Raw genomic sequence first — 57,671 nt, 5'->3', positions numbered from 1 at the left:
CCGCCGCCCAGCGCTACCAGCGTGGTATCACGCCCGTGGGGCTTTTGCAGCAGCGCGGTAAAGACCTGATCCATTACCGCCAGGGTTTTGTACTGTTCGCCATCGGGAAGAATAACCTGATCCACCTTAACGCCCGCCTCTTCCAGCCGCTGTCGCAGCGGCGTCAGATAAAGCGGAGCCAGCGTCTCGTTGGTTACCAACATAGCCTGGTCGCCTGCTTTCAGCGGCCAAAAGGCGGCCGCATCGTTAAACAGACCGGCGGCGATGGTGATCGGGTAGCTACGCTCCCCAAGGGTAACGGTGATCTTCTCCATGACGCTGTATAACCTTTTCGCTATGCCCTCAGGCGATGGATTAATTCTTTTCCAGTAAATTAATGATTTGATTAGCGACGACTTTCGCGCTTTGATCGTCAGTGCGGATAGTCACATCAGCGATCTCTTCATACAGGGGATTGCGTTCATCCGCCAGCGCTTCCAGCACTTCGCGTGGCGGTGCATCGACCTGTAATAAAGGACGCTTTTTATCGCGCTGCGTACGCGCCAGTTGCTTCTCAATAGTGGTTTCAAGATAGACCACAACGCCACGGGCGGAGAGACGATTACGGGTTTCGCGGGATTTTACAGAACCGCCGCCGGTAGCCAGCACGATGCCCTGTTTTTCTGTGAGTTCATTAATGATTTTCTCTTCACGTTCGCGAAAGCCTGCTTCGCCTTCAACGTCAAAAACCCAGCCCACATCCGCTCCGGTACGTCGCTCAATTTCCTGATCGGAATCGTAAAATTCCATATTGAGTTGCTGAGCTAACTGACGACCAATAGTGCTTTTGCCGGCACCCATAGGCCCAACCAGAAAGATATTGCGTTTCTCTGCCATTTTTTCGGTATTACTAAGACAATGCGTTGATGATACCCCGTCTGCAACGGCCGAGCCGCTGGCGGGACATGAACTGAAACCTCATGAGCGATAGTGCAAGAGTCAGATGAAAAATTATCTCAACACTCAAGGTCGTTTGGCAACCGAATAAATTGCCCGGCTCAGAACGCGCAGCCTGCGCGTCACACAGTTCGCTAAGAGTCAAAACCGCTGCCATTCAGGCAACGTCCTGTCACGGTATCGTGGCGACAAACCATAAGTCTGTGCTGCCATAAGTCAAAATCGCTAAACCTTGTAAGCTAATTCCGCTCCTGCGTCAAACGCATATGATACCCGGTCGGGAAAAAAAACGCTGCTGGTTACTCTTCATGCACCAGGCGCGGCGTAATAAAAATCACCAGCTCCCGGCGCTTGTCATTCTGAACATCATGGCGAAAAAGCGCACCCAGCAACGGTATATCGCCCAGGAGAGGGACTTTATCACGATTACGCGCCGATTCCTGTTGAAATATGCCGCCCAGCGTTAACGTCTGACCATCTTTCAGCGTAACCTGCGTAGTAATTTCCTGCTTATTAATAGTAAGAATTTCTCTGTCGCCGTTGTTAATGTTGCGTCCGGGCACGTTTTGACTGATATGCAACGCCAGACGAATACGCCCGTTGGGCTGCACCGTCGGCGTGACGTCCATCCCCAAAACGGCCTCTTTAAATTCGATGCTGGTTGCGCCGTCGCTGCCGCTGGAGACTTCATAAGGAATTTCAGCGCCCTGCTTGATGCTGGCCGGCTGCTGATGCGAAGCGATGAGATGCGGGCTGGCAATAATATCGATGTGGTTTTCCTGCTCCAGCGCGCTAAGTTCCAAATCAAGTAGACGACCATCTATGCGCGCCAACGTTAAGCCAGCCGCCAGCGACGGCGATCCAACGCCAGGACCAATATTTAACGTAGGATTACGCAGCGCCTGCGCAATAATTTCCTCTCCCGACAGCTGCCAGCTAACGCCCAGCTCATGCAGATGCTCTGCGCTAATGCTGACGATATGGGCCGTCAGTTCTACCTGCTCCAGCGCCACATCCAGCGCCTTCACCCAGGCCGCCACGTTGTTTAACGCCGCTGGCGTATCACGCAGCAGCAGCGTATTCGCACGCGTATCCAGGGTGATGCTGCCGCGCGGCGTCATTAATTTGGCGCGCTCGGCCTGCAGGCTGGCGCTGACGGCCGCCACATCCGCATGCAGCAGCACCAACGCTAAATCCTGCAAAGGCTGCTGCTGCACGTTTTCCTGTGCTTCTTTTTGCTCCCAGCCCTGCGGAAAAACCAGCAGCACGGAACCTTCCTGGGTAATTTTTAGCCTGGCCATCCGCGCCACCAGCGATAAGGCCTGGCGCCAGGGGACATCCTGCAGGCGCAGCGTAATGTCTCCTGCCACGCCCGGCGCAACCAACAGATTAACCTGCTGATAATCTGCCAGCGCCTGTAACACCTGTTCAACCGGCGCATTCTGAAACGCCAGAGAAAGCGGCTCGTCATTGGCCTGTACCGCGGCGCTCAGCAGCAGCAGCGCGACTGCGATCCTTGTCATGATATTTTCCTTTAATTTGCAGCGTGACACGCTGCGGCACGCAGCTTTGCGGCGCGCTGAGCGTTAAATGAAATGGCGCAAACGCATCAATCTGCCAGTCTTCGAACGGTAAAGGCCGGTCGCTGGCGATCGCTACCCGCTCGCCCTGCGTTGAGCGCAGCCATCCCAGATAACGGTTCCCTTTGCCCACCATTCCCTGCAGCTGCCACTGCTCTAATGAAGCCACCGACGAGAGGCAGGAAGCCCGCAGTTGAGCAAAGGGATCGCGTGCGATAGCAGGCGGCAGGCAGCCGAAAAGCAGCCAGCTAATCAAGAGGTATTTCATCATCAAACGCCAGGTGAAAGGTGGCATGCAGGCGCTCCGCCTTACGCTGCACAACAAAAGAGGTCAGAGCGGGCGCGGGTTCGCAGATAACCAGATAAGCAAACAGCTGCTTCAACTGCGACCAGTCCAGCCATAGTTTAAGCTGGCTATCGCGCCGGTCAGGATGCCATTGCTCCAGTTCGCCGCCGCTGCGCTGTAGCAGGGTATACAGAGAAAACGGCTGCCCTTCGCGAACCATATCATCCAGCATCTGCTGGTTGCGCAGCTGTAACTTCTGCAGCGCAGGCTGCCGCAACAGCGGCGCCAGCAGCCGTTGATAGCGCAGCAGCTGCTGCTGCGTGTTGTCCCGCAACCGCTGCCGCTCACCGTGGGCCGGCGCTATCCAACCATAGCTGGCTAACAGTACCACGCCGGCCAGCAGGCCAGTCAGGCTCAGCCAGCGCCATTTCGCCGGCATCAGCAGCCAGCGCAGCAGGATTTCATTTTTCATCGCCGACGCCCTCCGCTTTTCCGGTTGCCAATGTAAAGCGATACGGACCGTCGGCGCTCTTATGTAATGCGCCCGGCAGCCAGGGCTGAAAAACGTCGGATGCCCTGAGCCGATGATGCAACAGCCGGGTGGCTTCCGGCCGCAGGCTTAGCCCATCCAGCCGTAAGGTTCCCTGCTGGTGCGTTAATGTAGAAAGCCATGCGTCATCCGGTACATTGCTCTCCAGCTGCAGAATAAACGCCTGCCACTGCCGCAGCCGCTGATGCTTTTGCTGACGCAGCGCCGCCTGCTTACGCAACGTCTGCTGCTGCTTTTGCGCCTCGGCATAGCGCTGATTAAGCTGCTGCGCCCGCTGTGTCGCCTGTTGCCACAGCGTTAGCTGGCTTTGCCACCGCTGCGTAGTTTCCGCCAGCCCGCGCCACCAGAGCAGCAGCGCAATATGAACCAGCACCAGCAGCGTTCCGCTTAACCATAGCCATCGTCTTAGTCGCCGCTTGCGGGCATCCTGACGCCAGTCCAGCAGATTAACCGCAATCATCAGCTATCCTCCGGACGCAGCGCTAAACCCAGCGCAAGCGTAAACATACCGCCATGAGCGGGCAGCGGCGGCTGCATAGACTGCAGCAGGCTTAGCGGCTGAAGCGGCCGCATCCCCAACAGCAGCTCGGCGGAAACGTTGGCGCTAAACCAGAAATCACGCGCGTCGGGCAGCTGCAGCCTGAGCTGTTCGCTATCGGTTGCCAACACGCCGGGCACCCAGCCGGATGCGCTTTCTGGCTCACCGGGCAGATACCATAACCAGTGATCGCTGAGCTGATGAATCAGCGCCGCCTTATCAGAGAGCCGCATGGTTTCACCGACCAGCGCCAGCGCCCCGCAGGTTGGCTCGATAACGTCAGGAATGAGCCCGGCCTGGGCCAGGATTGCCAGCCATTGCTGTAGTACGCTCTGGCGCGCGGCGGTCAGATAAAGCCGCGGCTGCGGCTGGACAACGGCGTGATAATCCAGCGCCAGTTCGCTGGCGGTAAGCGGGAACAGCCGCTCGGCAGCGGCCGTTGCATAGCGCCCCAGTTCGGTTTCGCGCAGCTGCAGGGAAGGGGTTGGCAGAGAGCGCTGCATTACCGCCTGAGGCGGAAAACCGACGCGCAGAGAGATAGTGCGGGGAAGCTGTTTACGCCAGCGTTGCAAAATGGCGAGCAGCGCCGGGGAGCATTGCAGCGCGCCATGAGATAACGTATCGTGCGGCAGCGCATGTTGCCACCAGTGACGCAGCTGCCAACCGTTACGGCGACGCTGGATACCTAAAGCACAGAGCTGACCATTCTGAATATCCAGCCCTACTTGCCATTTCTGAAAAGCCATGTTCGCGCGATCTCCATATCGACGTAAAAATAAAAGGACGTATCAAAGCGTCTGGCTTGCATTTATACTACCGCGCGATTGTTTATAAACTGCCCAAACGACATTAAATGGGAAATCTCAGGTGAAGTTCGTAAAGTATTTATTAATTCTTGCAGTGTGTTGCATTTTGCTGGGCGTCGGCTCGGTTTACGGGTTGTACAAATACATTGAGCCGCAGCTACCGGATGTGAACACGCTGAAGGACGTTCGTCTGCAGACGCCAATGCAGGTCTACAGCGCCGATGGTGAACTGATCGCGCAGTATGGCGAAAAGCGCCGCATACCTCTGACGCTGTCGCAGATGCCGCCTGAGCTGATTAAAGCCTTTATCGCCACCGAAGATAGTCGCTTCTATGAGCATCACGGCATCGATCCTATCGGTATCTTCCGTGCGGCCAGCGTGGCGCTGATTTCAGGCCACGCTTCCCAGGGGGCGAGTACCATTACGCAGCAGCTGGCGCGTAACTTTTTCCTCAGCCCTGAGCGCACGCTGATGCGTAAAATCAAGGAAGCCTTCCTCGCTATTCGCATCGAGCAGCTGCTCAGCAAAGATGAAATTCTCGAGCTTTATCTGAATAAAATTTATCTTGGCTATCGCTCATATGGCGTCGGCGCCGCCGCTCAGGTCTATTTCGGCAAAAATATCGATCGGCTAACGCTGAGTGAAATGGCGATGATTGCCGGGCTGCCTAAAGCGCCCTCCACGTTTAATCCGCTTTATTCCCATGCGCGTGCCCTGGCGCGCCGTAACGTTGTGCTGTCCCGCATGTTGGCTCAGAACTACATTACGCAGCGGCAGTATATCGAGGCGCGCAGTGAACCGCTGGAGGCCAGCTATCACGGCCCGGAAATCGCTTTTTCCGCCCCCTATCTGACGGAAATGGTGCGTCAGGAGATGCTGAAGCGCTACGGCGATAACGCCTACAACGATGGCTTTAAGGTTTATACCACCGTTACCCACAAGCTTCAGTTGGCGGCGCAGGAAGCGGTGCGTAATAACGTGCTGGATTATGATATGCGTCACGGCTATCGCGGCCCGGCCAATATTTTGTGGCGAGTGGGTGAGTCTGCCTGGGATCGCACGCGTATTCTGAAAAACTTAAAGACGCTGCCGGTTTATGGCCCGCTGTGGCCCGCCGTGGTGACTACCGCTAACGGTAATGAAGCAACGGCGCTGATGCGTGACGGCAGCAGCGTCTCGCTGACGATGGAAGGCGTACGCTGGGCGCGTCCGTATAAGTCCGATACGCAGCAGGGCGCAACGCCGCGCAGCGTGACGCAGGTGCTACAGCCGGGTCAGCAGATTTGGGTACGCAAAGTAGAAAATAGCTGGTGGCTGGCACAGGTGCCGAACGTTAACTCTTCCCTGATTTCTCTCGATCCGCACGATGGCGCAGTACGCGCGCTGGTTGGCGGTTTTGATTTTAATCAGAGTAAATTTAACCGCGTTACCCAGGCGCTGCGTCAGGTCGGCTCGAATATTAAGCCTTTCCTCTACACCGCAGCGATGGACCGTGGCCTGACGCTGGCCTCGATCCTTAACGATGTCCCGATCTCGCGCTGGGACGCGGGAGCGGGCTCTGACTGGCGGCCGAAAAACTCACCGGCGACGTATGATGGCCCGATCCGTCTGCGTCAGGGGCTGGGGCAATCGAAAAACGTGGTAATGGTTCGCGCGATGCGCGCGATGGGCGTCGATTATGCCGCAGAGTATCTGCAACGCTTCGGCTTCCCGGCACAGAATATCGTGCACACCGAATCGCTGGCGCTGGGCGCGGCCTCCTTTACGCCGCTGCAAATGGCGCGCGGCTATGCGGTTATGGCGAACGGCGGTTTCCTTGTCGATCCTTATTTCATCAAGAAGATTGAAAGTGAAAACGGCGAAACGCTGTTTGAAAATCATCCGCGTATCGCCTGCCCGGAATGCAATCTGCCGGTGATTTACGGTGAGACTAAAAAATCGGTGGCGCTGGGCGAAGAGAGCGTAGAAAACGTGGCGGTCTCGCAGGAAAATAGCCATCCCGCCGTACCGCAGCCGGTGCTGCAGCAGGTAGGTGCCGATCGGCCTGACGCCACTCAGCAGTACGCGCCGCACGTTATCAATACGCCGCTCTCCTTTTTGATTAAAAGCGCGCTGAACTCAAATATCTTTGGTGAACCGGGCTGGATGGGCACCGGCTGGCGTGCCGGCCGCGATCTGAAGCGGAAAGATATTGGCGGTAAAACCGGTACAACCAACAGTTCGAAAGATGCCTGGTTCTCCGGTTACGGCCCTGGCGTCGTGACGACTGTCTGGATTGGCTTTGACGATCATCGGCGCGATTTGGGCCGCTCAACGGCTTCCGGCGCGATTGACGATCAGATTTCTGGCTATGAAGGCGGAGCCAAGAGCGCTCAGCCAGCGTGGGATAGCTTTATGAAGGCGGCGCTGGATGGCGTGCCGGAGCAGCCGCTAACGCCTCCGCCAGGCGTGGTGACCGTAACTATCGATCGCAGTACCGGCAAGCTGGCTAACGGCGGCGGCAATACCCGTCAGGAGTACTTTATTGACGGGACGCAGCCTACAGAGTATTCGGTGCATGACGTGGGAACCACGCTGATGGATAACGGCGAAACACACGAACTGTTCTGATAAAAACAAAGGGGCGATTTTCGCCCCTTTTTACTTTTCAGGTTCGGTTACGTCTTGTCAGTAGTGAATACGCTGCTGTTTTACCAGCCATTCGCGCACCAGGAACAGCGCGCTGACATTGCGTGCCTCGTTAAAATCGGGCCTCTGCAGCAGCGACATCAGGTTATCCAGCGGCCAACGGATCACCGGCAGCGGTTCCGGCTCATCGCCTTCCAGCTTTTCGGGATACAGCCCTTCCGCGACCACAATATTCATTTTGCTGGAAAAGTAGGAAGGCGCCATGGTGAGTTTGCTGAGCGCTTCCATCTGCTGCGCGCCAAAGCCGGCCTCTTCTTTTAGCTCGCGATTAGCCGCCTCGAATACCGTTTCGCCAGGATCGATCAATCCTTTTGGAAAGCCCAGATCATAAGTTTCCAGACCGACGCCATATTCCTGAATCAACAACAGATGATTATCGATAATCGGCACAATCATCACCGCTTCGCGCTCTGAAGGACGCATACGTTCATAAACGCGCCGCGCACCGTTACTGAACGCCAGATCTACCGACTCAATGGTAAACAGGCGGGAGCGGGCCACAGGCTCAACGTGTAAAATTTTAGGTTTCTCTAATTTTCTTGGCATAGGGGCCCCAGATAAAGCGCAGTTAATCATTGCCAGACAGTCATTGTTCTGGGCAGAAAGCGGCAAAAAGATATTGTGCGACAGGCCTCACGGGAATCCAATCAGCATATGATTTAATTTACTTTTTTATAACAATTATTTGTAACGATTGGGAAATTTTTTATGGCAAAGTCAATAAGCGACAAAGAAATAGGATAATGCCGATATTCACCTCGACACGCGCCAGCTAATATTCCGGCAAGGATTTCTGTATAGTAGTTCTAATTTTATGATTTTGTGCGCTATTTTAGTAAACAGGTTGGTTGCCACCACTGCCCAATCCCGCCAAAATTAGTGAACTCCCTATAACTTAGCCCGGAGCGAGCAATCACAGTGACGGCAGCAGTTTGGCTGGAATGAACATAGCATGAGCACAATTATCATTATTCTGGGTGTAATGCTTACCTGCTCCATTATTGCAGGTATCTGTTTTTGGTACGCTATGCGGCATCGCCCGCCGTTGGCGAAACCGCTGCCGTTTATTAATCCGCCCCATCGTCTGCTGACGAGTGAGGAACGCGAAGCCGTTGAGCGCTATCTCGATACGCTGGCCAGCAAGCAGCGCACCATCCAGCCAGGCGGCGCCAGCGCCGCGCCGGAAATGCTGACGCTGAGCTCGCAGAGCAATAAAGTTTATCCCGTTACCCGCGCCATTACCCGTTACGGGCTTTCCACCGACGATCCGCAGAAATGGCGTTACTATCTCGACGCGCTTGAGGTGCACCTTCCTCCGCTGTGGGAACAGTATATCGCCGAAGAAAACTTCGTTGAGCTAATCAAAACCCACTCTATTCCGCTGGCGATCTCCCTTAACGGTCATTCGCTGGTGAACTATGCCGGAGAGCAAAGCATGCTGCCGACGGTGGTGCGTCCCAGCGCCACCAACGCCTCGATACGCCAGGAGCAGAGCGAAAACGTCGAGCTGCTTCAGGTACGTAAAGAGACGCCGGAAGAGCATTGTCTGTCACGCAGCGACGGCACCCGTGAGGCCACGGCGATCTGCTGCGGCCTACTGCTGTTTTTTATTAGCCTGTTAGCCCCGTTACTTTTTATGCCGTGGCTGGCCAGCGCCGGCGTGGTGATCATTTTGATCAGCCTGTGGTTTATGTATCGTCGTCCCGGCGAAAAAGATTTACGTGAAATTCACTGTCTGCGCGGCGCGCCGAAACGCTGGGGGTTGTTTAGCGAATCGAATCAGGGACAGGTCAACAATATTTCGCTGGGGATTATTGATCTGGTTTATCCGCCGCACTGGCAGCCTTATGTTACTCACGATCTTGGCCAGACGACCGAGGTGGATATTTATCTGAACCGTCAGGTAGTGCGCCAGGGACGTTTCCTGTCGCTACAGGATGAAGTGCGCAACTTCCCTGTCCAGCGCTGGAAAAAGAATATGGTGCTGGCCTGCGGCTCTCTGCTGGTGCTGGCGCTATTGATTAGCTGGGTGCCCTTAGCGATGCCGCTAAAGCTCAGCATGGCGTGGCTGACCGGTTCTGAGCGGATTGAGGTTAATTCGGTAGCCGCGCTGGATCAGGCGACGCTGCACGTGGGCGATAACCTGAAAGTCAGCGGCACCGGAATGTGTTCCGTACCTGCCAGCTATCAGAGCAACCGCAGTTATGCTTTTATGCCGTTCGATTGCTCGGCCATTTACTGGAATATGGCCACTCCCCTGCCGCTGCCGCAGTCGGAAATCATTGATAAAGCGTCAGCGCTGCTGAATCTGACCAACCAGCAGCTGCACCCGCAAAACAATATCGACAGCAAGCTTAACCCGCAGCTCGCCACGGCGATTCAAAAATCAGGCATGATCCTGCTGGATGATTTTTCCGACCTGGTGCTGAAAACCCAGGAGTTATGTAGCCAGCAGCAGGATTGCGTACGGCTGAAAAATGCGCTGGTTAACCTGGGCAATGCAAAAGACTGGGAAACGCTGGTGAGCCGCGCAACCTCAGGAGCGTTAAACGGCATGAACGTGCTGCTGCGTCCGGTCAGCGCCGAGGCGCTGGAAAATCTGGTGAACACCGCCACTTCGACCTTTTTCTATCGTGAAACGCATCGCGCCGCCGAAGCGCTGAATAGCCCGCCGCCTGGCGGATTCCTGCTTGTCAGCGATGAAGGGCGCCAGCTGGTTAACCATCCTCAACCGACCGTTTCGCTGTTTGATTTCAACGCGCCGGATCAGTGGGATGAACTCCAGCGCCTGGCGGGTATGCTGCTGCATACTTCCTTCAGCGCGGCCGGAATTATCACCAGTATCCATACGGATGCCAACGGCACGCAGCATATCGCCCTGCACAGCGAGCCGGATATGCTGACGCTGTGGCGCTACCTTTGCACTTCGCTGCTGCTGGTTATCCTGAGCCTGAGCGTGGTGATTAACGGCCTGCTGGCGCTGAAGCGCATCCACCGCAACCGCAAACGCATTGTGGAAATTCAGCACTATTACGATAAGTGTTTCAACCATACGCTATCGCCGATGCCGGATATGCGCCCGCTGTTCTGAGCCACTTTCAACTGTGCTACCCTGTCGCCTTTCTTTTTTGAAGGCGGCATGGAAATCAACGTTAACTGGCGCGATATAGATACCGTGCTGCTGGATATGGACGGCACGCTGCTCGATCTGGCATTTGACAGCTATTTCTGGCTGACGCTGGTGCCGGAGAGCATCAGTCAACGGCGCGGCATCTCGCTGGAGGAAGCCAGCCAGTTAATCATGGCGAAGTATCAGGCGGTTCAGCATACGCTAAACTGGTATTGTCTGGATTACTGGAGCCGTGAGCTGGAGCTGGATATTCGTGCCATGACCTGGGAAATGCGCAGCCGGGCGCGTTTACGAGATGACACCCTTCCCTTGCTGCAGGCGCTACGCGCCAGCGGCAAGCGCACCATTCTGCTTACCAATGCGCACCCCTGGAATCTGGAAGTTAAGCTAAAGCAAACCGGTCTTGGGCAGCATCTTGATTTATTACTTTCAACCCATACATTTGGCTTTCCGAAAGAAGATCGGCGCCTGTGGCAGGCCGTGCAGCAGCATACCGGTTTCGAAAACCTGCGAACGCTGTTTATTGATGACAGCGAGCCGGTGCTGGATGCGGCAAAGCGCTGGGGTATTGCCTGGTGCCTTGGCGTCAGCAATCCCGATTCCGGGTTGCCAACCAAAACCTTCGCCCGCCATCAGAGCGTGAGCGATTACCGAACGCTTCTCGGCGCGCTGACGCTGTAAGCGCGGTAAACCGACGGGAGCAGTGATGAAAGAGAAAATCGCAGAAGGCGTCCGACTCGACAAATGGCTGTGGGCCGCGCGTTTTTATAAAACCCGCGCGCTGGCGCGTGAAATGATCGAAGGCGGAAAAGTTCACTACAACGGCCAGCGCAGCAAACCCAGCAAGCTGGTAGAGCTGAACGCTGAAGTGAAATTACGTCAGGGCAATGATGAGCGCACGGTGATTGTCTGCGCCGTGACCGAGCAGCGGCGTCCCGCTACTGAAGCACAGCTGCTGTACAGCGAAACGGCGGAAAGCGTTGAAAAACGTGAGAAAGTGGCGCAGGCGCGCAAGCTGAACGCGCTAACCATGCCGCATCCGGATCGTCGGCCTGATAAAAAAGAGCGCCGCGATCTGATGAAATTCAAATTTTCTGGCGACGAATAACGCGCCGCCAACACGAGAGAAAAACTATGGCTCATCAAGACCAAATGCATCGTTACCTGTTCGAAAACCACGCGGTTCGTGGCGAACTGGTCAATTTGTCCGGGACGTGGCGCGAGATCGTCTCCGGGCACGATTACCCGCAGCCGGTTCAACAGCTGCTGGGCGAACTGCTGGTGGCAACCAGCCTGCTTACCGCCACGCTGAAGTTTGAAGGCGACATTACCGTGCAGCTGCAGGGCGATGGGGCGTTAACGCTGGCGGTAATTAACGGCAACAACCGCCAGGAAATGCGCGGCGTCGCACGCGTTCAGGGCGAAATCGCCCCCGGCAGCACGCTGAAAGAGATGGTTGGCAACGGCTATCTGGTTATTACCATTTCGCCGGAAAAAGGCGAACGCTATCAGGGCGTGGTGAGTCTGGAAGGCGATACGCTGGCGGCCTGCCTGGAAGATTACTTTATGCGCTCTGAGCAGCTGCCGACGCGTCTGTTTATCCGTACTGGCGAACATGAAGGCCAGCCGGGTGCGGCGGGTATTCTGCTGCAGGTGCTGCCGGCGCAGGATACGGATAAAGAAGATTTTAACCATCTGGCCACGCTGACGGAAACCATCAAAACCGAAGAGCTGATTAGCCTGCCGGCAAACGAGGTGCTGTGGCGTCTCTATAACCAGGAAGAGGTGACAATCTATGAACCGCAGAACGTCAGCTTTAAATGTACCTGTTCGCGCGAGCGCTGCGGCGAAGTGCTGAAAACGCTGCCACAGGAAGAGGTCGATCAAATCCTGCAGGAAGATGGACAAATCGATATGCACTGTGACTATTGCGGCAGCCACTATATTTACGATGCGGTAGATATTGCGGCGATTCGTAATGATTCCGGCAGCGGTAGCGCCCAGATTCATTAATACCCGCCGGAAAATTAATAAAGGCGACGCAGGTCGCCTTTATGATTAGCGGCAGATGTTAATCCTTTCGCTATAAATAAATGCGTAACTACCCTCTGTAAAAATGTTATTCCCATAAGATAGAAAAACGCAATCACTAAAAAAATCCCAGCCAAATAATTATCCTTCCTGTCATCCAATAAACTCTCTCCTTTAGCTTAAATAAGCGCATTGCAATTTTATCCGTTTCAGTTTAATAAGTAAGGCTGGATAAAATAATTATAAAATCGCGAAGTATTAATACGGCAGCTATTAATAAAATGCACGGCCAGCTTATTTAAAGGAACTATTAACGCCCAATATTTTCACCCCCGATATTTTGCTAATAGCTCAAGGACCGGAGAAATTAACAGATGTCTGAATATACCCTGCAGGAGTGCATGCTTACGCTGCCCGACCTGTTACATGACCGTACCATGAACCTGTTTACCCTCGGCGGCGCGAATGAGTTTACCTTTGTCATCTCACGCGCCCCTGCCCAGGCCGGGGATACGCTGCAATCGGTTTCCACCCGGCTCGCCGAAGAACTACAGACGAACCTGCCGGAGCTGGGCCTTATTCATGTGGAACTGACCGAGCTGGATGGCATCCCGGCGCTGGAGCTGTTCTACAGCTTTAAGTCAGGCCAGCGCACGCTGCTGCAAAAGCAACGGGTAGTGCTGCTTGATGAAGCGTTTCAGGGTAAAAAGCTGCTTTGCTTTATTGGCACCTGCCCCGATGCGTTCGATGCCTCCCACGCGCGGGTTTACGATCTTATCACCGCCACCGTTCGCTTCCATCACCCCTCTCCGCCTGCTCAGCCCATCAGTAATGAAATTCCCGCAGACAGCCCGTCTGTCTACTTTAGCTTCGACCGCGAGAGCCGTGAACTGCTGGTTTTTCAGGGCATGGCGTCGCTTTATGCCTCGGTCGATCTTAACCGGGCAAAGCAGGGTGACTATCTGTTTTTCGACAGCGGCGGGCATCGCTTAAGCATTGGCCCCGTCGCCAGAGAAGATAACGTTACCCGCTATGCGCTATGGAAAACCGCCGAAGGCCAGAAACAGACGATGATTCACACTCTGTTATTAGCTAAAAGCGTTCGGGGCATTCCTGGGCTGGAAACCGCCGACGCGATTGAAGTCTGGCTTTGTCAGCAGATCAATCAGCAATGAGCGGCGATAACGCTTTTGCCGCAGCGCGCGAGGGAGACAATATCGCGCATGTTGCCGCCAAAGGCTGGCTGGTATTGGGCCTGATCGGCGGCGCGATTGTCGGCGCAGCCTGTACGCTGGTAACCGGCGGCGTGGGCACGGCGGTGCTTGCCGCTACTGTTGCGGGCGCAGCCAGCGGCGGCGGGCTGGGCGAACTACTGGGCGGCATGTCATGGGCGCCCAGGCATGTTACCGGGCAGTTGACCATGGGTTCAGCCAACGTTTTTATTAATGGCAGGCCCGCCATTATCGCCCCCCTTTCCGCAGGCAAATGCGCTGAGCATGGCCCTGGCGCGCAGCCCGTTGCGGAAGGCTCCAGCCGTGTTTATATCAACGGCTATCCTGCCGCCCGCATTGGCGATCGCCTGGCCTGCGGCGGCATGATTAGCCAGGGCTCGTCTAATGTGTACATTGGCGGCGCAGCAATACAGGTCGCCCCGATCAATCCCGATATTCCCGCGTGGGTAAACGCTACGCTGTTTGGCGTCGGCCTGGCGGCAACGGCGGTAATAGCCGGGCCGATGGCGGCGTTGATGGCAACGGCTGGCGCAATGGCAGGCGGCTACGCCGGTGATTTTATCGGCGGTGAAATCTATGGCCAGGGCAGCGATGGGCAAAAGTGGTTGTCGCTTGGCGGCGCATTTGCAGGCGGCGTGACGGGGATAAAAGGTGGTATAAAAACAGGGGATAATCACCCCGTAAGAACCCAGGCCCATACGGAAAGACGCGCCAGGCTGAATGAAAAGTTCGGGCGCACCGGCGATATTAATCGAGATATTAATATTCGAGGGAACAGGGAATTGGTTCGGAATTTTATGCAAAAAAGTGGAATGAAAAATGAACGTATCATTAATGACTATATGAAAGGTATCAACATGGTTGATAAAGTTTCTGTAGAAGCTATTAACAGAGGGAAACTAGCTTATCAAAACCAGGCTCCCGGAAACTGGCAGGGAAACTGGTACTCAATGAACGAGACTACGCCGCCAACAAAGCTCGGTATCAACCCGTCAGGTAACTTACATGACACTGAAATAAAAGTTCCTAAGGTAATTACTACTTATAAGGCGCAGCGCCCGCTTGAAATGTTGCGTAGTAAAGCATCCCCAGTATTGGATACCTGGTCGGTACCCCAAGAACCTTTCCAGACTGAAGGTGGTGGCATACAGTGGTTTAGCACTAACAAAGGTGCATGGGAGAAAATTAAATGAATAATAATAGTGCTATAGATTACATCAACCGGGCGCTACGCCTGGCGCAAAAACGTCACGCTCACATACTTCAGGTTCAAGGCGGTGAAACGCTTGAGCCAATGTATAATTCCATCGTTCAACAGCTTATCTATCTGCGTAAGATCATTACCGGAGAAGAAAAAGACAAGAGCAGAATCCATAAAATGACCATGGGCATATATGCCGCGAAAGAATTTGAGGAAACGGATAAAATTTTTTCCGATAGAATACATAGTGCCAGTTTTATAGCCGATCAAATTGGTGGCGGCCTGAAAGTCAAATTACCGCATGAAATTGAGTCTGATTATTTTATAGAGCAACAAAAACTTAAAGACGCTTACCCCGACGATTTTGAAGATTAAGACTTATGTCGCAGAACAGAAACAGCATCAACAGTGCATTAGCTTACATTGATCGGGCGCTACGTCTGGCGCAAAAACGTCACGCTCACATACTTCAGGTTCAAGGCGGCAAAACACTTGAACCGATGTATAACTCTATCGTTCAACAGCTTATTTATCTGCGTAAGATCATTACCTGTGAGGAAAAGGATAAAAGCAGAATCCATAAAATGACTATGGGTGTGTATGCCGCTAAAGAATTTGATGGAAGCGATCCCGTTTTTCAGGACAGAATTTTTAGTGCCAGCTATATCACCGATCAGATTGGTAGAGGCTTAAAAGTTAAACTTCCGCATGAAGACAACCCTACAAGTTACCAGCAAAGGCAGCAGAAATTACGCAACGCTTACTCCGACGATTTTGAAGTTTAAAGCTTATGGCGGAGAACAGAAACAGCATCAACAGTCTCTGCCAAATGCATCACCAATCGCCGGGGCTTTCATCATAGATTTTAAGCACAGCAAATTTAAAGATGTGGTAACCCACAACAAGCCCCAACAGGGAAAAGGCAGAAAGGAAATATCGGTAATCGCTGTATGAGAAAAACAGAAACCAGCCCGCACAAAGCAAGGTCAGGCCACATATACCTATACCTACGCCTTGCACTAAGCGAGATAAAATAACGAGCAATAATTTTTTCATATTTTAAATTTCTCAAAAAATAGTTGATATAAGTGCATCCCTTACCTTGGTTAAAGGTACTTAAGCTCATTAGTAAAACAGGTAGACTGGTTCGCATTTTTTATTAACAAACGTCAACAGAGCGACCAGGAGAGGCTTAGCCAGGCGGATCGACCAGAGACTGAACTTAACACAGCGGAAAAACGCCATGTTTCGTTGTAAAAATAAAATCTTGTTTCATATTCATCGTATAGCAATCATAACTTTTTATCGGATTTTGACGATTTTCTATAAAAAAACGTTTCGTCTCTCATTTTTATCACTCTCTCCTTCCGCTGTTTATTGACAGGAGTAGACTGCCGCAATTGTAAAGCAGCGTGAATCGCTTTACGGCAAGTGGCAGCAAGTCACCCCAACATTTGTTGCAGTACAAACCGATAAAGGAACAGTAATATGCGCCCTAATGGCCTGACGCCACAGGACCTCGTCGCTTATGGCATCACTGATACGGTTGAAGTCATCCATAATCCCGATTATGAAACTTTATTTAAGGAAGAAACTCTGCCCAGCCTGTCCGGCTATGAGCGCGGTACGCTAACGCAGTCCGGAGCCATCGCTGTGGATACCGGCATTTTTACCGGGCGCTCACCGAAAGATAAATATATTGTGCGTGACGATACGACGCGCGATACCCTGTGGTGGAACGACCAGGGCAAAGGCAAAAATGATAATCAACCTTTGTCACAGGAAACCTGGCAAGCCCTGAAGGGCTGTGTAACACAGCAGCTTTCCGGCAAGCGATTGTTTGTAGTCGATGCCTGGTGCGGTGCCAATCCCGATACCCGCCTGAGCGTGCGCTTTATTACCGAAGTCGCCTGGCAGGCGCACTTTGTCAAAAACATGTTTATTCGCCCTGATGAGGCAAGCCTTACCAGCTTTACGCCTGACTTTGTGGTAATGAACGGCGCAAAATGCACCAATCCCCACTGGCAGCAGCAGGGCCTGCATTCGGAAAACTTCGTCGCTTTTAATCTCAGCGAAAAGATGCAGCTGATCGGCGGCACCTGGTACGGCGGCGAAATGAAGAAGGGCCTGTTTGCGGTAATGAATTATCTGTTGCCGCTGAAAGGTATCGCCTCTATGCACTGCTCGGCTAACGTTGGCGAGCAAGGCGACGTGGCGGTGTTCTTTGGCCTCTCCGGCACCGGGAAAACCACGCTTTCTACCGATCCGAAACGTCAGCTGATTGGCGATGATGAGCATGGCTGGGACGATGACGGCGTGTTTAACTTCGAAGGCGGCTGCTACGCGAAAACCATTAAGCTATCAGAGCAGGCGGAGCCGGAGATTTATCATGCCATCTGCCGCGATGCGCTGCTGGAAAACGTCGTGGTACGCAGCGATGGCTCTGTCGATTTTGATGATGCCAGCAAAACGGAGAATACGCGCGTCTCCTATCCTATCTACCATATCGAAAATATTGTTAAGCCGGTGTCGAAAGCGGGCCATGCGCAAAAGGTTATTTTCCTTACCGCCGATGCGTTTGGCGTGCTGCCGCCGGTTTCACGTCTCTCTTCCGATCAAACCCAGTACCATTTCCTGTCAGGCTTTACCGCCAAGCTGGCCGGTACTGAGCGCGGCGTTACTGAGCCAACCCCGACCTTTTCCGCCTGTTTTGGCGCAGCATTTTTGACGCTGCATCCAACAAAATATGCCGAAGTGCTGGTGAAGCGTATGCAGGATGCGGGCGCGGAAGCCTGGCTGGTAAATACCGGCTGGAACGGCACCGGTAAGCGTATTTCACTGCAGGATACACGCGCCATTATCAACGCGATTCTTAGCGGTGAACTGGCACAGGCGGAAACCCAAACGCTGCCCATTTTCAATCTGGAGATGCCGGTAGCGGTGTCGGGGATCGATCCGCATATTCTCGATCCGCGCAATACCTGGCAAGATCCGGCACAGTGGGAAAGCCGGGCGCTGGATCTGGCGCAGCGCTTTATCAATAACTTTGAAAAATATACCGATACGCCGGCGGGCGCCGCGCTGGTTTCAGCCGGGCCACATATTTAACCCTGGCGCAGTAAACAAAACCCCCGCCGTTTGGCGGGGGTTTTTATTTTCTGGCGCTGCGCTTTCAGGCTACTCGCCCTTAGGCAACTGCAGCTGGCCGACCGGGCCGCCAGCCGCAGCCACCGTCGCGGATAACGGCAGCCAGGCGCGAATTCGCAGGCCGCCGCGGGCGCTGACGCCAATATCCAGCGAACCCTGATGTGCATCGATAATACGCTGCACAATCGCCAATCCCAGCCCGGTGCCGCTGGTGCTGCGGGCGCTGTCGCCGCGTACAAACGGCTGTAGCAGATGCTTTAACTGTTCCGGCTTAATGCCCGGTCCGTCATCTTCCACCTGGAACCAGGCACGCTGTAGCTCATGGCCGCTGCTAACCTTAATCCAGCCGTTGCCGTAACGCGCCGCGTTCACCACCATATTCGCCGCCGCACGCTTAATCGAAAGCGGATTAATATCCAGCATCAGGACTTCCGGCATAACGGCATCTTCGATTTCACGCTCGTAGCCGCTTTCTGCCGCGACAACTTCATTCAGCACGGCGTTCAAATCGGCGCGTTCGGTCTGCATCTCCTGCCCGGTGCGCAGATAATCGATAAACTGTTCGATAATCGCGTTGCACTCTTCAATATCCTTATTAATCGATTCCGCCAGATAGCCGTCTTCCGCGCTCATCATCTCCGTCGCCAGACGAATGCGGGTCAGCGGCGTACGCAGATCGTGGCTAACGCCCGCCATCAGCAGCGTACGATCGTCCGCCAGCTGTTTAACGCCGGATGCCATCTGGTTAAAGGCGCGCGTTACCGAGCGCACCTCCGATGCGCCATATTCACGCAGCGGCGGCGGAATAATGCCTTTCCCCACCTGTAACGCCGCATGTTCCAGATCCACCAGCGGACGGTTCTGAATGCGGATAAACAGCCAGGCGCCGCCAATCGCCAGCAGCATAATCGCCAGCGTATAGCGGAACAGCGGTGAAAAATCGCCCTGATGAATTTCGGTCAGCGGCACGCGCACCCAGATGTCCGGCGACAGCCAGGTCTTTAGCCAAACGACGGGCGAGTTTTTATTCACCTCAACCCGCACATCCGTCGGCCCGCCAAGCTGACGCGCCATCTGATCGCTTAAAAACTGATAGTGCTGTGCCCAGCGTAATCCGCTCTCCTCCGCCGCCGCATTGGTATACAGAGAAATCCCCAACTCGCGGTAAATCTCACGCCGAAACGCGGGCGGCACTTCCAGCTGCGTACCGTCCTCCAGCTGCAACCGGTCGGTCATTAACATGCGCACTTCATACGCCAGCACCTTATTAAACTGCTGCAGGCTGGGAAGAATGGCGAAGTTAAGCACCACCAGATAGGTGGTTACCAGGCTGACAAACAGCAGCGTGACGATCAGCAGCAGCGTGCGTGCAAACGAACTACGGGGAGAAAAGCGGAGCCGCCTCATGCTTTAGTGCCGTCCGGAACAAAGACGTAGCCCAGGCCCCAAACGGTCTGGATATAGCGTGGATGCGCCGGATCTTCTTCCACCATGCGGCGCAGGCGTGAAATCTGCACGTCGATAGAACGCTCCATGGCGCTGTACTCACGGCCACGGGCAAGGTTCATCAGCTTATCGCGCGACAGCGGCTCACGCGGATGGCTTACCAGCGCTTTCAGCACCGCAAACTCGCCGCTGGTTAACGGCATCGGCTCATCTTCACGGAACATTTCACGGGTACCGAGATTCAGCTTGAACTTACCGAACGCAATCACCGCTTCTTCCTGAGAAGGCGCGCCCGGCAGTTCATTCGCCTGGCGACGCAGCACGGCACGAATACGCGCCAGCAGCTCGCGCGGGTTGAACGGCTTCGGAATATAGTCATCCGCGCCGATTTCCAGCCCAACGATGCGATCGACCTCTTCGCCTTTTGCCGTCACCATAATGATCGGCATCGGATTACTTTGGCTACGCAAGCGACGACAAATCGACAGGCCATCTTCGCCCGGCAACATCAGGTCAAGCACCATCAGGTGAAAGGATTCGCGGGTTAACAGGCGATCCATTTGCTCGGCGTTAGCGACGCTGCGCACCTGAAAACCCTGTTCGGTCAGATAGCGCTCCAGCAACGCACGCAGGCGCATGTCATCATCGACGACCAGAATTTTGTAGTTTTCTTGCATTTCGATACTCCCAAAGGCGCTATTGCCTGAGCTGGTATTGTTAAAAAAGAAGCGTAACTGTGACAGTCATTAATGGTTTATATTCTAGCCGAAATTGTTACAAAGCATATTAAACAGCAGCTTATATCGCATTTATTTTACTTTTACGCTACTGAATAGCCGCCGTTCGATCCGTCTTTTCTGAAATACGCCGACAAACTCTGTACATCGCTGGCTCAGAACGTCAAATGTAAAATTTTGTTATTTTAAAACAGCAGGTTAATTTATTTAACCCTACCCGTTTTATCGCACTGCCTCTTTACCAGGCGAATAGGTGTCAGATTAATGCGCCCTGAGACCAACTATCAGCAGAAAAAACTGGCATTTATTTTTTTACCGTTACGCTCAGCCAGGAATATTCGCAGCAGGTAAAAAGTCGATCCAGCCATAACTTAAGTTAACGTTATTCGTTAAAAAACAATGCTTTTCAGCGCTGCCCTGACAAAACTATATTCTCCCCGACAACCGTGATTTATTTATCAGCCGGGAATAAATATGAACAAAATAATGTTGATTTGCTCGCTGGCTCTGTTTGTCAGTGGATATGTAATGGCTACTGAACCCGCAGGCGGCGCGGCCGCAGGCGCTCAGGCAACCACCGAAGCGAAAGGCACTTCTGATGCGGAAGGCGTAGCGGTTGTTGGCGCGCTACTGGGCCTGGCCCTTGCCACTGCAGGCGGCGGCGATGGCTCCAGTACCGCAACCACCACCACAACCAGCACCATTCCACATTAAAATTTATTAAAGCGCCCACTCAGGTCAAAAATTATAAAAATTTTGTTGCTGTTGTCTTTTGCCACCGGAGAATAAGCGTTGCCCGGGCTTACTTAAAAAGTCATTATTCTCCGCTTCTTTTTTACGCTGCGGCACGGATTAAACGGCGTCGGCGTCATTCTGGCCCTGACGATAATCAATCCGGTTAATAAACCAGATTTTTTCTCCTTCAGGCGTATTCACGCTCACCTCGTCATCCACCTCTTTTTTAATCAGCGCGCGCGCCATCGGCGAATCAACGGAAATATAGTTTTTCGCTTCACCGTAGATTTCATCCGGCCCAACAATACGAAAGCACTTTACCTCGCCCTGTTCGTTTTCCACCTCAACCCAGGCGCCGAAAAAGACTTTGCCCTCCTGCTGCGGCGAATAATCGACGATTTTCAGCTCGGCCAGGCATTTTCGCAGATAGCGCACCCGCCGATCGATCTGACGCAGCAGGCGCTTGTTGTAGGTATAATCCGCGTTTTCGGAACGATCGCCCAGGCTGGCCGCCCAGGAGACGATTTTGGTGATCTCCGGGCGCTTTTCACTCCACAGATAATCGTGTTCCGCCCTGAGCTTGTTATAACCTTCACGGGTAATCAGTTGCGTCTTCACACACCCATCCTGTCTGCTGAAACTAACGGTCCGACAGCCTTGCGCCGCCCTTTGGCGCTAATGGTACAACATCAAAATCGACGTGTGGTAAATCGCTTTCGGAATATGGCCTAAAGCGCGCCGCATCGCTGGTAATTTCGCCCGTCAATCCGTATAACTGTCCGCTATTTCTCAAACTCTGTTAGCAAGATAGTTGAACCGATGATGAATGATTCACTGAACCGCATTATTGCGGGTGAACTTCAGGCGCGGGCTGAACAAGTTGATGCCGCAATCCGCCTGCTGGACGAAGGGAACACCGTGCCGTTTATTGCACGTTATCGTAAGGAAATCACCGGCGGGCTTGATGATACCCAGCTACGACAGCTGGAAACCCGCCTCGGTTACCTGCGAGAGCTGGAAGATCGCCGCCAGGCCATCCTGAAATCCGTTGCGGAACAGGGCAAACTCAGCGATGAACTCGCCGCCGCGATTAACGGCACCCTGAGCAAAACCGAGCTCGAAGATCTGTACCTTCCCTATAAGCCGAAACGCCGCACGCGTGGACAGATTGCTATCGAAGCTGGTCTGGAGCCGCTGGCTGATTCTCTGTGGCAGACCCCTTCCCAGGAGCCGGAACAGCTGGCCGCCCGTTTTGTTGATGCCGAAAAAGGCGTAGCCGACGTTAAGGCGGCGCTGGATGGCGCACGCTATATCCTGATGGAGCGTTTCGCGGAAGATGCCGGTCTGCTGGCGAAAGTGCGCGATTACCTGTGGAAAAACGCGCACCTGGTGTCACGCGTGGTGGAAGGAAAAGAGGAAGCAGGCGCGAAATTCCGCGACTATTTCGATCATCACGAGGCGCTGGCGACGGTGCCTTCGCATCGCGCGCTGGCGATGTTCCGTGGCCGCAACGAAGGCGTGCTGCAGCTGTCGCTCAATCCCGATCCGCAGTTTGATGAGCCGCCGCGTGAAAGCTACGGCGAACAGCTGATCAGCGAGCATCTGAACCTGCGTCTGAACAACGCGCCGGCGGACAGCTGGCGTAAAGCCGTGGTGAGCTGGACCTGGCGCATTAAAGTACTGCTGCATCTGGAAACCGAACTGATGGGCAGCGTGCGCGAGCGTGCGGAAGAAGAAGCGATTAAGGTATTCGCCCGCAACCTGCACGATCTGCTGATGGCGGCGCCGGCAGGAATGCGCGCCACTATGGGTCTCGATCCGGGCCTGCGTACCGGGGTAAAAGTCGCCGTGGTGGACGCCACCGGCAAGCTGGTCGCCACCGATACCATCTATCCGCATACCGGCCAGGCGGCAAAAGCGGCGGCGGCAGTCGCGGCGCTCTGCACGCGTCATCAGGTCGAGCTGGTGGCAATTGGTAACGGCACCGCCTCACGTGAAACCGAGCGCTTCTTCCTTGAAGTACAAAAGCAGTTTCCGCAGGTGACGGCGCAAAAAGTTATTGTCAGCGAAGCGGGCGCATCGGTTTACTCGGCGTCCGAACTGGCGGCGCTGGAGTTCCCCGATCTTGATGTTTCTCTGCGCGGCGCGGTTTCTATTGCCCGCCGTCTGCAGGACCCGCTGGCGGAGCTGGTGAAAATCGATCCGAAATCAATCGGCGTGGGCCAGTATCAGCATGACGTCAGCCAAAGTCAGCTGGCGAAAAAGCTGGATGCGGTGGTGGAAGACTGCGTAAACGCCGTCGGCGTCGATCTTAACACCGCCTCCGTGGCGCTGCTGACGCGCGTGGCCGGACTGACGCGCATGATGGCGCAGAATATCGTGAACTGGCGTGATGAAAACGGCCGCTTCCGCAGCCGTCAGCAGCTGCTGAAAGTCAGCCGCCTTGGGCCGAAAGCCTTTGAACAGTGCGCGGGCTTTCTGCGTATTAACCACGGCGATAACCCACTGGATGCGTCCACGGTGCACCCGGAAGCTTATCCGGTGGTCGAGCGTATTCTGGAGGCAACCCGCCAGTCGCTGCGCGAGCTGATGGGCAATCCGAATGAGCTGCGTAACCTGAAGGCGGTCGATTTTACCAACGAGCGTTTCGGCGTGCCGACGGTCAGCGATATTCTTAAAGAGCTGGAAAAGCCAGGCCGCGATCCGCGTCCGGAATTCAAAACGGCGCAGTTTGCCGAAGGCGTTGAGACGATGAACGATCTGCTGCCCGGCATGGTGCTGGAAGGCGCAGTGACTAATGTCACCAACTTTGGCGCTTTCGTGGATATTGGCGTCCATCAGGATGGGCTGGTGCATATCTCTTCGCTCTCCGACAAGTTCGTCGAAGATCCGCATACCGTGGTGAAAGCGGGCGATATTGTTAAGGTCAAGGTGCTGGAGGTGGATCTGCAGCGTAAGCGTATTGCGCTGACCATGCGCCTGGATGAGCAGCCGGGCGAAGCGCCGTCGCGCGCCGCGCCGCGTAGCCAGGAGCGCAGCAATCATCGTTCGGCGGCGAAGCCGCGTCCGCGCGGCAATAGCTCCGCCGCGGGCAACAGTGCGATGGGCGATGCGCTGGCTGCGGCGTTGGGTAAAAAACGCTAACTTTATGGGCGGCCTCGTGCCGCCCTTTGTATCATGTTTGTTCTAAATCAACACTAACGATAATCGTTCTCATTAATATGGTGCCGTTTTGTTCTTGCCGCCTTAAGCGACAGTCAATGAGGTGCCTTCTATGCCACTGCTTGCCCGCCAGCACTACCAGATTCTCGGTTTTTCTTCCGCCGTCAGCCCCGCTTATCGGCAAAAACTGCTTGCCCTTGGCCTGTTGCCCGGCGCCTGCTTTCAGGTGTTGCGTATCGCGCCGCTGGGCGATCCGCTACAGATCCAGGCCGGACGCGTCAGCCTGATGCTGCGGAAAAAGGATCTGGCGTTGCTGCAGCTGCAGCCGATCGCGGAGGCGGCATGAAAAGCTGCACGATTGGCCTGTTAGGCAACCCGAACGCCGGAAAAACCACCCTGTTTAATCAGCTCACCGGCGCGCGTCAGCGCGTTGGCAACTGGGCTGGCGTCACCGTCGAGCGTAAAGAGGGCTTTTTTACCGCCGGCGACACGCGGGTTAATTTAATCGATCTTCCCGGCACCTATTCGCTCACCACTATTTCGCAGCAGGCTTCGCTCGACGAGCAGATCGCCTGCCACTTTGTCTTAAGCCAGCAGGCGGACCTGTTCATTAACGTGGTTGACGCCTGTAACCTTGAGCGCAACCTCTACCTCACGCTACAGCTGCGTGAACTGGGCGTGCCCTGCATTGTGGCGCTCAATATGCTGGATATGGCGGAAAGCCAACGCATTACCATTGATATTCCCGCTCTGGCGCAGCGCCTCGGCTGTCCGGTGGTGCCGGTGGTTTCAACGCGCGGCAGCGGGCTGGATCGCCTGAAACAGCTGATTGATGAAGGCATTCCCGCCTGCGCGCCGCTGGAGGTTTGCTATCCGGCTGAGCTGGGCAGCGCCGTCGATCGGCTGGCGGCGGCGATGCCAGTCAGCGAAAGCCGTCAGCAGCGGCGCTGGCTGGCGCTACAGCTGCTGGAAGGGGATATTTATAGTCGTCAGCAGGTAAGCGAGTTGGCGCTGCAGCGTTTAGCAGAGCTGGAAACCCAGCTGCCGTCGGATATTGCGGTAGCCATTGTCGCCGCGCGCTATAAGAAGCTGGCGGCGATCGGTGCCGACGTCAGCAATCAGCACCTGCTGGCGCCGCATCGGCTGTCGCAGCGGCTGGATAATCTGGTATTGAACCGCTGGCTGGGCTTTCCGATCTTTTTGCTGATGATGTATCTGATGTTCGTGCTGGCGATCAATATCGGCGGCGCAATCCAGCCGCTGTTTGACATTGGCTCAACGGCGCTGTTTATTCATGGCATGCAGTGGCTTGGCGCTACGCTGCATTTCCCCGTCTGGCTGACGCTGTTTCTCGCTCAGGGCGTGGGCGGCGGGATCAATACGGTGCTGCCGCTGGTGCCGCAGATTGGTTTGATGTATCTGTTTCTCTCCTTTATGGAGGATTCCGGCTATATGGCGCGCGCCGCTTTCGTCGTCGATCGGCTGATGCAGTCGCTTGGCCTGCCGGGCAAATCCTTTGTGCCGCTGATTGTGGGCTTTGGCTGTAACGTTCCTGCGGTAATGGGCGCCCGCACGCTGGACGCACCGCGTGAACGGCTGATTACGGTGATGATGGCGCCCTTTATCTCCTGCGGGGCCAGGCTGGCGATTTTTGCCGTGTTCTCGGCCGCCTTCTTCGGCACGCACGGCGCGCTGGTGGTGTTTAGCCTCTACCTGACCGGCATTGTGATGGCGGTGTTAACCGGCCTGCTGCTCAAATATACGCTGCTGCGCGGCGAAGCCTCGCCTTTCGTGATGGAACTGCCGAGCTGGCACGTCCCGCATCTGAAAAGCCTGCTGCTACAGGCCTGGCAGCGGCTGCGTGGTTTTGTGCTGCGCGCCGGGAAAGTTATCGTTATCGCCAGCATCCTGATTGGCGGGCTGAACAGCTTCTCGTTTAACGGTCAGCCGGTTAACAGCATCAATGATTCGGCGCTGGCCAGCGTTAGCCGGATATTAACTCCGCTACTGTCGCCTATCGGCATCCAGCCTGATAACTGGCAGGCTTCGGTCGGCCTGCTGACCGGCGCGATGGCAAAAGAGGTAGTAGTAGGTACGCTGAATACGCTTTATACCGCCGAAGCGCTGCATGAAGAGCCGTTTAACGCCAACGACTGGAGCCTGAAGGCGGAACTGGCCGATGCGGTAACGGAAACCTGGCAGGGGCTGAAAGAGACGCTGACCCTGAGCGTACTGGCCAACCCGATTGAAGCCAGCAAAGGCGATGGCGAAATGGCGGGCGGCGCAATGGGGCAAATGAGCCGTCAGTTCGGCAGCGATGCCGCCGCTTTCAGCTATCTGCTGTTCGTGCTGCTCTACATTCCCTGCGTCTCGGTAATGGGCGCGATTGCGCGTGAAAGCAGCCGTCGCTGGATGAGCTTTTCCATTTTTTGGGGATTAAACGTCGCTTACTCTCTTGCCACGCTGTTCTGGCAGTTTTCCCGCATCAATGAACAGCCGCTGGCCAGCGGCCTGATTATTCTGCTGGTGCTGCTGTTTAACGCCGCTCTGCTGCTGCTGTTGCGCCGGGTTAAGCTGCCGCCGCAGCGCATTCCGATCAGGGTGCTGCCCGTTGAAAGCGATGAGAGGCCGTTAAAAAGCGGGGAATGCCATTAGCCAGCAGCGCGACGATTTTGCCCGGCGGCCCCATCCCGACAAAGGGAGCCGCTGTAGCGGTTGCGATTTTAGCCCGGCGGTCTACAGTAAAAACTAACGCCCTTGCGAACCTAATGCTGCAGCCCGCCGGATAAACATGGATATTATCAATAACTTAATCGATAAGATCTACCAAAACACCTTTCCGATGGCCGCGCGGGAGCGCCTGCTGTCCCACATTCGCGCCGCCCGTGATGCGATAAAAAAACCGCGCAAGCCGCACTGGGATGAAAAAGATGTGATGCTGATAGCCTATGCCGATCAGTTTCGCGAACCGGAAGCGCCCACGCTCGCCACCTTTTCACGCTTTTATCAGCAGCATTTGCAGTCCACCTTTAATCTGGTTCACCTGCTGCCTTTTTTCCCGTGGTCATCTGACGACGGCTTTTCCGTGATTGATTATCATCAGGTCAACCCGATATGCGGCGAATGGCGCAACGTTGCCGAGCTGCATACCCATACGCGCCTGATGTTCGACTTCGTTTGCAATCATATTTCTTCGCACAGCGCCTGGTTTAAACACTACCTGGCCTGCGATCCCGGCTGGGATGATTTTTTTATCAGTATGCCGCCCGGCACCGATTTAAGCAGCGTGACCCGCCCGCGCACCTCACCGCTGCTGACGCCCTTCGAACGCGCCGATGGTAAAACGCACTATATCTGGACCACCTTTAGCGCCGATCAGATAGACCTGAACTTTGCCAGCCCCGAAGTGCTGATCCGTATGGTTGACGTGCTGCTGGAATACCTGAAAAAAGGGGCCGACTACGTCAGGCTGGATGCGGTGGGCTATATGTGGAAAACGCCCGGAACGCGCTGTATTCATCTGGAAAACACCCATCTGCTGGTGAAACTGTTCCGCGCTATTGCCGACGTGGTCGCGCCCGGCACGGTGCTCATTACCGAAACCAACGTGCCGCATCAGGACAACATCAGCTATTTTGGCAACGGCCAGGATGAGGCGCAGATGGTTTATCAATTCTCGCTACCGCCGCTGGTGCTGCACGCCATCCATAACGGCTCGGCGCGAGCGCTGCGCCAGTGGGCTGCCGGTCTCGATCCTCGCACCACCACCACCTTTTTTAATTTCCTCGCGTCACACGATGGGATTGGCCTTAACCCGGCGCGTGGCATCCTGCCGGAAGTAGAGATTGTTGCGCTGGTGCGCGATTTGGCGCTGGAGGGCGCGCTGATCTCCTATAAAAATAACCCGGATGGCACCACCAGCCCGTACGAAATCAACGTTACCTATATGGACGCGTTGAACAAACAGAACGATGACGATGATACGCGCATCCGGCGCTTTATGCTGGCGCACGCTATTCTGCTGGCTTTCCCCGGCGTGCCCGCCATCTATATCCAGAGCATTCTTGGCTCGCGCAACGATCGGGAAGGCGTCAAAGTCGCGGGCCATAACCGCGCCATTAACCGGGAAAAATATGCGCTTTCGGCAATCGAAAAAGCGCTGTCGGGCGGCGATTATCTGCGTCAGCAAACCTTTAACCGGCTCAGCGCGCTGATTCAGCTACGCACACGTCAGCCAGCGTTTCATCCCGATAATCCGATGGAAATCTTCGACAGTGAAAACAGGCTACTGCTGATACGCCGCTATTCATCGGTGGAAGATAATGGCCTGCTGTGCGTATTTAACCTGAGTGGGGAAAGCGTAAATGCCACGCTGCCGGAAGCGAAGAAATATCACGATATTATTGAACAGAAGCTGATTGATGGCTCACAGCCGGTAACTCTGCCGCCGTGGCATTATCTGTGGCTAAAAGGATAAGCAGGCATAACAGGTATGCCTGCTGAGGCATTACTTATAGACGTCAGCCGTGGCGCTGAAACGACCATGCTCACGTCCGGCGACTACCAGAAAATATTTACCGCCCTTCTCATCCGCCATTTTTGACAGCTCACGTTTGGCATCCATCGGCGAGGTGGTTTCCGCCGTGGTATTCACCGTGCCGATTTTCTGCAGATTCATTTTCTGCACATCTTCTTTGGTCACTTCCTTTGCCGCCAGCGCAGAGAATGAGAGGCCGCCCAGCAGGCAAGTTACAGCAACAGTTTTAATGATATTCATAGTTCACCTTCGTCATAATTTAACCGGGAAAATCAGACCGCCAAGTGAATACAATGAGATAGGGATGACAGCGCCCTGCTCCCTGGCAGACTTTTACAGTCATGATCGGCGGCCTTGCTCAGCTACAATTATTAACGCCCGGTGATATTTTTCCAGCTAAAGAGATAAAGTTTCTTAAACAGACTGGCTGAATTGCCTTACCGCCGCGCAAAATTCCTGCGGATGGGAAATAAACGGCGCATGAGCGGCTTTCTCCATGATGAGAGAAGAGCTGTTGGGCCAGCGCTGATCCAATAGCATGGCGACTTTACGCGGCACCAGCCCATCCAGATAGCCATAAATACGCAGCAGCGGAACCTGAAGCGCGTCCATTTCATCGCGTAAATCAACGCTCCGTAAGATTTCCAGCCCGCCCGTCAACACTTCAACCGGTGGTATCGGCTGCGACAGCACCACCTCTTTTAACGCGCGGGCATCCTGCCTGGCGCTTGGCGTACCCAGCGTTTGCAGCGCTAAAAAGCGCTCAACGGTGCGCTGATAATCCTGACTAAGCTGCTGCTGAAAGCCGGTCAGCGTCTCTGGCTTAATCCCTGGCCAATCCTCATTCGCGGCGGTAAAGCGGGGCGAAGAAGCCACGGTAATCAGGCCGATAACCTGCTGCGGATAGCGCAGCGCCAAACGGCTGGCAACCAGACCGCCCAACGACCAACCCAGATAGATCGCCTTTTCGGGCAGATGAGGCATCAAAGCTTCACTCATTTCATCCAGCGTTAATGCACCAAATCCCTGGCTGCGACCAAAGCCCGCCAGGTCAACGAAATGCAGCCGAAAATGTGCGCTGAGCGGCTCCTCGATGCAACGCCATACTTCCGCGTTCAGTCCCCATCCGTGTAGCAGCACAAGATCGCGATTGCCGGTGCCGGTTGTGTGCCAGTAAAGCTGCGCCATCAGTTATTGTCTCATCGTCGCTAAATTAAGGAGATCGCTATGCTACCAATGCAGGGAGGCTGTTGGCTATGCCAGACGCCGCTGGCGCTGCCGATACAGGGATTATGCAGCTACTGTTTGCGCGCCCTGCCGCCGTTGCCGCTTTGCTGTCCGCGCTGCGGGCTGCCTGCCGGTGATGCGCTTGTTATCTGCGGACGCTGCCTGCGTCGCCCGCCGCCCTGGCGACAGCTGATCGCAGTAAGCGACTACCGTCCGCCGCTAAGTCTGCTGATTTCGCGCTATAAATTCTCCGGGGTGACCGCACTCTCGGTGATGCTGGCGCGGCTGATTTTGCTAAGCTGGTTAACGGCCAGGCGTCAGCGCGGCCTGCCTCGTCCCGATTTACTGCTGGCCGTACCGCTGCATCATCAGCGGGCCTGGCGACGCGGTTTTAATCAGGCTGACCTGCTGGCACAGCCGCTGGCACGCTGGCTAAACTGCGCTTATTACCCACAGGGCGTAACGCGCCGCCGCACGGCCCTTATTCAGCATCAGCTTGGGGCGCGCGCGCGTAAGAACAACCTGCGCGGCGCTTTCCGGCTTGAAATCACCGTTCAGGATCGCCATATCGCTCTGATTGATGATGTGGTTACCACCGGCAGCACAGCAGCGGAAATCAGCCGGCTGCTTATGCGTGCCGGAGCGGCCAGCGTCCAGATTTGGTGCCTTTGCCGTACCTTGTAGAGCGTCGGCGATGGGCGTATTATAACCAACTAAATTAGTCAACTATTGAGCAACTGCCATGATCCGAATTACCGATGCCGCCCAGGACCATTTTGCAAAACTGCTTTCAAATCAGGAAGAAGGCACCCAAATCCGCGTGTTCGTGATTAATCCGGGCACCCCAACGGCTGAATGTGGCGTGTCATATTGTCCGCCGGATGCGGTAGAGCTGAGCGATACCGAACTGAAGTTTGAAAAGCTTTCCGCCTATGTGGATGAGCTGAGCGTGCCCTATCTGGAAGATGCCGAGATCGATTTTGTTACTGATAATCTCGGTTCTCAGCTGACGCTGAAAGCACCGAACGCCAAAATGCGTAAGGTTGCTGATGACGCGCCGCTGCTGGAGCGTGTTGAATATCTGCTGCAGGCGCAGATTAACCCGCAGTTGGCCAGTCACGGCGGCCGCGTAACGCTGATGGAAATCACCGATGAAGGTTATGCCATTCTGCAGTTTGGCGGCGGCTGTAACGGCTGTTCTATGGTCGATGTGACGCTGAAAGAAGGGATTGAAAAAGAGCTGCTGGTCGCTTTCCCTGAGCTGAAAGGCGTACGCGATCTGACTGAACATCAGCGCGGCGAACACTCTTACTATTAAGCGTAGGCCCGGCGGCACCGCCGACGATAAACGAGCATGTTTCTGGTGAGCCAGAGATGCGCAAAAAAATAAAAGGCGACGCCCAGGTCGCCTTTCATTTGGCACATAAAAATTATTGCGTAAAGCATATAATAACAAAACGCTAGTCTGACATCCGGCTTGCTCTGAGTGCCAGCCACGCTATTTATTTCTGTTTTATTTAGCAGGTTTTTTATTGCTTTTATATTCCCCGCCCTCATCTTTTTCGATTGATATTATTAGCCAGCAGACTTTCTCAATGCTATTTATTGCAAAGCGTACCTGCGCTTAAGAACACCCTGATTAATTAACGAGAAACGTTACGTTGAAATACCAGCGTGACGTTATTACATGTTAATCAAAATATACCGGGCAGGATCATTTCGGCCTGGACGTTGACGATATTCAAAAGGTTAAATTTAAGCAATTCCAGTTTTTCAGGATATGGTTTATTCTACAGCGTTTTGAGCAATTCGGGTTCCGCCCCTTCTTAACCAATATGGAAGCGACAATATCTATCGAGGGAAAGCGCCCATGAGCAGGAAAAAATCATTTCACTTTCTTATTTTCATCACGATTGCGGCTATGGGTATTTATCTTTACCTGGATAACCGGCACGTTAACATTATTAGCGCGCATCATGACCGGTACAGTGCTGAAGTATTAGTCGATCATTTACCTATTACCGCCTCATCTGCGATTAACTGGTGGCTGGAAAACCAGAGCGCTATCCTGAAAAAATATCATATTCCCTCTGGCGACGCAGGCGGGCCAACTAACTTTACCGTTTTTGCTTTTGGCACTGGCTACCGGAAAGAGGATGCGAACGATATGCTCTGTTTTGATGATATGCCTTCCCCTGAAAACTGCATCGACAAAGAGATACTGTTAACGGTTGGCCGCAACCGTGAGGGTAATACCCGATTCGCCTTTGGTAATTCAGCCTATATTCGCTATGCCGATGGCCGTATTACTGAATTAAAAAAAGAAACATTCCACTGATGGCAGCGGGGCTTTCACCCCGGACTCATAACGCTTTAATGGCATGATAATCATACTGTGCTCGGGCTGCGCCCGAAAAACGTACCCGACCCGTCTTTACCTGACCGGCCGGGCTTGAGGGTTAACTGCCTTCGGCTTTACGTCGTTTATCCAGATCCTTAATCAGCCGGTTGATCCGTTCATCGCTGAACATCTCCTCCAGCGTGCGGCTGAGCTTGCGCCGCCAGTTAGGATATTGATCTACCGTGCCCGGCACGTTCACCGGCTGCTCCATATCAAGCCAGTCCTCCGGCTGCAGGCCCAACAGCGCGCTGGCGCTGGCGGCGATATAGCGCTGCATCCCGCGGCTCAGCTCCGTCGATACCGGCAGCTTCGCCGCCCGCTTGCCCAGCGTTTTCGGTACGCAACCCTGCTCATGCAGCGCGTTCAGCAGAGCCTGCTTCTGCCGTTCGCGGTTCTCATACAGCCCTTTCAGCACCGCTTTGTCCGGATAAAGTCCCAGCTTCTCGCCCAGCGTCAGATCGTCCGCGCTCCAGAAACCGCGCAGCGTCGGCAAATCGTGCGTCGCGGCGCTGGCCATCGACTGGCGCGGCCACTGCTGCGGCGCACGATAACGATCGGCACTCTCCTGCTCAAAATAGAGCACTTTCCACGAATAGATGCCGCTGCGGCGCAGCTTGCCAACGATCTCCTGCGGCACCGTTCCCAGATCTTCGCCGATCACCATACAACGATTGCGCTGGCTTTCCAGCGCCAGGATCGCCAGCAGATCGTCAACCGGATAAGAGATATAAGTGCCGTGATTTGCCGTCATCCCATAAGGGATCCACCACAGGCGCAGCATCGACATCACATGATCGATGCGCAACGCGCCGCAGCTGGCCATATTAGCGCGCAGCATCTCAATAAACGGCTGATATGCCCGCGCCGTCATAACATGCGGATCCATCGGCGGCAGGCCCCAGTTCTGGCCCAGCGGCCCAAGAATATCCGGCGGCGCGCCAACCGAGGCCGTCAGGCAGTAAAGATCGGGATCGCGCCAGGTTTCCGCTCCGCCTTCCGCCACGCCAACCGCTAAATCCCGGTACAGACCAACCGACATCCCGCGCTGCTGACAAACCTGCCAGCACTCGTCAAACTGGCGGTTAGCCAGCCATTGCAGCCACAGCCAGAAATGAACCTCCTCCTCATTTTCGCGGCAGAACTGCTGTACCGCCTCGTTCTGCGCCTGACGATACGCTTGTGGCCAAACCGGCCAGCCCCAACGCTGTCCGTCCTCCCGCAGCATGGCGCCATGCAGCGCATCGTACGCCGCCTGGCTGTAGAGGTTTTCACCGCCTGCGCTGATAAAGGCGGTAAAATGGCGCCGCGTTTCATCCTGCGTATCACGCGTAGAGAACTGCGCCCATGCCAGCCGCAGCCCGTCGATTTTCAGCTGATTAACCGCGCTATAGTCCACCCACTCCGTCTGGCGCGCCGCCTGCACCCGGCGCTGCGTCTCTTTCTTTTTCCACCAGCGCTGCGCCGCCTCGCTATGCTGGAAATCGGGGACGCGCTCCACGTCGATATAGATGATATTCATCCAGCGACGTGACGAAGGGCTGTAAGGGCTGGCGCTTTCCGGGCTGGCGGGATAGAGCGAATGAATCGGATTAAGGCCGATAAAGTCACCGCCGCGATCGGCAATCTGCATCAGCATCTCGCTTAAGTCGCCGAAATCACCGATGCCCCAGTTGCGGGCGGAGCGCAGCGTATAGAGCTGCACGCAGGCTCCCCAAAGCTTCTCGCCGGCCAGCAAAGGCTGCGGTTCATAGCAGCGCTGCGGCGCGATAATTATCCGGCAGGCCCACTGCTTTCTCCCCTGCGCCAGCGTCAGCTGATGGTAGCCCTGCGGCAGGCGCGGCGGCAGCGCAAAGGCTTCACCGCCCTGCGCCTCGCCCTGATACGTTTTGCCCTGCTCGGTCTGTAGCTGCCAGTGAAACTGACCGCTGCCGTCAGGCGCAATCACGCGCTTCTGCCGTCCGCTAAACACCTTTACCGGCGGAAGCGGCGCCTTACTGGCCGCGCGGGGAAATCCCATCGCTTTTAGCAGCCATTGCCGGGTTTCCACGCTGATGGCCTCCGGCTCTCCTTTGGCATTGATATAGCTGGCAGCAATCCCGGCCGCGCTGGCGTCCTTCTCAAGTTGAGTTAAATCCATAACGCTTCCTGAATCCGTCTTCTATCCTGAGCGGCCTGCGCCGCCCGTCTTTAACGTTTGCTCTGCCAGATACGCTGTTGATAATCGCGAATGGAGCGGTCAGAACTGAACATACCGGTACGCGCGGTATTAAGAATCGCGGTACGCGTCCAGGCTTCCTTATCGCGCCATAGCGCTTCAACGCGTTCCTGAGCGGCGATATAGTCGGCAAAGTCCGCCAGCACCAGCCACGGATCGCCATTTTTGGTCAGGCTCTCCAGCAGCAGATCAAACGCATGTTTATCGCCGTGGCTGAAATGGCCTTTTTCCAACTCTTTCAGTAATCCGTCGAGATGCTTATCTTTCTTACGCAGCTTTTTCGGATCGTAGCCTTTGGCCTTCAATGCCTTAACTTCATCCACGGTATTGCCGAAGATAAAGATATTTTCCTCGCCCACCTGCTCGGCAATTTCCACGTTAGCGCCGTCCAGCGTGCCGATAGTCAGCGCGCCGTTAAGGGCCAGCTTCATATTGCCGGTGCCGGAAGCTTCATAGCCCGCCGTGGAGATCTGCTCAGAAAGATCCGCCGCCGGGATCATCAGCTCGGCGACGGTAATGCGATAATCCGGAATAAACACCACCTTCAGCCGATCGCCAATAAGCGGATCGTTATTGATCATCTGCGCCACTTTATTAATGGCATAGATAATGTTTTTTGCCAGGTAGTAGCCGGGCGCGGCTTTTGCGCCAAACAGGAAAACGCGCGGCACTTTGTCCAGCTGCGGGTTATCGCGCAGTTGACGATAGCAGTGCAGGATATGCAGCAGCCCAAGGTGCTGACGCTTATATTCATGCAGACGTTTGATTTGCACATCAAACAGCGCGTCGGGATTAACCTCAATGCCGGTAACCTGGCGGATATAGTCAGTCAGGCGCTGTTTATTGTCATGTTTGATCTGGCGATAGCGCTGGCGGAACGCTTGATCATCCGCGTATGGCTCCAGCGCTTTTAGCGCGTCCAGATGGGTGACCCAGTCGTTATTGCCCAGCGTCTCATCAATCAGCGTCGCCAGCGCCGGGTTGCACTGTTTCAGCCAGCGGCGCGGCGTAATGCCGTTGGTGACGTTAAAGAATTTATGCGGCCACAGCTGGTGATATTCCGGGAAGAGATCCTTCACCACCAGATCGGAATGCAGCGCCGCTACGCCGTTAACCGCGAAGCCGCTGACCACGCACAGGTTCGCCATGCGCACCTGTTTATCGTACAGCACCGCCACTTTTTCCCAGACTTTTTCATCGCCGGGCCACTGCTTATCCACCTGCTTTTTGAAGCGCTGGTTGATCTCTTTGATAATGACGAAATGACGCGGCAACAGCGAGCGCACCAGGCGTTCATCCCAGCGCTCCAGCGCCTCCGGCATCAGCGTATGGTTGGTATAGGCGAAGACGTTGCTGGTGATATGCCAGGCTTCATCCCAGCTTAGCTGATGTTCATCCAGCAGCACGCGCAGCATTTCCGGAATGGCGATGGTCGGATGGGTATCGTTAAGCTGAATCACCTCGTAGTCGGGCAGCTCCGCCAGCTGGCGTCCCGCCTGATGATGACGGCGCAGAATATCTGCCACCGAGCAGGCGCACTGGAAATACTGCTGCATCAGGCGCAGGCGTTTGCCTTCCTGATGATTGTCGTTGGGATAGAGGACTTTGGTCAGCTTCGCCGCGTCGATGCCCTGCTGCTCCGCCTGCAGGAATTTGCCGTCGTTAAACAGCGTTAAATCAAACGGATGCGCATGAGTCGCCTGCCACAGACGCAGCGGCTGCGCCAGGCCGTTGCGATAGCCGATAACCGGCAGATCCCAGGCTTCGCCGCGCAGTATAAACGCCGGTTCCCAGCGCAGGGAGCCGTCGCTGTTTTTTAACACTTTACCGCCGATGCCGACCTCTACATCCAGCGCGGCGTTATGGCGGAACCACGGATAACAGGCGCGTTGCCAGTCATCCGGCGCCTCGCGCTGCTGACCGTCGTCGAAAGACTGACGGAACAGGCCGTACTGATAGTTAAGCCCGTAACCGATAGCTGCCTGGCCGACCGTCGCCATCGAATCAAGATAGCAGGCCGCCAGCCGTCCCAGACCGCCGTTGCCCAGCGCCGGATCGACCTCTTCCTCCAGCAGATCGCTAAGCGCGATCCCCTGCTGCGCGAGCAATGCTTTTACCTCGTCATACCAGCCAAGGTTAATCAGGTTATTACCGGTCAGACGACCAATCAGAAACTCCATGGAAAGATAGTTAACGTGGCGCTGCTGCCTGCCGGGTTTCGCTACCGGCTGGGCCGCCAACAGTTCGGCTAATGCCGCGCTGACCGCTTGCCACCACTGATGTCGGGTCATTTCGCTAGCGCTGCTCAGCCCCAGGTGTTGCCACTGGCGCGTTAACGCCGCCTCAAAACGTGACTTATTGAATTTTTGCTGCGACATACGAATCTCTTCCGGTAAGTAAATGGTTCGCAAAAAATTAATACATATGCTGACGTTAACCCCGTTCGGCGGCATCCTCCCGCAGCCGGGTTCCACAGGGAGGAGCCGCAGGGCGTAGGCAAAATTGTGATCGCTGACGGGTTAATTTAAGACGGCGTGATAAAAAAAGCGCCTTTCCGCCCGTTATCTGTTGGCTTTCGTTCGAAAAATGTCAAAAAATGATAAGGAAATGTGATGAAGTGCAACTTAATGAAGTCTGGTCAGAAACCGTTCTTGCATTAGCGCGCGCCAGGACAGAAATTACTTAATTACGCAGCGTAAAATAATTCTTTTCGTTTCCTTCTATTTCACCACAGTGAAGTGTCGCCATGCTGATACCATCGAAACTCAGCCGTCCTCTGCGGCTTCAGAACACCATTGTTCGGGAGCGTTTGATAGCCAGGCTTGCGAACATTGCGCACTACCGTTTAGCTCTGATCAGCAGCCCTGCCGGCTATGGCAAAACGACGCTGATGGCACAGTGGGCAGCGGATAAAAGCAATCTCGGTTGGTATTCGCTGGACGAAAGCGATAACTACCCGGAACGCTTCGCTAACTATTTTATGGCCGCGGTACAGCAGGCCACCGACGGGCACTGCTCGCGTAGCGAAGCGCTGGCGCAAAAACGTCAGTATGCCAGCCTCAGCGCGCTCTTTTCCCAGCTGTTCGTGGAGCTCTCCGAATGGCATCGGCCGCTTTACCTGGTGATTGACGATTATCATCTGCTGACTAACGATGCCGTCCATCAGGCGATGCGCTTTTTTATTCGTCATCAGCCAGAAAACCTGACGCTGATTATTCTGTCGCGGAATTTGCCCTCGCTGGGCATCGCTAACCTGCGCGTACGCGAGCAGCTGCTGGAGATTAACAGCCAGTCGCTGGCCTTTACGCCGCAGGAGGCGAAGCAGTTTTTTGACCGCCGTCTGCAGCGGCCGATTGGCGCGGATGATTCCCAGCGGCTGTGCGATGAAGTCGCCGGCTGGGCGACCGCGCTACAGCTGATCGCCCTGACGGAGCGCCAGTCCAATACCCCTACGCATCATTCCGCCCAGCGACTGGCGGGGATTAACGCCAGCCACCTTTCTGATTATCTGGTGGATGAGGTGCTGGACTGCGTGGATAACGCGACGCGCAACTTTTTGTTACGCAGTTCCGTGCTGCGTTCAATGAACAATATGCTGATTGCCCACCTGACCGGCGAAGAAAATGCGCAGCTGCGGCTGGAAGAGACCGAGCGTCAGGGCCTGTTTTTGCAGCGCATGGATGACAGCGGAAAATGGTTTAACTTTCATCCGCTGTTCGCCAGCTTTTTACGCCAGCGCTGTCAGTGGGAGCTAAGCAGCGAACTGCATCAGCTGCATCGGGCGGCGGCGGAGGGCTGGATGGCGCTCGGCTACGCTGGCGAAGCTATTCATCATGCGCTGGCGGCGGAAGATACTCTGCTGCTGCGCGACATCCTGCTGCATCACGCCTGGTCACTGTTTAACCACAGCGAGCTGGCGCTGCTGGAAGAGGGGCTGAAGGCGCTGCCGTGGCAGCTGCTGGTAGATAATCCCCGGCTGATCCTGCTGCAGGCCTGGCTGGCGCAAAGCCAGCATCGCTACGGCGAAGTGAACCTTCTGCTGGCGCGCGCTGAAGAGGAGATGACGCGACAGCAGATCGCTATCGATGCAGTGCTAAGCGCCGAGTTTGATGCGCTACGCGCGCAGGTGGCGATTAACGCCGGGAAACCCGAAGAGGCGGAGCTGCTGGCCAATCAGGCGCTGGCTAACCTGCCGCTGGCTAACTACTACAGCCGCATTGTCGCCACCTCGGTAAAAGGGGAAGTCCTGCACTGTCAGGGCCAGCTGGAGGCGGCGCTGGCGACCATGCAGCAGACCGATGAAATGGCGCGCCACTATAGCAGCTGCCATTACACGCTCTGGGCATTGCTGCAGCAGAGCGAAATCGTGCTGGCGCAGGGCTTTCTACAGACCGCTTACGATATGCAGGAAAAAGCCTTTGCGCTGATCAAAGAAGAAGGGCTGGAACAGCTGCCGATGCATGAGTTCCTGCTGCGCATTCGCTCGCAATTGCTGTGGTCGTGGGCGCGCCTCGACGAGGCAGAAGAGATCGCCCGTAAAGGGCTGGAAGTGCTGGCTAACTTCCAGCCGCAGCAGCAGTTACAATGCCTGGCGATGCTGGCGAAATGCGCGCTGGCGCGTGGCGATCTGGATAATGCGCGGCGTCATTTGATCCGCTGCGAAAACCTGCTGGGCAACGGTCAGTATCACAGCGACTGGGTGACAAACGCTGATAAGCCGCGCGTTATTTACTGGCAGCTGACCAACGATAAAGTCGCGGCGGCTAACTGGCTGCGGCTGACGCCTAAACCGGCCACCGCCGATAACCATTTTTTGCAGGGCCAGTGGCGCAATATCGCTCGCGTCCAGATTCTGTTGGGCCAGTATGATGAAGCCGAAGTGGTGCTGGATGAGCTGAATGAAAGCGCGCGGCGGCTACGGCTGACCAGCGATCTGAATCGTAATTTGCTGCTGCTTAACGCGCTTTACTGGCAAACCGGGCGTAAAAGCGAAGCCCAGCAGGCGCTGATTGAGGCGCTGACGCTGGCGAACCGCACCGGCTTTATCAGTCACTTCGTGATTGAAGGCGAAACCATGGCGCAGCAGCTGCGTCAGCTGTTGCAGCTGCACACGCTGCCGGAGCTGGAGCAGCACCGGGCGCAGCGCATTTTGCGCGATATTAATCAGCACCATCGCCATAAGTTCGCGCATTTCGATGAAAGCTTTGTCAGCCGCCTGCTGACGCATCCGCAGGTGCCGGAACTGATCCGCACCAGCCCGCTGACGCAGCGCGAATGGCAGGTGCTGGGGCTGATCTACTCCGGTTACAGCAACGATCAAATTGCTGGCGAGCTGGAAGTGGCGCAAACCACCATCAAAACCCATATCCGCAATCTGTATCAGAAACTGGGCGTAATGCATCGGCAGGAAGCGGTGCAGCAGGCGCAGCATTTGCTGCACCTGATGGGCATGAGCGTGGCGTAAAGTTTAATACGGGGCGATGGCGTGGTCTCAGCACAGTTCCAGATGGACTTCGTGCTGTTCAATCACTTTCAACACGCTGGCGGGCGGCATTTCATTGGTGAACAGATAATCCACCAGGCTCATATTTCCTAAGTTAACCATCGCGTTGCGGCCAAATTTAGAGTGGTCGGCAACCAGCATCGCACAGCGCGAGTTTTCAATAATCGCCCGCTTGGTGCGCACTTCGTGATAGTCAAACTCCAGCAGCGAGCCGTCCATATCGATGCCGCTGATGCCGAGAATGCCGTAATCAAGCCGGAACTGGGAGATAAAATCGAGCGTGGCTTCTCCCATAATGCCGCCGTCACGCGTACGCACTTCGCCACCGGCGATAATTAAGCGGAAATCGGGCTTCGTCATCAGCAGCGTGGCAACATTCAGGTTATTGGTCACGATGCGCAGATCGTTATGGTTCATCAACGCGTGCGCCACCGCTTCCGGCGTGGTGCCAATATCAATAAACAGGGTCGCCCCGTCGGGGATCTGGCTGGCCACGCGTTGCGCGATCCGCGCCTTTTCCGCCGACCACATCATTTTACGATCCTGCCAGGCGGTATTTTCCGAACTGGAAGGCAGCGCCGCGCCACCGTGATGCCGCTGTATTTTGTTCTGATCGGCCAGATCGTTTAGATCGCGGCGAATAGTCTGCGGACTGACGTCAAAATGCTCCACCAGCTCTTCGGTACTTACATATCCCTGACGCCGAACCAGCTCGATAATGGCGTCATGACGTTGCGTCTGCTTCACATAAATCTCCTGTTAGTCGCGCGACATCAGGCCGCAGCAACACGATTCCACGGCTTTTGCCAGCGGCCTGCGCCGGGCTGATGCTACAGGCATCAGCGTTTATTCACCCGGCGCGTATCAACAAACGCCATCGCCAGCCCCACCATCAGGCCGGTGACGTGCGCGGCGTTAGCAATCGACAGGCCAAATGTGCCAAAATAACCCATGACCAGCCACAGAATAGCGAAAGCCATCAAACCGCGCTCCAGGAAAATACCACTTTCGGGATCGCGCTCGCCCCGCAGCCACGCATAGCCCATCAGCGCATACACCACGCCGGAGAGCCCACCGAACCAGACGCCGCTGAATTTGGCCTGCATCCAGCCGCTTAATAAGGCGGAAATCAGGGCGATGACAAACAGCTTGCCGCTGCCCAGCCGCTTTTCCACCGCTCCGCCGATATACCACCACCACAACAGATTAAACACCAGGTGCAGCAGGGAAAAATGCAGCAGCGCATGGCTGAACCAGCGCCAGAGCTGGAAATATTGCGAGCTGTCCGCCGGCCACGCCATCCAGGCGAGCGCGGTGCGATCGCCGACAATCTGCATCAGAATGAAAACGGCGATACAGGCGATGCCCAGCAGGATAGTGAGCGGCCCGGCGCGCTGACGCAGGTTAGTCAGCAGGCTGTCGCGCTGATAGTGTAATCCGCTATCCGTGGTGCCGCTCTGCCAGCTGGCGGCCTGATAGCGCGGATGAAAAGGATCGCGAACAAACTGTTCAAGTTCGTTTTCGACCATGACCAGTTTCGTCTCATCCTCCAGCAGCAGGATAAACTGTTCTTCCTTTTTGATATGCAGGGTAACGCCGCGCGTAGCCATATAGTCAACAAACGCCTGCGCCATACGCGGATTATTGAACTGAGTCAGTTGTATCATTGCCCGTTTCCTGAGATTTGTAAGGCGACGCTTACTCCGCTTGCGCCTCAACCAGCTGCGGGAAGGCTACACGCCAGGCGTCAAAACCGCCGTCAATGCTATACACCTGCTCAAATCCCTGCTGGATCAGATACTGCGCCGCCCCTTTGCTGCTGTTGCCGTGATAGCACATCACCAGCACCGGCTTATCAAAATCGGCCTGCTGCATAAAATTGTTCAGCGTGCCATTCGTCAGGTGGAAAGCCCCTTTGGCATGTCCCGCCGCGAAACTTTGCGGATCGCGAATATCGACCAGCAGCGCTTCGCCTTCAGTCAGTTGTTGTTGCGCCATATCGACGCTGATGCATTCAAATTGTTCCATAGCGGGTTCCAAATCAACGAGGTGCGATAAGCCGATTGCAGGCTCGAACGACATATCCGCGCCGCCTTTCAGCCGTGAAGTTGCCTATTGTAACGCGAAGCGATGGAACTATAACCCAACCAACAGCAAGGTTAACGCCGCCCGACGCGGAGAATTATGTTAACTGAATCACGCTAAGCTGTTTTTATTAGGTTAAAGCTGGCGTCAATGTTGGTTTGCGATTATTATTATGCTCGAAAACGAACATAGACGAACTATTCCGAACATCGGGGGAGAAGACGTGGAAACCAAAGATCTGATCGTTATCGGCGGCGGCATCAACGGTGCCGGTATTGCGGCCGACGCCGCAGGACGCGGACTGTCAGTGCTGATGCTGGAGGCGCAGGATCTGGCTTGCGCGACCTCTTCCGCCAGCTCAAAGCTTATTCACGGCGGCCTGCGCTACCTTGAACATTATGAATTCCGTCTGGTCAGCGAAGCGCTGGCCGAACGTGAAGTGCTGCTGAAAATGGCTCCGCATATCGCCTTCCCCATGCGCTTCCGCCTGCCGCATCGTCCGCATTTACGTCCGGCATGGATGATCCGTACCGGTCTGTTTATGTATGACCATTTGGGCAAACGCACCAGTCTGCCGGGCAGTAAAGGGTTGCGTTTCGGCGCGAATTCCGTGATGAAACCGGAAATTACGCGCGGTTTCGAATATTCCGACTGTTGGGTGGACGATGCTCGTCTGGTGGTGCTGAACGCTCAGGAAGTGGTGAAACGCGGCGGTGAGGTGCGTACCCGCACCCGCGTTACCCGCGCCTGGCGCGAAGACGGCCTGTGGATGGTCGAAGCGGAAGATGCCGATAGCGGTAAAACCTTGCTCTGGCGCGCCAAAGGTCTGGTGAACGCCGCTGGCCCGTGGGTTAAACAGCTGTTTGATGACGGCCTGAAGCTGAAATCACCTTACGGCATTCGCCTGATTAAAGGCAGCCACATTGTGGTGCCGCGCGTTCACACGGAAAAACAGGCGTACATTCTGCAGAACGAAGATCATCGTATCGTTTTCGTTATTCCGTGGATGGATGAGTTTTCCATTATCGGCACCACCGACGTGGAATATAAAGGCGACCCTAAACAGGTAAAAATTGACGATAACGAGATCGCTTATCTGCTGAAAGTGTATAACGCGCACTTTAAGAAGCAGCTGGATCGTAGCGATATTGTCTGGACCTACTCCGGCGTGCGTCCGCTGTGTGACGACGAATCCGATTCACCGCAGGCGATTACCCGCGATTACACGCTGGATGTGCGTGACGATGCGGGCAAAGCGCCGCTGCTGTCGGTATTCGGCGGCAAGCTGACCACCTACCGCAAGCTGGCTGAACATGCGATGGAGAAGCTGGCGAAATATTACGCTAATATCGGCCCGGCCTGGACCAAAACGGCGGTGCTGCCGGGCGGCGATATTGCCGGTACGCGTGAAGATTATGCTGCCAGCCTGCGTCGTCGTTATCCCTTTATTAGCGAAGGCATGGCGCGACATTACGCCCGCACCTACGGCAGCAACAGCGAGCTGATTTTACAGAACGCCGCTTCCCTGACGGATCTGGGCGAAGATTTCGGCCACGATTTCTATGAGGCCGAACTGCGCTATCTGATGAAAAACGAATGGGTGCGCGAACTGGACGACGCCATCTGGCGCCGTACCAAGCTTGGCATGTGGCTGAATAAGGCGCAGCAGGCGCGGGTGGTGCAGTGGCTGGAAGCGCACGGCAAAAAGCCGACGCTCTCGCTGGCTTCGTAAACTATCAGGGCCGCTGCCTTCAGTTTCCTCCAGCGGCCCGCTGCGCTTTTCGTACCCGACATGGCGTCGGGTACGGTCAACTCCTTCGTCAAACGGACGGCGTAACAATCACCTCATAGCTGCCGCTGTAGCTGCCCAATGGATAAGTCTCGCTGCGATTAGCCGAAGAAAAGCGCACTTTAACCCCTTGCTGCATATCCGGAATATCCTGAAGCGTGGGATAAACCGGTTGATTATTAAGCGGGTAGGCGCTGGAAACTTCCTGGCCATCGCTGCGAATCCAGGCGTTATTAAGCTTCATCAGATCATTATTCTCCGACAGCAGGCCACCGCCAGAGGGCGCATACAGCATCAGTGAAACCCCGCTGGCGTTACCGACAAACTGAAACGCTGGCGTTACGCCGCTCATATAGCCGTTTTTATCTTCCAGCCGCAGGCTGATCACGCCGTTGGTGACATCCTGACCCTCTACATAAACCCGCACGCTGGTATTGATCTCAGCAACGATGTCGATAGTGGTTTTTACCGACCTTGCCGCCTGTGCCGAAGCGATCGTCATAAAAATCAGCATGGCCGGTAACGATAAGTATTTCATTCTGTACTCCTGTTAAATTTCCGGCGTAATGACGGCGGTCAGGGTATCCAGCAGGCGCGTCCCCGCCGCCATTCCCTGGGTAACTCTTCCCACAAGCGTAAATTCAATATTCAGGACGTCAGACGTGGCGATACCGGCAGGAATGCGTCCATGCCATGCGCTGCCCGGCGTAATTTCCCGCCCACCCACGCTGATGGAATAAGGAATAAACTGCTCACGTAGCGACGAGCGCAGGCGATAACGGCTATCCTGCTGCTGGGCAGATTCAAAAGAGAGCGTATAGGGCAATACCTCATCGCCCGCCTGTCGCGTTTTACCAATGCGCAAGCGTACCGCGGCGGTGGTATCACTCTGTACGCCAACCAGGCCAAACTGTAGCGTTGGACTATCAAAGGCGGCGGTCAGGATCGGCACTTCCTCTTGCAGCACGCTAAGATCGAGAATCAGCGGATAGAGAGTGCTGCCTTCCCCTGCGGGATGAAAACTGACGCTGCCAACCTGCGTGCGTAAACCATAGCCCTGCCGCATCAGCGCTGAGTAATCCTGCGGCTGAGACTCGCTTTTTAGCTGTACGCTAATCTGTCGGCTTTGCGTCCCGGCGCTGAACAGAACCGGTTCGCCACAGGCCAGGCGCTGATGATTATCCAGCAGCAGCGACAGGCGCAGCGATTCCACTGCCAGATCGCCGCCGTCACAGCGTCCGACGGCGGAAGGTAATATTTGCAACGTCAGCGCTTTCTCTGGCGGCTGAATAAAGGTCAGCGTATCCGCGCCGCCGGTTAGCCCTTCGGTCAGGATGCGCAGGCTGCCGCTGGCCTGCGGCTGAATAACCAGCGCGCCACCGGCCAGCGCCGCCGGAGACAGCAGGATTAGCGCAATTAACAGATGCCGCATTCGCATGTTTTACCCCTTAAGCCGGCACTGTTCATATACCTGTAGCTTGCCTTCCAGCTCAAACGACATGCGTTGATTCACGCTCAAAGTGCGGCTGTGTTCAGGATAAACGTTAAACGGCGTTTTCCACTTGCGCCCGTCAACCACCAGATTACGCAGCTCGCTGCGCACATTACCGGTGGCGGTCAGCGCCCACTGATTATTTTTGCAGGCGATAGCGATCCCCTGCGTTTGTTTGCCGGAGGGCAGATAGCGCAGCAGCACATCATAGCCAATGGCAAAACGCACTTTGCCTTTATCCAGCGCCTGTTCCGGGTAGCTCGGCCGGATACGTAAGCGATAAACCCGCTCCCGATCGACCGGCTTTAACGGCATAATCCTTACCTTGCGCATTTCGCCATAGGGGATCACTAACCGGGTCGGTGAGAACACCAGCGTGGGATCGTCCGATCCCAGCTCTTTAATGCGTTTTTCCGTGGTATCGCCGGGGTTGGGCACGTGGAACAGCTCCAGCGTGACAAACTCATACTGCTCGGTATCCGCCGCTTTATCGTCGCCGTTCTCCGCGGCGCGAAACATCGATTTTACCGTGACGTAATTTTCCCGCGGCGTTTCTTCGCGGATCTCTTTAACCACCGGAAACACCTCAATCGCCTGGGCAACGCCGGATGCCAACATACCTACCATCCCTAACCACAACCCTGCCCGTTTACTGAATTTCACACTTACTCTCCCTGATCTGCATGATGCCCTGAGTCATCCTGACATTTTTTTCTAATAGCGGGCAGACGTAGCGCTGCCCTTCTTTTGTCACCGTTAATGACGTCAGCGGCTTATCGTTGGTATTCATCGTGAAGTCGCCGACAAACAGCCCTTCCTCATCCGAAATGGAATTGCCGCCTACTACCCTGACATGGGTCAACGGCTGACCGGCAAACCAGAGGCGGCCCGTCACGGTCTGATTTTTCGTCGCCGCCAGCTTCAGGCGATACACCTGCCCCGGCATAACCCAGACCGACGGAGCCTGAACCGACAGGTTGTAAAACGCGCCCGTTTTGCCGGTAAACACCTGCTCTGCCTTAGGCGCTATTTTTTGATAAGGCGCCATCGCCAGCGTGGTAGTTTCGCCGCCCCTGATAACCACTGGCTCGGTATTGCGGTTACGCACGTCGAAATATTGATCCGCCGGCAGTGCGCTGGCATCAACGATCAAAGCCGCGCTGTTATCCATCCGTCCCCAGACCATCTCTTTTTCGCCAACGGCAAAGCCGCTGCGTTGCGAAAAGTAAAACTGATTGTAAGGATGGTTGCCGAAAGAGCGGGTAAAGCCCGCAGCATGATACCCAAAGCGGTCATCGATAATAATTCCTGCTCCGCCATGCTTCTCACTGTTCGGTCCCTGGCTGGCGCTGGCGGTAAGCGCATATTTCCCGCCGCGATCGAAGTCAGGGCTATCCAGATTGAGGGAATAGTCGGCGCTATAGCTGTTTTTATCGCTGTCGTCGCCGTTAAGGCGCGCGCGTAAATAGAGGCTTTGATAATGGTTATAGCTGCGCTCGCGCATTCCCAGGGTGAAGTGCGCAAAAAACCGACTTTCGGTGGTGCCGTGATGAGCGTTGCGGCTTATGAATTCGTTGATGCCCTGATGAAAGCCCAGATCCACCCGCAGGTTCAGATCGTCCGGCAACGGAAAATCGCGGTTCAGGTTCACATCCCAGCTTTTAAACTGGCTTTTATGCTGGCGGCCATAATCCTGCCAGAACGTATTCAGCCCATAGCTCAGGCCAAAGCCCACGTTCCACGGCAGAAAGCTGTTTACGCCAAACTGAAGATATTCAAAGTCGTAGGCAGGCACCACGCCAAAACGGCGGAAATCCTGCGGATCACCGCGAAAACGGTTATCGCGGTAGCTCAGATTCAGGCCGAACCTGTAGAGGTTTTTCATAATACCGACCTGATAGCCGCTGCTGCCGTCGTTACCATACAGCCCGTCGGCATACAGGCGTTCGGCAAACCAGCCGTTAACCGGAATATCCATGCTGGCGTGGCTATAGAGATCGGTGTTATCCATAACTATCCCGCCACCCAGCGAGAGCGCGAAATCGGTGGTATAGCCCAACGAAGCGCCGGCAAAAGGGTGATTGTCGATTGCGTGCCAACGCTGAGCGTTGCCGCGATTAACGCGGGAGGCGATCCGCCCCTGTCGTTGATCGTAAAGGCCCAGCTGCAGCAAATACTCCAGCTCCCCGGAGCGGAATGCGCCATTGCGTTTAAAAAACGGCTGAATTTTCTCTTCCCGGCTGCCGTTAGCCAGCCGGGAAACCAGCAGCACATCATATCCACCGCTCGGCCAGCTGCGGGTGTCCAGATGCTGCAAACCGGCCGAAAACTGCTGCAGGTCGATCATCCGACCATTACGGTAAATTTCAACGCTCCCGGCCTGCGGCAAATAGACCGTAACCGGTGAGGCGGCGCCAGTGCCAGGGTTAAGATAGTTACTGGTGATATAGCCCAGCGAAACGCCGTCAAAACTCATCGGCGTAAAAAAGCTGTAGGTCAGGGAAGGCGTGCTGTCGACCAGGTTATCGCCCAGCCGCTGCCGTCCCGCTTTAAAACGGGTATGGCGGCTTTCCAGGTAGAGCGCCAGCTCATCGAGCGTAAAATCAATATCGGCAGAGTAACTCCAGGCGCCTTTCAGATAGCTGTTGCCGGTGAGGTTCAGCGTCTCGTTAGCCGCCAGGCTCAGGCTGCTGTTATAGCTGTCCGCCAGATAGTTCAGATTATGGCTATGAACCAGCCCGGCCTGGTTACGATAAGAGATATATTGCCGATCGTAACGCGTGTCCGCGCTCAGAAACAGTGAGGCCGGGAAAATCAGGCGCAGCGAAGCATCAGACTCATTCAGGCTGGCCACAATCTCCCGATCGGCAAAACCCTGTTGATTTACCCGCCTGAGCGGCTCGGACAGTTTTTGCCGCAGCGCCTGCGCGGATAAGGTCAGCGGCGGCATATCCGCGGCGGTAATTTGCTCTACCACCACGCCGGGCGACAGCAGCAAAACCTCCTGCCGATCATATTCCACCGCCACCGAACCAAGAGATATATCGCCATAAATAAGATCAACCACGCCGTCCTGCCTGGCGTTAAATATATCTTCAAAACCCGCAGGGAGCGGGATAGCGGCAGCCGGAAACGGTGCGATAAAAGCGCCCAGCGCGACCATAATAATAGTTATATTCCGATTCATTATTCCCAGGCTTTGTTTAAATGACCGGCGTAATAATCAACGTAAAAACGTTGGCATAACGACCTTGAGCGTAATGACTGGCCAAATATTCGGAGACGAAGCGCACCTTCGCGCCACTGTCATGGCTTTTCTGCGCAATATCTTTTAACACTGGCATCCGTAAATTTTGCGTCGCGCTGCTTTCCGCATTGTTAAAAATAAAATGACCGTTTAGAGAAATCGTGGCGCTGCTGTTATCCGCCTGCGACAGTACAAAGTTATTTTCAGTAAAAACGATATCCGCCTGATCGACGTTGCCGACCAAATAAAAAAACAATGAGGTTTGTTCAAACCGGCGAGATATATCGTTAACCCGCAGGGGGAAATCAATATTATTATCGTTTAGCGGCTTTCCATCATAATAAAGCGCCACTCTGGCAACTGACTCCGCCGAAACATCCAGCGCGACCTGTGCGTTATGAATGCAGAATGCGGCCTGGCTCCATAGCAGCATCGCCGCGCCCAGCCCGACAGTATAATTATCAGTTTTCATATATTAACGGGGCCGCCTTCAGGCCGCCCCCGATCCGCGTTAAGGATAATTAAGGTTTAACCACGACGTTGGCATAAACCACGCCGGTGTATAAGCCGTGGCCCAGCGCATCATAATTTTTGTCAGAGACGAATTTAAACACTATCGGCAGTTCGCCATGCGTGCCGTTAGCGCCCAGCGTATAGTTTTTCGTGTCGCCGGAAGCGGAGAACACCTGCGAACCCGTGTTGGTAAAGGTGCTGATTTTATAGTTCATCTCATCAAGCTTGCCGCCCTGGGTGCTGTACAGCCTGAAGGCGTCGCCGGTTGCCGCCTGGCTGTCATCCAGCGTCAGGAGAACCTCCAGCTTTTCCACATCGTTATTCCACAGCTTCAGCGCACTGGTTTCCGCTTCCATTTTTCCAGAGGCGGCGGGGGTCATGGTAATATCCATGTCGGTAATCGGACGGCCGCTGGGATCGGTGATTTTTGCGCTGTCCGGTACGTTGGCGCTAACGTTGAATTTGGTATCATAGCTAACCGGCGTTGCTGCCAACGCAGAAGCGGACAGCGCCAGGCCGGTCATTGCAGATAAAATAAATTTAGTTTTCATTGAAATAAAATCTCTGTTTATAAATAGAGTTATTACGCGCTAACCGCAGACAATAGCAGTTGAGAATAGCTATTCATTAGATTAGCTTTTTTACTAACGCCCCTGACTCTTACTTTTCAGACAGTACAATCCTGGACGATAAGTTAAAAGACAGCGCGGCCATTTAACGTCACTGAACGGTATTTAAAGGCTACGCACTTAGCGATAAAAAATCCTGAGCGCCTTCTTTTTTACTCTTATAAATTTCACCTCACAATTAATCAGATAGCTAAAGCCCTACCGTTAATAGTCAAAATTAACAGCCAACACATTAACCTTAATCTTAATCTTAATCTTAATCTTAATCTTTAACCACATTGTGACCGACTTCTTCAAACACGGCCCGTTGCAAATCTCTTTCAAGCTCATAAATATTACGCGGCAAATAAAAGTTCTTTTCGCCAACGCAGCGTCTCCAGTTATAGGTAGGCGCGTAATTAATACCGATAAATGAAATTTTGCCGACGGCCTCTTTCGTACTCAATACATCACGTATTTTATCGCACATACCGGCCTCAATCAGACGCGGGGTAATACTAATGCCTGCCGGATCGTCAATTCCGTCTGAAATAATGATCATAATTTTACGCGGCGCGGTGCCTGCCGTCAGATACGGTACGCCAAGTAACACGCCGGAGCTTACCAGCGTCCCGCCATCTGCGGTCATCCCCTGAATTTGTCTGATTTGCGCCATGCTGCTGGTTAAAGGAACGGCCCATGAATAGCTTTCCCGCAGGCAGTAATCCTTCTTTACATAGCTGAGCGGTATAGCAAACTGGTTAATTTTTTTCGGGATCGCCGCGATGGTGGCGGCAATATCCACATACTGCTCAAAAACCCGGGCAGGTTGGGTCAGCAGATTAACGGGGACGGGACGATTAGCGACAAACGGGAAGTCGCACATGTTGCCGGATTTGCTGCCCCAGCCAAAAGGGACAAAGCCCACCTTGTTGCCAATATTGTAGGCGAACAGTTCTTCGGAAAGCTTTAACACGATGCGCTTAAGCTCAACCAGCTTGGTTTGATAACCCAGCTGAAAATTCATCGAGCCGGAAAAATCGACTACGAACATTACGTCCATATTCGAACGTAGCTTGCGGGCCGCCCCGTTTTCACCAATCGCGACCTCTTTGTCAAAGCTTGGGAAGAGCGAACTTGAAAACCACGAATCGTGCACGGTGTGGCCGCTGACCCGGTACTCAACGTAGGTAAGCAACGAGTTATTGGCAACAACGCCGCTGTTTACCGTGATTTCGGCGTAATTACCCGCTTCTCATTCCGCATCCAGGCGCGAAAATAATCGCTGGCCAGCGTGTAATTACGCGCCGCGCCCGCGCCGTTATCTTCTGCGGTTAGCGCCAGCGCCGCCTGCTCCATCGCATCCGATAACCTGGCGCGCTCGGTAATATAGCGCGAGCCTTCCAGCCCGAAGGCGGCCAGCGACATAAGTAAAGTCGATAACATGACAAAGCTAATGGCAAAAGCGCCGCGCCGATCGGCGCCAAAGCGTTTCAGCGCCGCAATTAATTTTTTATACCCAGACATAACCGTTCCTTGTTATGTAATCCTGTCCGTAACCTGTTTCATCGCACCATAACGATGGCATAAGAAGAGAGCACCGGCCTTTGCTCGCGCGAGGTTAACCGGGTGAACCAGCTGAGGTTCGGCAAACATACCGTAACCTGATACAGCGGTACCCAGCGGCCATAGCTTCCCCTGGGCGTCAGCTGCGTCAGCTGGTTTAACGGCTGCGGCGGCGTACACTGCCTGGCGCTGCCGCTTTGCCAGCTGCGATAACGCTTCACCCGCTTACTCTGGTCATTCAGACGTAACGGATCTTCAAAATGCAGCTCTTCTACCGTTAACTGCAGCCCGGACAGATCAATATTCGTATGCATATCTTTTAGCATCCGCGCCGCCAGCTGGGCCGCCAGATCCACATCCTGCTGAGTAAGCGTTTCGCGCGCGTCAAAAAGCTCAATACGTTCGCGCAGTATGCCCGCAACGGAATAAGAAACGCGATCCAGCTTGCCCGTAGTTGCCTGGCGCAGGATCAGATCGGCCAGAAAAATAATAAAAAAGATCAGCACCAGAGAAACCAGCACGAACTCCACCGACACGGCAGCGCGCCGATCAGTGCATAAATTTGGAACGTTCATATTCCTGAACAAAAATCACCTCCCGATTCAAAAAGTTATTTGCCCAGACGTCAGGGAGAAAGAAAAACATAGGATGGTAACGGTATTGCAGCTGATAGCGCGCCAGCGGCCGGAAGTGGTGATCGGCCGTGCTGCCGCCGTGATTGATCATTTCATTAATCGACGCGGCATAGGCGATATTGATCGTGACGGCATCGGCGCGGGTAAGGAAAGTCCACAGGCTGCCGCCCCGCTGAAACAGCCGTTGTTCAAAGCGGCTACGGTAGTCGCCGCTCTGGCTTGACGAGCTATTTTTCGCCTCTTTGGCCGCCTCGGAGACCGCCAAATCAATGATTGAGGAAACGTAGGCCAGCCGCGAGATTTCCGCAACAAACAGCACCAGCATCAAAAAAACGATTACCGTAAAGGCAAATTCAACCGTGACCGAGCCGCGCTGGCGAGCCAGTAAACCCCGGCGCGATAATTTCTCCATTACCATCAGCCTCTCTCCTGCGCGTCAGGCGCAATACGGGCCAGAGCATCGATCAATACATCGGGCCGATCGGACAGATTTTCGCTTGCAATAATATCGCGCGCGTAACGATGATTGCCGACCTTAACCAGCGACAGCACCAGGTTATGCAGCAGGGGCTTCTGCTTTTTACCGTGCAGATACTGCGGCAGCAGCAGCCCCACTACCTCCTGATAGCGTTGCTCCATCATGGCGATGACCGCCAGGTTATTCAGCGCGATCTCATCGTCAATAAACAGCGTGCGGGATTGCTTAATCGCCTGCTGGCCTTCATCCTGCCGACCGGAGAGCGCCAGCGCGATGCCGCGTAGGTTCCATGCCTCGGCATTTTTCGGCGCGCGCTGCATCATTTTGTCGGTTACCTGCAGCGCCTGGACGTAATCTCCCAGCGCAATCCTGTTTCGCGCCTGCAGGGAATAAATTTCCATATCCGGCTGGTTATACAGCGGCTGCAAATAATCAAGCGACGATTTATAATCGCCGGTCTGATAATAATATTGCGCCAGCTTTAACCTGACCTGTGGGTCCTCTTTATGCTTAAGCTGGCTACGATACAGCGCAATCAGGCCGCTGTGGTTGTTCGCCTTGCGCAAAATATCTTCCTGATAGTCAACAGCACTATTATTTTTCAGCGGGCGATCGGCACACGCCGATAATAAGAGCGTACAGGCAACCAGCAGAGAAGCCCGATTAAAAAATCGCATTTTTCATAACCCTCAGAATGCCAGGCGCGGCAATTAAAATCGTAATGGGAAACATAATAAAAATAATTAATGGCACGCTCATTTTGGCGGAAAGTTTACCGATCCTCTCCTCGGCTTCGAGCAGCTGTAATTCACGAATATCTTTCGAGAGTTCCATCAGGGTGTCATACAGCGAGGTGCCGTAATGCACGCTCTGTTGCAGCGTGGCGCAGAACATGCGGATTTCCGTCATATCCATCGCGCGATACAGTTCTAACAGCGACTCTTCCAGCCCGCTCACCTCCGCCCGTTTAATCAAATGGCGCATAATACTGGCCAGGTTTTTATCGAGATTGTCGGCGCGTTCGGCCACAAATTTCAGCGCGTTTTCCACGGTCAGGCCCGCCTGTACGCAAACGGCAACCAAATCAATAAAGTAAGGCAAGGCGTCCATTATTTTTTTGATATGCCCCGTCATCGCCATACGGATAAGCAGTGCCGGCAGGATAATCACCACCACCATGACCAGCAGCAGGCTTACAGCCAGCCCCTTTACGCTAACGGTGAAGATGCCGAAGGTACTAACCGCCAATATTAATGCGCCCATCGCGCCGCAGATACGTAGCTTCATCGACAGGCTGTCATCCAGCCGCTGTAAAAAGCTCAGCCACTGGCTATTAGCGATAATCAACGCGTGATAATCCTGCAGCGTCTGCGTTTTCTGCCGCTGGATTTCATTTCCCGGTTCAATCACCTTGCGCCGCTGTTTTAACCGCCATTGCTGACGCAGCGCCAGACAGGAGATCAGCGCGCCCAGCAGCAGAATAATTAAGAAAACTGCAGTCATTACAGCGCCCTTCTCAACAGGAACCAAATAATAGCCATGCCGATAGACTCACTGGCGATAACGTAATAGAGAATGTACTGGCCCGTTGAGTCGTGGATAATGAAGTCAAAATTTTCCGGGCTAAAATACTTCATGCCGCAGAAAAACAGCAGCGGGATCGCCGCGACGATTTTGGCCGACGCGCGGGCCTCAGAGGTCATCGCCGCTTTCCGACGCGCGATGTTTTTACTGTTGGAAATAATGCGCGACAGGCGTCCCACCAGCGTGCGTAGCTGTCCGCCATGCTGCAGGCTGACCAGCATCACCACCACGAAAAAGTAAAACTCGCGGTAGCGGTAATCCTGCCAGGCATCGTTAAATACCCGCTCTGGCTCCTCGCCAAGGTTAAGCCGCCTGTCGATGCGGTGAAATACCTGCCCCAGCTCGCCCTCTACGCCCTCGCCGCAGCGGTGCAGCGCCTGGTGAATACTGTTACCGGCCGATACTGCCGCATTCACTACCGACAAAACCTCAGGAAAGCGATCCTCAAAATAGCGCCGACGCAGGATGCGTCCGATGCGGATCTGACCGATAAAGGCCGTCAGCAGCACGGCGGGAATAAACGCCAGCAGGCTAATGTTGAACCAGTTGGCATTAAGAAACAGCAGCAGGACGATAACCATTACCGTCAGCAGCGCGCTTTTCATGCCTTTCATACTGCGATCGCCTAACGCATAGCTCTGCCACTCACGTCCCAGCGAAAGCAGCCAGGCCAGCGGTGGAAATTGCCGCCGCGAAGGCGCGGCAAAAGCAATGGCGCGCGTCAGTTTTTTCCATTGAAAATAATTCAGTAAAAAAATAGCGCCGCCAATAAACAGGACCCAATAAGACATGGCTTACTCCATACCGAATATTTTTTTTAATTCATTGCTCAGATCGAACATCACGGCGTTATGCATAACGGCAGAGCGCATCAGCAATCCGTGATTAATAAATTCGCCCTGAATTTTGCCCTGCTCATCCCTTTCCGAGCGGCTCTGAAATGAGAAAATATCCTGCAGAGTGACCCGATCGCCTTCGATTCCCATCACCTCGCTAATATTCATTATTTTGCGGGAACCATCGTTGAGGCGTGAAATCTGGATAACGATATTTATTGCCGAGACGATATTGCGCCGGATCGATTCCATCGGAATATTCATTCCGGCCATAATCACCATATTTTCCAGACGCGAAATAGCGTCGCGCGGGCTGTTGGCGTGCAGCGTGGACATTGAACCGTCGTGGCCGGTATTCATCGCCTGCAGCATTTCAAACGACTCTTCGCCACGGCACTCGCCGACGATGATGCGATCCGGCCGCATCCTGAGCGAGTTGATCAGCAGCGCGCGCATAGTAACCAGCCCGGTATTTTCCACGCCGGCCAGCCGGGTTTCCATACGCAAAACGTGGGGCTGCATCAGCCGCAGTTCAGCGGCATCTTCCATAGTGATAATGCGCTCGCTGGGATCGATATATTTCGATAGCGCATTCAGCAGCGTGGTTTTTCCCGATCCGGTGCCGCCGGAAATAATAATATTCAGGCGGCAGCGGGCGGCGATAATCAGAAAGTTGGCCATCTGGCTGCTCATCGCCCCCAGCCGGACTAAATCTGCCAGTTCAAGATTGCTTTTACCGAATTTACGGATAGAGATTGAGGTGCCATCCAGCGTGATAGGCGGGATCGCCACGTTGAGGCGGCTGCCATCCGCCAGGCGGGCATCCACCAGCGGCTGCCCTTCATCCAGACGACGACCCACCCGCTGCACAAGGCGTTTGGCAATATCGGTTAGCTGGGTATTATTAATAAAGCGGCATCCGGATAGCTCCAGCTTGCCGAAGCGCTCGACGTAGATCTGGCTGGGGCCATTCACCAGAATATCGCTAACGGTAGGATCTTCCATCAGCGGACGCAGGGGGCCAAGCCCCATCAGTTCATCCGTCATCATTTCCGCCATCGTGTGGCGAGACTGACCGTCAAGATAGATATTCTGCTGTTCGATAACGCTTTCCAGCAGCCGGTTCATCTCCCGCAGCAGCTCGGTGCGATCCTCGATCAGATGCTCGACTTTACTGATTTCAATATTTTTCAGAACGCCGTCGCGCAGCGCTTCCTGTAGCTCAATGCTAATTTCCATTTAGCCCTCCTCTCTTTTTCCCGTCAGCCTTTGCACCAGAGACGTTTTAACCGGCGTCGATTCGCCTAATACCTTTTGCGCCAGCGTTTCAAGCGGCGAACGTTGACGCCGCAATGCGGGAAAATAAGTAACGGTTCGCTCTTTATGGTAGGGAAAAATCACATCCAGCTGGCGGCCCAGCAGCGCCTGTAAATCTTCCAGGCTGAGCATTTCGCTGGTTACCGGCCTGCTATCGTTCAGGCACAGCAGAACGCGTCGCGGCGTTGACTGCGAACGGTTGATCGCGTCAATCATCTCGATCAGGCTGCATACCCTCCGCACCGACGACATCGACCGATCCATCGTCAGGATCAGGCAGGAGGTCCGCTCAACGATCTGACGCATCTGCTCTTTATCCGCCGCGTTGATCGACTCTTCAAAAACTACGAAGTTATATTTTTCAAAGGCCTCCTGCTGGATCGGCGGAAAATGCGTCTCTTCCCAGCCCATCGCGTCCAGGTGCTTATTGACCGCGACAACGTTACGGCTCAGTTTTTTGCCGATAACCAGGTCGAGATCGCGCGAACCTGCCCGTCCCTGAATAAACAGCGTGGGCATTTGCCGTTGATTTACCAGCCGATTCGCCAGCTGCCAGGCCAGCGTGGTGTTGCCTATTCCCCCTTTACAGCCCAGCACGCTGACGCTGACCGCCCAGCGACGGGCTTTCGCGGTAGCTCCGCTGGCCGCCGCCTGCATCATCTCGTCGTTTTGTGCTTTAAGATAAAAGTAAGCTATTCCGTGACGGGCGAAGCTCTGTGCCAGCGTAATCGAATCGCTGTCGCCGGTTACGCAGCACCAGATATTACGCGGCACCAGCGCCTGAATCACCGGTACGATCTCTTCAACCTGCGTCTGGGCGCCGATATCAATAATCATGCCCCCGGCCTGGGGCGAAAGCGTTAAATTACGCACCTGCCCCAGCGACTGATGAACTTTCTCAACCTGACTAAACCCGGCCAGCCGCAATAGCTGGCTTAGCTGCTCATTAACGTCTTCACGGGCAGAGAGCACATAAAAAGTCATCTCCTTAAAAGAGGCTTTTTCTTCCTTCTGCAGAAATAACAGCATCTGCGCCGATCCTTAATAATTGTTTTTATGGGGATTGATAAGCGAGGAGCTGAGCATGTTATTCAGCGCGCACCCTTGATCATCGTGAAGATTGAAACGATAGTTTTGCGTGGCATAGCGGCAGGGCGACAGGCGCCGCGCCGGTTGTTTGATGCGCACCAGCAGCCCGACCGGAGGCTGACGATCCGCGCCGCTCTCCTGGATTAACATGATGCGCTGTAGCGAAATGCCGTTGCTCACCAGCCGCTGACGCAGCCGCTGCGCGCCTGAGGAATAAGCCTCGTCAAACCAGACCAGCTGTATATAACCGGTAAATTCCGGCCCGGTCTGCGCCACTATCCGGTCGGCAACCTGCTTTATCGCCATGCGATCCTGCAGGCTGAATTCCAGCCGCTGCTCTTGC

55 protein-coding genes and 1 pseudogene (2 of these 56 running past the window's edge) are annotated in these 57,671 nt (G+C 54.7%); 21 read left to right on the top strand and 35 right to left on the bottom strand.

Annotated features, from left to right (window positions below):
• The 7 genes from aroB to pilM form a co-directional block, all read right to left on the bottom strand.
• A protein-coding gene (gene aroB / locus COO59_RS10440; protein ID WP_103059727.1) for a 3-dehydroquinate synthase crosses the window boundary here: on the bottom strand, positions 1–314 show its beginning. 775 nt of this gene lie to the left of the window's left edge; only the first 314 of its 1,089 coding nucleotides appear in the window; the start codon lies at positions 312–314; its stop codon lies beyond the left edge, outside the window.
• Between the two features lie 40 nt (positions 315–354).
• The gene (gene aroK / locus COO59_RS10435) at positions 355–876 is read right to left on the bottom strand and encodes a shikimate kinase AroK (protein ID WP_085068555.1); all 522 of its coding nucleotides are present in this window, start codon (positions 874–876) and stop codon (positions 355–357) included.
• Positions 877–1,235: 359 nt separating this feature from the next.
• Complete coding sequence (gene hofQ, locus COO59_RS10425) at positions 1,236–2,459, bottom strand: DNA uptake porin HofQ (protein ID WP_103059726.1); 1,224 nt, start codon at positions 2,457–2,459, stop codon at positions 1,236–1,238.
• Positions 2,404–2,787, bottom strand: coding sequence for a HofP DNA utilization family protein (locus tag COO59_RS10420; RefSeq protein ID WP_165786508.1), 384 nt, complete (start codon positions 2,785–2,787; stop codon positions 2,404–2,406). The genes hofQ and COO59_RS10420 overlap by 56 nt, the downstream gene beginning before the upstream one ends.
• Positions 2,765–3,274, bottom strand: a complete 510-nt coding sequence (locus COO59_RS10415) for a HofO family protein (RefSeq protein ID WP_103059724.1) — start codon at positions 3,272–3,274, stop codon at positions 2,765–2,767. The genes COO59_RS10420 and COO59_RS10415 overlap by 23 nt, the downstream gene beginning before the upstream one ends.
• Entirely contained in the window at positions 3,264–3,812 is a 549-nt protein-coding gene (locus COO59_RS10410) for a PilN domain-containing protein (RefSeq protein WP_103059723.1), read from the bottom strand. The genes COO59_RS10415 and COO59_RS10410 overlap by 11 nt, the downstream gene beginning before the upstream one ends.
• Positions 3,812–4,636 (bottom strand): pilus assembly protein PilM, encoded by an 825-nt coding sequence (gene pilM / locus COO59_RS10405; protein WP_103059722.1) that lies wholly within the window; start codon positions 4,634–4,636, stop codon positions 3,812–3,814. The genes COO59_RS10410 and pilM overlap by 1 nt, the downstream gene beginning before the upstream one ends.
• Before the next feature lie 121 nt (positions 4,637–4,757).
• On the opposite strand from pilM, the gene mrcA reads away from it, so the two are divergent.
• Positions 4,758–7,307 (top strand): peptidoglycan glycosyltransferase/peptidoglycan DD-transpeptidase MrcA, encoded by a 2,550-nt coding sequence (gene mrcA / locus COO59_RS10400; protein WP_103059721.1) that lies wholly within the window; start codon positions 4,758–4,760, stop codon positions 7,305–7,307.
• A gap of 57 nt (positions 7,308–7,364) precedes the next feature.
• On the opposite strand, the gene nudE is transcribed toward mrcA, so the two are convergent.
• Positions 7,365–7,931, bottom strand: coding sequence for an ADP compounds hydrolase NudE (gene nudE / locus COO59_RS10395; protein WP_103059720.1), 567 nt, complete (start codon positions 7,929–7,931; stop codon positions 7,365–7,367).
• Positions 7,932–8,337: 406 nt separating this feature from the next.
• Here nudE and COO59_RS10390 point away from each other — a divergent pair, with 406 nt between their 5' ends.
• The 8 genes from COO59_RS10390 (at position 8,338) to COO59_RS10355 (ending at position 15,764) form a co-directional block, all read left to right on the top strand.
• Entirely contained in the window at positions 8,338–10,476 is a 2,139-nt protein-coding gene (locus COO59_RS10390) for an intracellular growth attenuator family protein (RefSeq protein WP_103059719.1), read from the top strand.
• Between the two features lie 48 nt (positions 10,477–10,524).
• Entirely contained in the window at positions 10,525–11,196 is a 672-nt protein-coding gene (gene yrfG / locus COO59_RS10385; RefSeq protein WP_103059718.1) for a GMP/IMP nucleotidase, read from the top strand.
• A gap of 25 nt (positions 11,197–11,221) precedes the next feature.
• On the top strand, positions 11,222–11,623 hold the full coding sequence (gene hslR / locus COO59_RS10380; RefSeq protein WP_103059717.1) for a ribosome-associated heat shock protein Hsp15: 402 nt from the start codon (positions 11,222–11,224) through the stop codon (positions 11,621–11,623).
• Positions 11,624–11,649: 26 nt separating this feature from the next.
• A complete protein-coding gene (hslO, locus tag COO59_RS10375; RefSeq protein ID WP_103059716.1) occupies positions 11,650–12,528 on the top strand; it encodes an Hsp33 family molecular chaperone HslO in 879 nt (292 codons plus the stop codon).
• A 392-nt stretch (positions 12,529–12,920) separates the two neighbouring features.
• Positions 12,921–13,721 carry a DcrB-related protein gene (locus COO59_RS10370; protein ID WP_103059715.1) on the top strand — a complete coding sequence of 267 codons (801 nt, stop codon included), beginning with the start codon at positions 12,921–12,923 and terminating at the stop codon, positions 13,719–13,721.
• Positions 13,718–14,971 (top strand): polymorphic toxin type 46 domain-containing protein, encoded by a 1,254-nt coding sequence (locus tag COO59_RS10365; protein WP_103059714.1) that lies wholly within the window; start codon positions 13,718–13,720, stop codon positions 14,969–14,971. Before COO59_RS10370 ends, COO59_RS10365 begins: the two co-directional genes overlap by 4 nt.
• Positions 14,968–15,354 carry an immunity protein Tsi6 family protein gene (locus tag COO59_RS10360; RefSeq protein WP_103059713.1) on the top strand — a complete coding sequence of 129 codons (387 nt, stop codon included), beginning with the start codon at positions 14,968–14,970 and terminating at the stop codon, positions 15,352–15,354. Before COO59_RS10365 ends, COO59_RS10360 begins: the two co-directional genes overlap by 4 nt.
• A 5-nt stretch (positions 15,355–15,359) precedes the next feature.
• The gene (locus COO59_RS10355) at positions 15,360–15,764 is read left to right on the top strand and encodes an immunity protein Tsi6 family protein (protein ID WP_103059712.1); all 405 of its coding nucleotides are present in this window, start codon (positions 15,360–15,362) and stop codon (positions 15,762–15,764) included.
• Positions 15,765–15,813: 49 nt separating this feature from the next.
• Here COO59_RS10355 and COO59_RS10350 read toward each other — a convergent pair whose 3' ends face one another.
• A complete protein-coding gene (locus COO59_RS10350) occupies positions 15,814–16,035 on the bottom strand; it encodes a hypothetical protein (protein WP_103059711.1) in 222 nt (73 codons plus the stop codon).
• 432 nt (positions 16,036–16,467) lie between these two features.
• On the opposite strand from COO59_RS10350, the gene pckA reads away from it, so the two are divergent.
• Positions 16,468–18,087, top strand: coding sequence for a phosphoenolpyruvate carboxykinase (ATP) (pckA, locus tag COO59_RS10345; RefSeq protein ID WP_103059710.1), 1,620 nt, complete (start codon positions 16,468–16,470; stop codon positions 18,085–18,087).
• A gap of 69 nt (positions 18,088–18,156) precedes the next feature.
• Here the strand turns inward: pckA and envZ are convergent, their stop codons facing one another.
• Positions 18,157–19,533, bottom strand: coding sequence for a two-component system sensor histidine kinase EnvZ (gene envZ, locus COO59_RS10340; protein ID WP_103059709.1), 1,377 nt, complete (start codon positions 19,531–19,533; stop codon positions 18,157–18,159).
• Positions 19,530–20,249, bottom strand: coding sequence for an osmolarity response regulator transcription factor OmpR (gene ompR, locus COO59_RS10335; RefSeq protein ID WP_038629697.1), 720 nt, complete (start codon positions 20,247–20,249; stop codon positions 19,530–19,532). Before ompR ends, envZ begins: the two co-directional genes overlap by 4 nt.
• A gap of 534 nt (positions 20,250–20,783) precedes the next feature.
• Here ompR and yjbE point away from each other — a divergent pair.
• Positions 20,784–21,023 carry an exopolysaccharide production protein YjbE gene (gene yjbE, locus COO59_RS10330; protein ID WP_103059708.1) on the top strand — a complete coding sequence of 80 codons (240 nt, stop codon included), beginning with the start codon at positions 20,784–20,786 and terminating at the stop codon, positions 21,021–21,023.
• 138 nt (positions 21,024–21,161) lie between these two features.
• Here yjbE and greB read toward each other — a convergent pair whose 3' ends face one another.
• Positions 21,162–21,662, bottom strand: coding sequence for a transcription elongation factor GreB (gene greB / locus COO59_RS10325; protein ID WP_103059707.1), 501 nt, complete (start codon positions 21,660–21,662; stop codon positions 21,162–21,164).
• A gap of 201 nt (positions 21,663–21,863) precedes the next feature.
• Between greB and COO59_RS10320 the strand changes: the two genes are divergently transcribed.
• The 4 genes from COO59_RS10320 to COO59_RS10305 all read left to right on the top strand — a co-directional run bounded on the left by COO59_RS10320 (position 21,864) and on the right by COO59_RS10305 (position 28,683).
• Complete coding sequence (locus tag COO59_RS10320; RefSeq protein ID WP_103059706.1) at positions 21,864–24,188, top strand: Tex family protein; 2,325 nt, start codon at positions 21,864–21,866, stop codon at positions 24,186–24,188.
• Between the two features lie 130 nt (positions 24,189–24,318).
• On the top strand, positions 24,319–24,552 hold the full coding sequence (feoA, locus tag COO59_RS10315; protein ID WP_103059705.1) for a ferrous iron transporter A: 234 nt from the start codon (positions 24,319–24,321) through the stop codon (positions 24,550–24,552).
• Positions 24,549–26,861 carry a Fe(2+) transporter permease subunit FeoB gene (feoB, locus tag COO59_RS10310; RefSeq protein ID WP_103059704.1) on the top strand — a complete coding sequence of 771 codons (2,313 nt, stop codon included), beginning with the start codon at positions 24,549–24,551 and terminating at the stop codon, positions 26,859–26,861. Before feoA ends, feoB begins: the two co-directional genes overlap by 4 nt.
• A gap of 136 nt (positions 26,862–26,997) precedes the next feature.
• Positions 26,998–28,683, top strand: a complete 1,686-nt coding sequence (locus tag COO59_RS10305) for an alpha-amylase family glycosyl hydrolase (protein ID WP_103059703.1) — start codon at positions 26,998–27,000, stop codon at positions 28,681–28,683.
• A 30-nt stretch (positions 28,684–28,713) separates the two neighbouring features.
• Here the strand turns inward: COO59_RS10305 and COO59_RS10300 are convergent, their stop codons facing one another.
• Together COO59_RS10300 and bioH are read right to left on the bottom strand one after the other, a co-directional pair.
• Positions 28,714–28,983: a YdgH/BhsA/McbA-like domain containing protein gene (locus tag COO59_RS10300; RefSeq protein ID WP_103059702.1), complete on the bottom strand. Its 270-nt coding sequence runs from the start codon at positions 28,981–28,983 to the stop codon at positions 28,714–28,716.
• A gap of 174 nt (positions 28,984–29,157) precedes the next feature.
• On the bottom strand, positions 29,158–29,931 hold the full coding sequence (bioH, locus tag COO59_RS10295) for a pimeloyl-ACP methyl ester esterase BioH (RefSeq protein WP_103059701.1): 774 nt from the start codon (positions 29,929–29,931) through the stop codon (positions 29,158–29,160).
• A gap of 39 nt (positions 29,932–29,970) precedes the next feature.
• Between bioH and gntX the strand changes: the two genes are divergently transcribed.
• The 4 genes and pseudogenes from gntX to COO59_RS10270 all read left to right on the top strand — a co-directional run bounded on the left by gntX (position 29,971) and on the right by COO59_RS10270 (position 32,308).
• Entirely contained in the window at positions 29,971–30,654 is a 684-nt protein-coding gene (gene gntX / locus COO59_RS10290) for a DNA utilization protein GntX (protein WP_103059700.1), read from the top strand.
• Between the two features lie 58 nt (positions 30,655–30,712).
• Complete coding sequence (nfuA, locus tag COO59_RS10285; RefSeq protein ID WP_103059699.1) at positions 30,713–31,288, top strand: Fe-S biogenesis protein NfuA; 576 nt, start codon at positions 30,713–30,715, stop codon at positions 31,286–31,288.
• A gap of 382 nt (positions 31,289–31,670) precedes the next feature.
• A pseudogene (locus COO59_RS10275) lies at positions 31,671–31,844 on the top strand (DUF3289 family protein); the annotation flags it as partial.
• The gene (locus COO59_RS10270) at positions 31,841–32,308 is read left to right on the top strand and encodes a DUF943 family protein (protein ID WP_103059697.1); all 468 of its coding nucleotides are present in this window, start codon (positions 31,841–31,843) and stop codon (positions 32,306–32,308) included. The pseudogene COO59_RS10275 and the gene COO59_RS10270, both read left to right, overlap by 4 nt.
• Before the next feature lie 121 nt (positions 32,309–32,429).
• On the opposite strand, the gene malQ is transcribed toward COO59_RS10270, so the two are convergent.
• Entirely contained in the window at positions 32,430–34,508 is a 2,079-nt protein-coding gene (gene malQ / locus COO59_RS10265) for a 4-alpha-glucanotransferase (RefSeq protein WP_103059696.1), read from the bottom strand.
• A gap of 50 nt (positions 34,509–34,558) precedes the next feature.
• Positions 34,559–36,964, bottom strand: coding sequence for a maltodextrin phosphorylase (malP, locus tag COO59_RS10260; protein ID WP_103059785.1), 2,406 nt, complete (start codon positions 36,962–36,964; stop codon positions 34,559–34,561).
• A gap of 368 nt (positions 36,965–37,332) precedes the next feature.
• Here malP and malT point away from each other — a divergent pair, with 368 nt between their 5' ends.
• On the top strand, positions 37,333–40,050 hold the full coding sequence (gene malT / locus COO59_RS10255) for an HTH-type transcriptional regulator MalT (RefSeq protein WP_103059695.1): 2,718 nt from the start codon (positions 37,333–37,335) through the stop codon (positions 40,048–40,050).
• A gap of 27 nt (positions 40,051–40,077) precedes the next feature.
• Here malT and COO59_RS10250 read toward each other — a convergent pair whose 3' ends face one another.
• The 3 genes from COO59_RS10250 to glpE all read right to left on the bottom strand — a co-directional run bounded on the left by COO59_RS10250 (position 40,078) and on the right by glpE (position 42,117).
• Positions 40,078–40,836 (bottom strand): DeoR/GlpR family transcriptional regulator, encoded by a 759-nt coding sequence (locus tag COO59_RS10250; RefSeq protein WP_103059694.1) that lies wholly within the window; start codon positions 40,834–40,836, stop codon positions 40,078–40,080.
• Between the two features lie 92 nt (positions 40,837–40,928).
• Complete coding sequence (glpG, locus tag COO59_RS10245; RefSeq protein ID WP_103059784.1) at positions 40,929–41,753, bottom strand: rhomboid family intramembrane serine protease GlpG; 825 nt, start codon at positions 41,751–41,753, stop codon at positions 40,929–40,931.
• A gap of 34 nt (positions 41,754–41,787) precedes the next feature.
• Positions 41,788–42,117, bottom strand: a complete 330-nt coding sequence (glpE, locus tag COO59_RS10240; protein ID WP_103059783.1) for a thiosulfate sulfurtransferase GlpE — start codon at positions 42,115–42,117, stop codon at positions 41,788–41,790.
• Positions 42,118–42,397: 280 nt separating this feature from the next.
• Between glpE and glpD the strand changes: the two genes are divergently transcribed.
• A complete protein-coding gene (gene glpD, locus COO59_RS10235; protein WP_103059693.1) occupies positions 42,398–43,906 on the top strand; it encodes a glycerol-3-phosphate dehydrogenase in 1,509 nt (502 codons plus the stop codon).
• Positions 43,907–43,994: 88 nt separating this feature from the next.
• On the opposite strand, the gene COO59_RS10230 is transcribed toward glpD, so the two are convergent.
• From COO59_RS10230 to COO59_RS10160, 16 genes are all read right to left on the bottom strand, one after another.
• On the bottom strand, positions 43,995–44,501 hold the full coding sequence (locus COO59_RS10230; protein ID WP_103059692.1) for a hypothetical protein: 507 nt from the start codon (positions 44,499–44,501) through the stop codon (positions 43,995–43,997).
• 12 nt (positions 44,502–44,513) lie between these two features.
• Positions 44,514–45,401 carry a hypothetical protein gene (locus COO59_RS10225; RefSeq protein WP_103059691.1) on the bottom strand — a complete coding sequence of 296 codons (888 nt, stop codon included), beginning with the start codon at positions 45,399–45,401 and terminating at the stop codon, positions 44,514–44,516.
• Positions 45,402–45,404: 3 nt separating this feature from the next.
• A complete protein-coding gene (locus tag COO59_RS10220; RefSeq protein ID WP_103059690.1) occupies positions 45,405–46,118 on the bottom strand; it encodes a hypothetical protein in 714 nt (237 codons plus the stop codon).
• Complete coding sequence (locus COO59_RS10215) at positions 46,105–48,642, bottom strand: TcfC E-set like domain-containing protein (RefSeq protein ID WP_103059689.1); 2,538 nt, start codon at positions 48,640–48,642, stop codon at positions 46,105–46,107. Before COO59_RS10215 ends, COO59_RS10220 begins: the two co-directional genes overlap by 14 nt.
• A gap of 16 nt (positions 48,643–48,658) precedes the next feature.
• Positions 48,659–49,174: a hypothetical protein gene (locus tag COO59_RS10210; protein ID WP_103059688.1), complete on the bottom strand. Its 516-nt coding sequence runs from the start codon at positions 49,172–49,174 to the stop codon at positions 48,659–48,661.
• Positions 49,175–49,223: 49 nt separating this feature from the next.
• Positions 49,224–49,766: a hypothetical protein gene (locus COO59_RS10205; protein WP_103059687.1), complete on the bottom strand. Its 543-nt coding sequence runs from the start codon at positions 49,764–49,766 to the stop codon at positions 49,224–49,226.
• Positions 49,767–50,106: 340 nt separating this feature from the next.
• On the bottom strand, positions 50,107–50,982 hold the full coding sequence (locus COO59_RS10200; RefSeq protein ID WP_240614125.1) for a vWA domain-containing protein: 876 nt from the start codon (positions 50,980–50,982) through the stop codon (positions 50,107–50,109).
• Between the two features lie 65 nt (positions 50,983–51,047).
• Positions 51,048–51,350: a TadE/TadG family type IV pilus assembly protein gene (locus COO59_RS21250; protein WP_240614124.1), complete on the bottom strand. Its 303-nt coding sequence runs from the start codon at positions 51,348–51,350 to the stop codon at positions 51,048–51,050.
• 38 nt (positions 51,351–51,388) lie between these two features.
• Positions 51,389–51,925, bottom strand: a complete 537-nt coding sequence (gene tadF / locus COO59_RS10195; RefSeq protein WP_240614123.1) for a tight adherence pilus pseudopilin TadF — start codon at positions 51,923–51,925, stop codon at positions 51,389–51,391.
• A 13-nt stretch (positions 51,926–51,938) separates the two neighbouring features.
• Positions 51,939–52,442, bottom strand: a complete 504-nt coding sequence (locus COO59_RS10190; protein WP_240614122.1) for a TadE/TadG family type IV pilus assembly protein — start codon at positions 52,440–52,442, stop codon at positions 51,939–51,941.
• Positions 52,442–53,179 (bottom strand): tetratricopeptide repeat protein, encoded by a 738-nt coding sequence (locus COO59_RS10185; RefSeq protein WP_240614121.1) that lies wholly within the window; start codon positions 53,177–53,179, stop codon positions 52,442–52,444. The genes COO59_RS10190 and COO59_RS10185 overlap by 1 nt, the downstream gene beginning before the upstream one ends.
• Positions 53,166–54,005: a type II secretion system F family protein gene (locus COO59_RS10180; RefSeq protein ID WP_103059685.1), complete on the bottom strand. Its 840-nt coding sequence runs from the start codon at positions 54,003–54,005 to the stop codon at positions 53,166–53,168. The genes COO59_RS10185 and COO59_RS10180 overlap by 14 nt, the downstream gene beginning before the upstream one ends.
• Positions 54,005–54,877, bottom strand: coding sequence for a type II secretion system F family protein (locus tag COO59_RS10175; RefSeq protein WP_103059684.1), 873 nt, complete (start codon positions 54,875–54,877; stop codon positions 54,005–54,007). Before COO59_RS10175 ends, COO59_RS10180 begins: the two co-directional genes overlap by 1 nt.
• A gap of 3 nt (positions 54,878–54,880) precedes the next feature.
• Positions 54,881–56,161, bottom strand: coding sequence for a TadA family conjugal transfer-associated ATPase (locus COO59_RS10170; RefSeq protein WP_103059683.1), 1,281 nt, complete (start codon positions 56,159–56,161; stop codon positions 54,881–54,883).
• A complete protein-coding gene (locus tag COO59_RS10165) occupies positions 56,162–57,268 on the bottom strand; it encodes a CpaE/TadZ family protein (protein ID WP_103059682.1) in 1,107 nt (368 codons plus the stop codon). It abuts the gene before it with no gap.
• Between the two features lie 12 nt (positions 57,269–57,280).
• Positions 57,281–57,671, bottom strand: partial view of a hypothetical protein gene (locus tag COO59_RS10160; RefSeq protein ID WP_103059681.1) — the 3' portion only. Its footprint extends 92 nt past the window's final position; only the last 391 of its 483 coding nucleotides appear in the window; its start codon lies off the right edge, out of view; it ends in the stop codon at positions 57,281–57,283.

This window comes from Mixta theicola, from assembly GCF_002895925.1.
GTDB lineage: Bacteria > Pseudomonadota > Gammaproteobacteria > Enterobacterales > Enterobacteriaceae > Mixta > Mixta theicola.
This window is presented reverse-complemented; position numbering and strand designations above follow the sequence as displayed.

What these genes read in the sequence shown, in the direction of transcription:
- aroK (WP_085068555.1), bottom strand. Translation starts at nt 876, where the DNA reads ATGGCAGAGAAACGCAATATCTTTCTGGTTGGGCCTATGGGTGCCGGC.
- hofQ (WP_103059726.1), bottom strand. Translation starts at nt 2,459, where the DNA reads ATGACAAGGATCGCAGTCGCGCTGCTGCTGCTGAGCGCCGCGGTACAG.
- COO59_RS10420 (WP_165786508.1), bottom strand. Translation starts at nt 2,787, where the DNA reads ATGATGAAATACCTCTTGATTAGCTGGCTGCTTTTCGGCTGCCTGCCG.
- COO59_RS10415 (WP_103059724.1), bottom strand. Translation starts at nt 3,274, where the DNA reads ATGAAAAATGAAATCCTGCTGCGCTGGCTGCTGATGCCGGCGAAATGG.
- COO59_RS10410 (WP_103059723.1), bottom strand. Translation starts at nt 3,812, where the DNA reads ATGATTGCGGTTAATCTGCTGGACTGGCGTCAGGATGCCCGCAAGCGG.
- pilM (WP_103059722.1), bottom strand. Translation starts at nt 4,636, where the DNA reads ATGGCTTTTCAGAAATGGCAAGTAGGGCTGGATATTCAGAATGGTCAG.
- nudE (WP_103059720.1), bottom strand. Translation starts at nt 7,931, where the DNA reads ATGCCAAGAAAATTAGAGAAACCTAAAATTTTACACGTTGAGCCTGTG.
- COO59_RS10390 (WP_103059719.1), top strand. Translation starts at nt 8,338, where the DNA reads ATGAGCACAATTATCATTATTCTGGGTGTAATGCTTACCTGCTCCATT.
- yrfG (WP_103059718.1), top strand. Translation starts at nt 10,525, where the DNA reads ATGGAAATCAACGTTAACTGGCGCGATATAGATACCGTGCTGCTGGAT.
- hslR (WP_103059717.1), top strand. Translation starts at nt 11,222, where the DNA reads ATGAAAGAGAAAATCGCAGAAGGCGTCCGACTCGACAAATGGCTGTGG.
- hslO (WP_103059716.1), top strand. Translation starts at nt 11,650, where the DNA reads ATGGCTCATCAAGACCAAATGCATCGTTACCTGTTCGAAAACCACGCG.
- COO59_RS10370 (WP_103059715.1), top strand. Translation starts at nt 12,921, where the DNA reads ATGTCTGAATATACCCTGCAGGAGTGCATGCTTACGCTGCCCGACCTG.
- COO59_RS10365 (WP_103059714.1), top strand. Translation starts at nt 13,718, where the DNA reads ATGAGCGGCGATAACGCTTTTGCCGCAGCGCGCGAGGGAGACAATATC.
- COO59_RS10360 (WP_103059713.1), top strand. Translation starts at nt 14,968, where the DNA reads ATGAATAATAATAGTGCTATAGATTACATCAACCGGGCGCTACGCCTG.
- COO59_RS10355 (WP_103059712.1), top strand. Translation starts at nt 15,360, where the DNA reads ATGTCGCAGAACAGAAACAGCATCAACAGTGCATTAGCTTACATTGAT.
- COO59_RS10350 (WP_103059711.1), bottom strand. Translation starts at nt 16,035, where the DNA reads ATGAAAAAATTATTGCTCGTTATTTTATCTCGCTTAGTGCAAGGCGTA.
- pckA (WP_103059710.1), top strand. Translation starts at nt 16,468, where the DNA reads ATGCGCCCTAATGGCCTGACGCCACAGGACCTCGTCGCTTATGGCATC.
- envZ (WP_103059709.1), bottom strand. Translation starts at nt 19,533, where the DNA reads ATGAGGCGGCTCCGCTTTTCTCCCCGTAGTTCGTTTGCACGCACGCTG.
- ompR (WP_038629697.1), bottom strand. Translation starts at nt 20,249, where the DNA reads ATGCAAGAAAACTACAAAATTCTGGTCGTCGATGATGACATGCGCCTG.
- yjbE (WP_103059708.1), top strand. Translation starts at nt 20,784, where the DNA reads ATGAACAAAATAATGTTGATTTGCTCGCTGGCTCTGTTTGTCAGTGGA.
- COO59_RS10320 (WP_103059706.1), top strand. Translation starts at nt 21,864, where the DNA reads ATGATGAATGATTCACTGAACCGCATTATTGCGGGTGAACTTCAGGCG.
- feoA (WP_103059705.1), top strand. Translation starts at nt 24,319, where the DNA reads ATGCCACTGCTTGCCCGCCAGCACTACCAGATTCTCGGTTTTTCTTCC.
- feoB (WP_103059704.1), top strand. Translation starts at nt 24,549, where the DNA reads ATGAAAAGCTGCACGATTGGCCTGTTAGGCAACCCGAACGCCGGAAAA.
- COO59_RS10305 (WP_103059703.1), top strand. Translation starts at nt 26,998, where the DNA reads ATGGATATTATCAATAACTTAATCGATAAGATCTACCAAAACACCTTT.
- COO59_RS10300 (WP_103059702.1), bottom strand. Translation starts at nt 28,983, where the DNA reads ATGAATATCATTAAAACTGTTGCTGTAACTTGCCTGCTGGGCGGCCTC.
- bioH (WP_103059701.1), bottom strand. Translation starts at nt 29,931, where the DNA reads ATGGCGCAGCTTTACTGGCACACAACCGGCACCGGCAATCGCGATCTT.
- gntX (WP_103059700.1), top strand. Translation starts at nt 29,971, where the DNA reads ATGCTACCAATGCAGGGAGGCTGTTGGCTATGCCAGACGCCGCTGGCG.
- nfuA (WP_103059699.1), top strand. Translation starts at nt 30,713, where the DNA reads ATGATCCGAATTACCGATGCCGCCCAGGACCATTTTGCAAAACTGCTT.
- COO59_RS10270 (WP_103059697.1), top strand. Translation starts at nt 31,841, where the DNA reads ATGAGCAGGAAAAAATCATTTCACTTTCTTATTTTCATCACGATTGCG.
- malQ (WP_103059696.1), bottom strand. Translation starts at nt 34,508, where the DNA reads ATGGATTTAACTCAACTTGAGAAGGACGCCAGCGCGGCCGGGATTGCT.
- malP (WP_103059785.1), bottom strand. Translation starts at nt 36,964, where the DNA reads ATGTCGCAGCAAAAATTCAATAAGTCACGTTTTGAGGCGGCGTTAACG.
- malT (WP_103059695.1), top strand. Translation starts at nt 37,333, where the DNA reads ATGCTGATACCATCGAAACTCAGCCGTCCTCTGCGGCTTCAGAACACC.
- glpE (WP_103059783.1), bottom strand. Translation starts at nt 42,117, where the DNA reads ATGGAACAATTTGAATGCATCAGCGTCGATATGGCGCAACAACAACTG.
- COO59_RS10230 (WP_103059692.1), bottom strand. Translation starts at nt 44,501, where the DNA reads ATGAAATACTTATCGTTACCGGCCATGCTGATTTTTATGACGATCGCT.
- COO59_RS10225 (WP_103059691.1), bottom strand. Translation starts at nt 45,401, where the DNA reads ATGCGAATGCGGCATCTGTTAATTGCGCTAATCCTGCTGTCTCCGGCG.
- COO59_RS10215 (WP_103059689.1), bottom strand. Translation starts at nt 48,642, where the DNA reads ATGAATCGGAATATAACTATTATTATGGTCGCGCTGGGCGCTTTTATC.
- COO59_RS10210 (WP_103059688.1), bottom strand. Translation starts at nt 49,174, where the DNA reads ATGAAAACTGATAATTATACTGTCGGGCTGGGCGCGGCGATGCTGCTA.
- COO59_RS10205 (WP_103059687.1), bottom strand. Translation starts at nt 49,766, where the DNA reads ATGAAAACTAAATTTATTTTATCTGCAATGACCGGCCTGGCGCTGTCC.
- COO59_RS21250 (WP_240614124.1), bottom strand. Translation starts at nt 51,350, where the DNA reads ATGTCTGGGTATAAAAAATTAATTGCGGCGCTGAAACGCTTTGGCGCC.
- COO59_RS10190 (WP_240614122.1), bottom strand. Translation starts at nt 52,442, where the DNA reads ATGGTAATGGAGAAATTATCGCGCCGGGGTTTACTGGCTCGCCAGCGC.
- COO59_RS10185 (WP_240614121.1), bottom strand. Translation starts at nt 53,179, where the DNA reads ATGCGATTTTTTAATCGGGCTTCTCTGCTGGTTGCCTGTACGCTCTTA.
- COO59_RS10180 (WP_103059685.1), bottom strand. Translation starts at nt 54,005, where the DNA reads ATGACTGCAGTTTTCTTAATTATTCTGCTGCTGGGCGCGCTGATCTCC.
- COO59_RS10175 (WP_103059684.1), bottom strand. Translation starts at nt 54,877, where the DNA reads ATGTCTTATTGGGTCCTGTTTATTGGCGGCGCTATTTTTTTACTGAAT.
- COO59_RS10170 (WP_103059683.1), bottom strand. Translation starts at nt 56,161, where the DNA reads ATGGAAATTAGCATTGAGCTACAGGAAGCGCTGCGCGACGGCGTTCTG.
- COO59_RS10165 (WP_103059682.1), bottom strand. Translation starts at nt 57,268, where the DNA reads ATGCTGTTATTTCTGCAGAAGGAAGAAAAAGCCTCTTTTAAGGAGATG.